At 70.7% G+C, this 57,480-nt stretch carries 47 protein-coding genes (2 of these 47 running past the window's edge); 29 read left to right on the plus strand and 18 right to left on the minus strand.

Going from position 1 to position 57,480, the window contains the following annotated elements; all coding sequences use genetic code 11:
* Both ACFVJQ_RS17180 and ACFVJQ_RS17185 read right to left on the minus strand, forming a co-directional pair.
* Positions 1-1,067: the 5' portion of a LacI family DNA-binding transcriptional regulator gene (locus ACFVJQ_RS17180; protein ID WP_385784622.1), read on the minus strand. It extends 22 nt beyond the left edge of the window; only the first 1,067 of its 1,089 coding nucleotides appear in the window; its start codon is at positions 1,065-1,067; its stop codon lies beyond the left edge, outside the window.
* 124 nt (positions 1,068-1,191) lie between these two features.
* A complete protein-coding gene (locus ACFVJQ_RS17185; RefSeq protein WP_385509681.1) occupies positions 1,192-2,205 on the minus strand; it encodes a hydroxyacid dehydrogenase in 1,014 nt (337 codons plus the stop codon).
* A 454-nt stretch (positions 2,206-2,659) separates the two neighbouring features.
* On the opposite strand from ACFVJQ_RS17185, the gene ACFVJQ_RS17190 reads away from it, so the two are divergent.
* From ACFVJQ_RS17190 to ACFVJQ_RS17220, 7 genes are all read left to right on the plus strand, one after another.
* A complete protein-coding gene (locus tag ACFVJQ_RS17190) occupies positions 2,660-4,009 on the plus strand; it encodes an extracellular solute-binding protein (RefSeq protein ID WP_385509682.1) in 1,350 nt (449 codons plus the stop codon).
* A complete protein-coding gene (locus tag ACFVJQ_RS17195) occupies positions 4,006-5,004 on the plus strand; it encodes a carbohydrate ABC transporter permease (protein ID WP_385509683.1) in 999 nt (332 codons plus the stop codon). Before ACFVJQ_RS17190 ends, ACFVJQ_RS17195 begins: the two co-directional genes overlap by 4 nt.
* Entirely contained in the window at positions 5,001-5,873 is an 873-nt protein-coding gene (locus ACFVJQ_RS17200; RefSeq protein ID WP_385509684.1) for a carbohydrate ABC transporter permease, read from the plus strand. Before ACFVJQ_RS17195 ends, ACFVJQ_RS17200 begins: the two co-directional genes overlap by 4 nt.
* A gap of 38 nt (positions 5,874-5,911) precedes the next feature.
* Positions 5,912-7,693, plus strand: a complete 1,782-nt coding sequence (locus ACFVJQ_RS17205; RefSeq protein ID WP_385784627.1) for a putative Ig domain-containing protein — start codon at positions 5,912-5,914, stop codon at positions 7,691-7,693.
* Positions 7,694-7,707: 14 nt separating this feature from the next.
* On the plus strand, positions 7,708-11,037 hold the full coding sequence (locus ACFVJQ_RS17210) for a putative Ig domain-containing protein (protein ID WP_385784630.1): 3,330 nt from the start codon (positions 7,708-7,710) through the stop codon (positions 11,035-11,037).
* A gap of 26 nt (positions 11,038-11,063) precedes the next feature.
* Positions 11,064-12,320: an alginate lyase family protein gene (locus tag ACFVJQ_RS17215; protein WP_385509688.1), complete on the plus strand. Its 1,257-nt coding sequence runs from the start codon at positions 11,064-11,066 to the stop codon at positions 12,318-12,320.
* 92 nt (positions 12,321-12,412) lie between these two features.
* Positions 12,413-14,053 carry a carboxylesterase/lipase family protein gene (locus ACFVJQ_RS17220; RefSeq protein WP_385784634.1) on the plus strand — a complete coding sequence of 547 codons (1,641 nt, stop codon included), beginning with the start codon at positions 12,413-12,415 and terminating at the stop codon, positions 14,051-14,053.
* A gap of 29 nt (positions 14,054-14,082) precedes the next feature.
* On the opposite strand, the gene ACFVJQ_RS17225 is transcribed toward ACFVJQ_RS17220, so the two are convergent.
* The 3 genes from ACFVJQ_RS17225 to ACFVJQ_RS17235 form a co-directional block, all read right to left on the minus strand.
* On the minus strand, positions 14,083-15,135 hold the full coding sequence (locus tag ACFVJQ_RS17225) for a LacI family DNA-binding transcriptional regulator (protein WP_385784636.1): 1,053 nt from the start codon (positions 15,133-15,135) through the stop codon (positions 14,083-14,085).
* A 168-nt stretch (positions 15,136-15,303) separates the two neighbouring features.
* A complete protein-coding gene (gene mmuM / locus ACFVJQ_RS17230; RefSeq protein ID WP_385784639.1) occupies positions 15,304-16,227 on the minus strand; it encodes a homocysteine S-methyltransferase in 924 nt (307 codons plus the stop codon).
* A gap of 244 nt (positions 16,228-16,471) precedes the next feature.
* Positions 16,472-18,508 carry an autotransporter gene (locus tag ACFVJQ_RS17235; RefSeq protein WP_385784642.1) on the minus strand — a complete coding sequence of 679 codons (2,037 nt, stop codon included), beginning with the start codon at positions 18,506-18,508 and terminating at the stop codon, positions 16,472-16,474.
* Positions 18,509-18,742: 234 nt separating this feature from the next.
* Here ACFVJQ_RS17235 and ACFVJQ_RS17240 point away from each other — a divergent pair, with 234 nt between their 5' ends.
* Entirely contained in the window at positions 18,743-19,837 is a 1,095-nt protein-coding gene (locus ACFVJQ_RS17240; protein ID WP_385784645.1) for a family 43 glycosylhydrolase, read from the plus strand.
* Entirely contained in the window at positions 19,834-21,246 is a 1,413-nt protein-coding gene (locus ACFVJQ_RS17245; RefSeq protein WP_385784648.1) for an RICIN domain-containing protein, read from the plus strand. Before ACFVJQ_RS17240 ends, ACFVJQ_RS17245 begins: the two co-directional genes overlap by 4 nt.
* Before the next feature lie 12 nt (positions 21,247-21,258).
* Here ACFVJQ_RS17245 and ACFVJQ_RS17250 read toward each other — a convergent pair whose 3' ends face one another.
* Positions 21,259-22,938 (minus strand): rhamnogalacturonan lyase B N-terminal domain-containing protein, encoded by a 1,680-nt coding sequence (locus tag ACFVJQ_RS17250; RefSeq protein WP_385784651.1) that lies wholly within the window; start codon positions 22,936-22,938, stop codon positions 21,259-21,261.
* A gap of 194 nt (positions 22,939-23,132) precedes the next feature.
* Between ACFVJQ_RS17250 and ACFVJQ_RS17255 the strand changes: the two genes are divergently transcribed.
* Positions 23,133-24,173 (plus strand): rhamnogalacturonan acetylesterase, encoded by a 1,041-nt coding sequence (locus ACFVJQ_RS17255; RefSeq protein WP_385784654.1) that lies wholly within the window; start codon positions 23,133-23,135, stop codon positions 24,171-24,173.
* Between the two features lie 64 nt (positions 24,174-24,237).
* Positions 24,238-25,965 (plus strand): DUF2264 domain-containing protein, encoded by a 1,728-nt coding sequence (locus ACFVJQ_RS17260; RefSeq protein ID WP_385784657.1) that lies wholly within the window; start codon positions 24,238-24,240, stop codon positions 25,963-25,965.
* A gap of 56 nt (positions 25,966-26,021) precedes the next feature.
* Here ACFVJQ_RS17260 and ACFVJQ_RS17265 read toward each other — a convergent pair whose 3' ends face one another.
* The 3 genes from ACFVJQ_RS17265 to ACFVJQ_RS17275 all read right to left on the minus strand — a co-directional run bounded on the left by ACFVJQ_RS17265 (position 26,022) and on the right by ACFVJQ_RS17275 (position 29,441).
* Positions 26,022-26,873, minus strand: a complete 852-nt coding sequence (locus ACFVJQ_RS17265; RefSeq protein WP_385784660.1) for an ABC transporter permease — start codon at positions 26,871-26,873, stop codon at positions 26,022-26,024.
* Positions 26,870-27,841, minus strand: a complete 972-nt coding sequence (locus ACFVJQ_RS17270) for an ABC transporter ATP-binding protein (RefSeq protein ID WP_385784663.1) — start codon at positions 27,839-27,841, stop codon at positions 26,870-26,872. The genes ACFVJQ_RS17265 and ACFVJQ_RS17270 overlap by 4 nt, the downstream gene beginning before the upstream one ends.
* A 211-nt stretch (positions 27,842-28,052) precedes the next feature.
* Entirely contained in the window at positions 28,053-29,441 is a 1,389-nt protein-coding gene (locus ACFVJQ_RS17275; RefSeq protein WP_385509700.1) for a hypothetical protein, read from the minus strand.
* Between the two features lie 87 nt (positions 29,442-29,528).
* Here ACFVJQ_RS17275 and ACFVJQ_RS17280 point away from each other — a divergent pair, with 87 nt between their 5' ends.
* Positions 29,529-29,897, plus strand: a complete 369-nt coding sequence (locus tag ACFVJQ_RS17280; RefSeq protein WP_385509701.1) for a VOC family protein — start codon at positions 29,529-29,531, stop codon at positions 29,895-29,897.
* A 137-nt stretch (positions 29,898-30,034) separates the two neighbouring features.
* Positions 30,035-30,925, plus strand: coding sequence for a GNAT family N-acetyltransferase (locus ACFVJQ_RS17285; protein ID WP_385509702.1), 891 nt, complete (start codon positions 30,035-30,037; stop codon positions 30,923-30,925).
* Here the strand turns inward: ACFVJQ_RS17285 and ACFVJQ_RS17290 are convergent.
* Positions 30,864-31,109: a helix-turn-helix domain-containing protein gene (locus ACFVJQ_RS17290; RefSeq protein ID WP_385509703.1), complete on the minus strand. Its 246-nt coding sequence runs from the start codon at positions 31,107-31,109 to the stop codon at positions 30,864-30,866. The two genes, ACFVJQ_RS17285 and ACFVJQ_RS17290, sit on opposite strands and share 62 nt — an antisense overlap.
* Positions 31,110-31,291: 182 nt before the next feature.
* Between ACFVJQ_RS17290 and ACFVJQ_RS17295 the strand changes: the two genes are divergently transcribed.
* From ACFVJQ_RS17295 to ACFVJQ_RS17315, 5 genes are all read left to right on the plus strand, one after another.
* The gene (locus ACFVJQ_RS17295) at positions 31,292-32,491 is read left to right on the plus strand and encodes an NAD(P)/FAD-dependent oxidoreductase (RefSeq protein ID WP_385784668.1); all 1,200 of its coding nucleotides are present in this window, start codon (positions 31,292-31,294) and stop codon (positions 32,489-32,491) included.
* 10 nt (positions 32,492-32,501) lie between these two features.
* Positions 32,502-33,455: a sigma-70 family RNA polymerase sigma factor gene (locus ACFVJQ_RS17300; protein WP_385509705.1), complete on the plus strand. Its 954-nt coding sequence runs from the start codon at positions 32,502-32,504 to the stop codon at positions 33,453-33,455.
* Between the two features lie 219 nt (positions 33,456-33,674).
* Entirely contained in the window at positions 33,675-34,871 is a 1,197-nt protein-coding gene (locus ACFVJQ_RS17305) for an NAD(P)/FAD-dependent oxidoreductase (RefSeq protein WP_385509706.1), read from the plus strand.
* 29 nt (positions 34,872-34,900) lie between these two features.
* Positions 34,901-35,797 carry an RNA polymerase sigma-70 factor gene (locus tag ACFVJQ_RS17310; RefSeq protein WP_385784671.1) on the plus strand — a complete coding sequence of 299 codons (897 nt, stop codon included), beginning with the start codon at positions 34,901-34,903 and terminating at the stop codon, positions 35,795-35,797.
* A 59-nt stretch (positions 35,798-35,856) separates the two neighbouring features.
* Complete coding sequence (locus tag ACFVJQ_RS17315) at positions 35,857-36,261, plus strand: hypothetical protein (protein WP_385509708.1); 405 nt, start codon at positions 35,857-35,859, stop codon at positions 36,259-36,261.
* Positions 36,262-36,509: 248 nt separating this feature from the next.
* On the opposite strand, the gene ACFVJQ_RS17320 is transcribed toward ACFVJQ_RS17315, so the two are convergent.
* A complete protein-coding gene (locus tag ACFVJQ_RS17320; RefSeq protein WP_385784674.1) occupies positions 36,510-37,637 on the minus strand; it encodes a lipid II:glycine glycyltransferase FemX in 1,128 nt (375 codons plus the stop codon).
* Positions 37,638-37,956: 319 nt separating this feature from the next.
* Here ACFVJQ_RS17320 and ACFVJQ_RS17325 point away from each other — a divergent pair, with 319 nt between their 5' ends.
* The 3 genes from ACFVJQ_RS17325 to ACFVJQ_RS17335 all read left to right on the plus strand — a co-directional run bounded on the left by ACFVJQ_RS17325 (position 37,957) and on the right by ACFVJQ_RS17335 (position 39,727).
* Entirely contained in the window at positions 37,957-38,415 is a 459-nt protein-coding gene (locus ACFVJQ_RS17325) for a hypothetical protein (RefSeq protein ID WP_385509710.1), read from the plus strand.
* On the plus strand, positions 38,412-39,185 hold the full coding sequence (locus tag ACFVJQ_RS17330; RefSeq protein ID WP_385509711.1) for an isocitrate lyase/phosphoenolpyruvate mutase family protein: 774 nt from the start codon (positions 38,412-38,414) through the stop codon (positions 39,183-39,185). Before ACFVJQ_RS17325 ends, ACFVJQ_RS17330 begins: the two co-directional genes overlap by 4 nt.
* A gap of 122 nt (positions 39,186-39,307) precedes the next feature.
* Complete coding sequence (locus ACFVJQ_RS17335) at positions 39,308-39,727, plus strand: NUDIX hydrolase (protein WP_385784678.1); 420 nt, start codon at positions 39,308-39,310, stop codon at positions 39,725-39,727.
* Here the strand turns inward: ACFVJQ_RS17335 and ACFVJQ_RS17340 are convergent.
* The 4 genes from ACFVJQ_RS17340 to ACFVJQ_RS17355 all read right to left on the minus strand — a co-directional run bounded on the left by ACFVJQ_RS17340 (position 39,714) and on the right by ACFVJQ_RS17355 (position 43,522).
* Positions 39,714-40,439: a hypothetical protein gene (locus ACFVJQ_RS17340; protein WP_385509713.1), complete on the minus strand. Its 726-nt coding sequence runs from the start codon at positions 40,437-40,439 to the stop codon at positions 39,714-39,716. The two genes, ACFVJQ_RS17335 and ACFVJQ_RS17340, sit on opposite strands and share 14 nt — an antisense overlap.
* Before the next feature lie 36 nt (positions 40,440-40,475).
* A complete protein-coding gene (locus tag ACFVJQ_RS17345; protein ID WP_385509714.1) occupies positions 40,476-41,840 on the minus strand; it encodes a hypothetical protein in 1,365 nt (454 codons plus the stop codon).
* Positions 41,841-41,978: 138 nt separating this feature from the next.
* Entirely contained in the window at positions 41,979-42,668 is a 690-nt protein-coding gene (locus ACFVJQ_RS17350) for a response regulator (RefSeq protein WP_385784681.1), read from the minus strand.
* Positions 42,665-43,522 (minus strand): sensor histidine kinase, encoded by an 858-nt coding sequence (locus tag ACFVJQ_RS17355; RefSeq protein WP_385509717.1) that lies wholly within the window; start codon positions 43,520-43,522, stop codon positions 42,665-42,667. The genes ACFVJQ_RS17350 and ACFVJQ_RS17355 overlap by 4 nt, the downstream gene beginning before the upstream one ends.
* Before the next feature lie 138 nt (positions 43,523-43,660).
* Between ACFVJQ_RS17355 and ACFVJQ_RS17360 the strand changes: the two genes are divergently transcribed.
* Together ACFVJQ_RS17360 and ACFVJQ_RS17365 are read left to right on the plus strand one after the other, a co-directional pair.
* Positions 43,661-44,371, plus strand: coding sequence for an ABC transporter ATP-binding protein (locus ACFVJQ_RS17360; RefSeq protein WP_385509718.1), 711 nt, complete (start codon positions 43,661-43,663; stop codon positions 44,369-44,371).
* Entirely contained in the window at positions 44,368-46,680 is a 2,313-nt protein-coding gene (locus ACFVJQ_RS17365; RefSeq protein WP_385784686.1) for an ABC transporter permease, read from the plus strand. Before ACFVJQ_RS17360 ends, ACFVJQ_RS17365 begins: the two co-directional genes overlap by 4 nt.
* Positions 46,681-46,712: 32 nt before the next feature.
* Here the strand turns inward: ACFVJQ_RS17365 and ACFVJQ_RS17370 are convergent, their stop codons facing one another.
* Positions 46,713-48,029, minus strand: coding sequence for a jacalin-like lectin (locus ACFVJQ_RS17370; RefSeq protein WP_385784689.1), 1,317 nt, complete (start codon positions 48,027-48,029; stop codon positions 46,713-46,715).
* Between the two features lie 250 nt (positions 48,030-48,279).
* Between ACFVJQ_RS17370 and ACFVJQ_RS17375 the strand changes: the two genes are divergently transcribed.
* Together ACFVJQ_RS17375 and ACFVJQ_RS17380 are read left to right on the plus strand one after the other, a co-directional pair.
* Positions 48,280-49,983, plus strand: coding sequence for a PHP domain-containing protein (locus ACFVJQ_RS17375; RefSeq protein ID WP_385784692.1), 1,704 nt, complete (start codon positions 48,280-48,282; stop codon positions 49,981-49,983).
* Positions 49,980-50,492: a hypothetical protein gene (locus ACFVJQ_RS17380; protein ID WP_385784695.1), complete on the plus strand. Its 513-nt coding sequence runs from the start codon at positions 49,980-49,982 to the stop codon at positions 50,490-50,492. Before ACFVJQ_RS17375 ends, ACFVJQ_RS17380 begins: the two co-directional genes overlap by 4 nt.
* Before the next feature lie 5 nt (positions 50,493-50,497).
* On the opposite strand, the gene ACFVJQ_RS17385 is transcribed toward ACFVJQ_RS17380, so the two are convergent.
* Complete coding sequence (locus ACFVJQ_RS17385; protein ID WP_385784698.1) at positions 50,498-50,902, minus strand: RidA family protein; 405 nt, start codon at positions 50,900-50,902, stop codon at positions 50,498-50,500.
* A 218-nt stretch (positions 50,903-51,120) separates the two neighbouring features.
* On the minus strand, positions 51,121-52,332 hold the full coding sequence (locus ACFVJQ_RS17390; RefSeq protein ID WP_385784700.1) for a serine hydrolase domain-containing protein: 1,212 nt from the start codon (positions 52,330-52,332) through the stop codon (positions 51,121-51,123).
* 492 nt (positions 52,333-52,824) lie between these two features.
* Between ACFVJQ_RS17390 and ACFVJQ_RS17395 the strand changes: the two genes are divergently transcribed.
* From ACFVJQ_RS17395 to ACFVJQ_RS17410, 4 genes are all read left to right on the plus strand, one after another.
* Complete coding sequence (locus tag ACFVJQ_RS17395) at positions 52,825-53,169, plus strand: hypothetical protein (RefSeq protein WP_385784703.1); 345 nt, start codon at positions 52,825-52,827, stop codon at positions 53,167-53,169.
* A gap of 384 nt (positions 53,170-53,553) precedes the next feature.
* A complete protein-coding gene (locus ACFVJQ_RS17400) occupies positions 53,554-54,441 on the plus strand; it encodes a ribonuclease BN (protein ID WP_385784706.1) in 888 nt (295 codons plus the stop codon).
* Positions 54,442-54,490: 49 nt separating this feature from the next.
* Complete coding sequence (locus tag ACFVJQ_RS17405; RefSeq protein ID WP_385784709.1) at positions 54,491-57,196, plus strand: LuxR C-terminal-related transcriptional regulator; 2,706 nt, start codon at positions 54,491-54,493, stop codon at positions 57,194-57,196.
* A gap of 185 nt (positions 57,197-57,381) precedes the next feature.
* Positions 57,382-57,480: the 5' end (the start) of an MFS transporter gene (locus tag ACFVJQ_RS17410; protein WP_385784712.1), read on the plus strand. 1,530 nt of this gene lie beyond the right edge of the window; 99 of the gene's 1,629 nt are visible here — the first part of the coding sequence; the start codon lies at positions 57,382-57,384; the stop codon falls past the right edge of the window.

Here is a 57,480-nt window from a genome sequence, read left to right on the forward strand (position 1 = left end):
CGTACGGAGTGGCGTACGACGACATGGGTGCCCAGCACGAGATGCTCCCCGTCGGCCCCCTTGCGCCGCCCTGCCCCGCCCTCGCGCCGGTCGGCCACCGCGCGCAGCGCGACCCGGCCCATCTCCTCGTACGGCACGTGCACGGTGGTCAGCTGGGGGGTGAGCTGGGACGCCAGCGGGATGTCGTCGTAGCCGACGATCGACACGTCCTCCGGTACGCGCAGCCCGGCCGCGCGCAGCGCCTGCATGGCGCCCGCGGCGACCACGTCGGTTCCGGCGAGCACGGCGGTGAAGTCCACCTTCTCGCGCAGGGCCGTCTCGACGGCCTCGTAGCCGTGCTCGTAGTCGTACGGGCCGTGCCGCACCATGCCCGGCTCGAACGGCACGCCGTACGCCTGGAAGGCGCGCCGGGCGCCCTGCAGCCGGCCCTGTGCGGTGGTCAGTTCGGCGTGACCCGGCAGCACGAGGATGTCCCGATGGCCGGCGGACAGCAGGTGGCTGGCCATCGCGTAGGCGCCGGACTCGTTGTCGTAGTCGACGGTCGTCGCCGGGACGTCGCCCTCCAGCGGCGGCCGGCCGACCAGGACGAGGTGGGAGCCGGCCGCGTCCAGGGAGCGGGCGAAGCGGGCCATGCGCAGCTGGTACTCGTCGTAGTCGTAGGCGCCGCCGAGCAGCACGACGGCGGCGACGCCCTGCTGGCGCATGAGGTTCACCAGGGCCAGCTCCCGCTCCGGGTCGTCGCCCGTCGTGCCGACCAGCGAGAGCCAGCCGCGCAGCGTGGCCGCGCCCTCGACGCCCTTGGCCACATGGGCGAAGGCGGCGCCGGTGATGTTGTTGATGAGGATCGCGACCGTCGGGGTCCCGCCACCGGCTAGGGAGCGGGCGTGGGCGTTGGTCACGTAGTCCAGGTCCCGGACGACCTTCATCACCCTGCGGCGCAGGTCGTCGGAGACCGGGTAGTTGCCGGACAGCACGCGCGACACGCTCGCCACGGAGACGCCCGCGCGTTCCGCCACGTCCCGGATCGTCGCCCGGCCGGCGTCGCCCGGTGCCTTGCGCTGACTCACCGTTGCGGCTCCTTCACCGTCGTGACCCGAACACCGGGGCGGGCGCGCTCGCCTCCGGTGCGGAAACCGTATCCCATCGTTCCTCCAGGTAGGACGCCTGTGGACAACCCTCGTACGGTGGGCGTCAGGCGACCCGGGGCAGGTCCGCCTGGCGCACCTCGTGGGCGAGGGGCAGGCCCGCGGCCAGGCGCTCCAGCTCCTCCACGACGATGCGGCCGAGGCGCTCGAGTTCGTTGCCGAGCGAGCCCGCGATGTGCGGGGTGAGGAAGACGTTGGGGAGCCGGTAGAGGGGCGACTCGGCGGGCAGCGGCTCGGGTTCGGTGACGTCGAGAACCGCGCTGAGGCGGCCGGAGAGCAGCTCGTCGGTGAGGGCGTCGTGGTCGACGAGGGCACCCCGGGAGGTGTTGATCAGGACGCCGCCGTCGCGGATGAGGGCGAGGCGTTCGCGGTCCAGCATGTGCTGGGTCTCGGGGATGTCGGGGGCGTGCAGGCTGACGATGTCGCTGCTGCTCAGGAGCTCCTCCAGGGACACGGACCGGGTGCCGAGCGCGGCGGCCTCCGTGGCGTTCACGTAGGGGTCGTGGAGCAGGACCTCGAAGTCGTACGGGCGCAGCAGCTCGAGGAGTCTGCGGCCCACGCGCGAGGCGCCGATGATGCCGACGCGGCGGCCGACGTTGCCGATGGCGGCGGTCTCGGCGGGGGTCGGGTGGGTGTGCGTGGCGCGGAAGCGCTCGCGGTGCGCGAAGGCGTCCTTGCCGGCCAGCAGGATCATCGCGAGCGTGTACTCCGCGACCGGCAGGGCGTTGCCGGTGACCGCGCTGGAGACGGTGACGCCGCGCTTCCACAGGGCCTCGCCGACCAGCGAGCGGACGGAGCCGGCGGCATGCAGGACCGCGCGCAGGCCGGGTGCCGCGGTGAGGGTGTCCTCGTCGAGGTGCGGGCAGCCCCAGCCGGTGATCAGTACGTCGGCGCGGGCCAGCTGCGCTGCGGCGCCGGGGGCGGCGAAGTCCCGTACGACGAACGTGGGGTCGATCTCGGCCGTCTGCTGCAGCCGTGCCACCAGGGGCTCGGGGAAGAGCAGCGGGAGATGCACCGGATCCATGGCGAACACGGCCCGGGGCAGCGGGGCGCTGGGCATGACACTCCTGAAGAGGGAGGGGTGGTCGGAAACGTTTTCTGAAAGCGTCTTCTACCGTAGATCCGCGGTCGACGGGGGGTCAATCGTCGGAACGGGGCGGAAGATCCGCAATCTTTTCGGGTCGCGGGCCGCGAACGCAGGGGAACGGGTGCCCGGCGTGTCCGCTCTGCGAGATGTCGGCAACCGGTTGCCAGGGCGGCCGCCCGGTTTTGCTCACGTGCGGCGGTCCTGGATTCCCGCTGGTCAGCCGCCAGTTGGGGCTCACCGTCGGGCCTCATGAAGCGTGTCATCGGCGTTTCGCGGAGCTTTCGAATTTCTGCGAGGACTCTTGACGCGCCCTCCGGACGGGCCGAAGCTCTGGCCACTCGGTCATAGCAACCGGTTGCTACTTGTTACTGCGGCCAGATCCACGGTCCGGCCGTGCCGTGCTCCCCGAACCAGAAGGTGAGGCCCCATGCCTTCCCACGCCGGTGCTCCTCCCAGCCGCCGCCGGTTTCTCGCCCTGTCGGCCGGCGGTGCCGTGGCCGGTGCGGCGGCGCTGAGCGGTTGTGCGATGCAGGTGTCCTCCGGAGTCAGCGGCTCCGGAGAGACCGTCACCGTGATGGTCAACTCCGGCGACATACTCCCGGAGCAGGTCCAGCAGGCCAAGAAGGACCTCGGCATCAAGATCAAACTGGTGAAGTACGACATCACCAAGCTGATCGCGATGCTCACCAGCGGCAACCCGCCCGACCTGGTGCGCGGCGTCGGTGCCGTGGACCTGCCGTACTTCGCGGCGCGGGACGTGGCCGAGGAGCTGGACCCCTACTTCGCCCGGAGCAGCGTCCTCAGACTCGACGACCTGGACCCTGTCAACGACCTGTGGCGGTTCGACGGCCGCACCCAGGGCAGGGGCCCGCGCTACGGCATGGCGAAGGACTTCTCGCAGGACTCCATGTTCTGGTACAACACCGCGGCCTTCGACAAGGCCGGTGTCGACTATCCGCCGGAGACCGAGCCGGTCACCTACGAGGAGTGGCTGGACAACGCAAAGCGCCTCGTGCAGCGCAAGAACGGCCAGACCACCGTCTTCGGCGGCAGTTTCAACGGGCTGACCCGGGCCACGCTCCTGGCGACCATGACGGCGTCCGCCGGCGGCAGCCTCTTCAGCGACGACTTCTCCCGGGTCGACTTCACCACCCCCGAAGCCCGCAAGGCCCTGGCCTGGTACATGGACTACGCCAAGACCAAGGTCGGGCCGAGCCTCATCCAGCCCGACCCCAACGGCTGGGACGGTCCCACCTACCAGGCCGGGCGGCTGGCCATGTCGAACTCCGGCTACTGGCTGGGCGGCATGATCTACCCCGACAAGAAGCTCGCGGGGGTGTCCCGCCTGGCGCCCGCCCCGGTCTTCGCGGGCGGCCCGCGGATCAGCGCCTGCCAGGGCGGCACCGGCCTGTGGATGCCGCGCGGGGCGAAGAACAAGGACGCCGCATGGCGGGTCTTCGAGTGGTTCTTCGGCGAGGAGCCGGCCAAGGGGCGCGCCTCCGGCGGCTGGGGCATCCCCACCTTGAAGTCGCTGCGTTCGCTGATGCCCGCCCAGGAGGACTACCAGAAGCGGGTGCTGAAGGCACAGAACAACGAGCTGAAGCATTTCTCGGTCGTCTCCTTCACTCCTTACACCAGGGCGGACGCGATCGACGCCCTCTTCAACCAGATCGCCCCCGCCGCGATGAACGGCCAGATCTCCGTCGACACCCTCGCCGGGCGCCTCAACTCGGCCATCAACGAGCAGATGAAGCGCGGTAAGGAGCAAGTGGGATGACGGTCGACCAGATCTCCTCCGTCGCGGACCGGCCCGGCGCCGGCGCGCACGCCGGACGCGCACCGGCCACGGGCGGGCCGCGGATCTCCATGACCGCGCGCAGGCACCGGGCGTTCTACATGTTCACCTCGCCCTGGATCATCGGGTTCCTGCTGCTGACCATCGCGCCGATGGTGTACGCGCTGTGGCTGAGCTTCACCACGTTCGACGGCATCTCGCCCCACTGGCGCTACGTCGGACTCGGCAACTACCGCGAGCTGCTGAACGATCCGGTGACCTGGGACGCACTCGGCCGCGCGGGCCTGTTCGCCGTGACCTCGGTGCCGTTGTCGATCATCGCGGGGCTGGCCCTCGCGGTCCTGGTCAACCGGCCGATCAAGGCGCGCGGCCTGTTTCGCACCCTGCTGTATCTGCCCGCCGTGGTGCCGCCGGTGGGCGCGGGCCTCGCCTTCAAGTTGCTCTTCGACCAGAACTCCGGTGCCGCCAACGGCGTCCTGACCATCTTCGGCATCGACGCCGTGGGCTGGCTCGGAGACCCCTACGCCCGCTACGTGCTGCTGATGACTGTGCTCTGGGCCGCCGGAAACGTCATGATCATCTCGCTGGCCGGCCTCCAGGACGTACCCCGGGAACTCCACGAGGCCGCCCGCATCGACGGGGCGGGCGCCTGGCGCACCTTCCGCAGCATCACCGTGCCGCTGCTGTCACCCGTCCTGCTCTTCCAGACGGTGACCGGAATGATCGCCTCGGTGCAGACCATCATGCCGCTGCTGCTGGCCCCGCTCGGCGACACGAGCGGCATCACCACGGTCCCGCAGTCCAACTACCTGTACATGATGCACGTGTTCGCGCAGTACTTCGCGCTCGGCCGCTACGGCTACGCCTCCGCGCTGCTGTGGGTGCTCTTCGTCCTGATCCTCATCGTCACCGGACTCATCTTCAAGTTCACGTCCGGCGCGGTGTTCTACAACGTCGACCCGGAGGCGAAGAAGTGACCGCCACCAGTGTGCCGCCCAAGTCATCGTTGACCGACGTGCGCGTGCGGGTGCGTGCCAAGCGCCTCGTCCTCTACACGGTCCTCGTCTCCGTCACCGGGCTGTTCCTCGGCCCCTTCGGCTGGCTGGTCCTCTCCGGCCTGAAGACCCAGGGCGAACTGGCCGCCTCGCCCGTGCACTGGCTGCCCGAGGTCTTCCAGTGGCACAACTTCGCCGATGCCTTCAACCAGATCGACTTCCTCGGCTATGCCCGCAACTCCCTGATCATCGCCCTCCTCTACGCCACGCTCGTCACCCTGAGCTCGGCCTGGGTCGGCTTCGGCTTCGCCCGGCTCGACGCGCCCGGCAAGAAGGTGCTGTTCGGCATCCTGCTCGGCTCGATGATGCTGCCCCAGATGGTCACCCTGTTGCCGACCTACCTGATCTTCGCCAAGGTCGGCATGGTCGACACATACTGGCCGTGGGTGCTGTGGGGCCTGTCCGCGGCGCCGTATCTCGTCTTCCTCTTCCGGCAGTTCTTCGCGGGCATGCCGCGTGAGCTGGAGGAGGCCGCGATCGTCGACGGCTGCGGGTACACGTCGATCTTCTGGCGGATCTTCCTGCCGCAGTCCTGGCCTGTGCTGTCCGCGAGCTTCATCATCGCCTTCACCTGGACCTGGGGCGACTACATCGCCCCGCAGCTGCTGTTGTCCACCGACCGCACCACGCTCGCTGTCGCCGTGATGACCACCTATGTCAATGAAGGTGGCACGCCCGTCCCCGAACTCCAGGCCGCGGCCTCCGTGATGTACGTCGTCCCCATCCTGCTGATCTTCCTCGTCGCCCAGCGCGGCTTCGTCGCCGGCATGTCCACCTCCGGTCTCAAGTAGCCCCCGTACAACACCTCTTCTTCTTAAGGAACTTCACCATGAACGAAACCCAGAGCACCGGCCTGACCCGGCGCACCGTCATCCAGGCCGCGGGGGCCGCCGCGGCGGCCTACTCCCTGATCGGAGCGGCAGCAGGCACGGCGACGGCGGCGGACGACAGACCGGAGGCCGCCGACCGGCTGGTGATCCACCCCGTCCCGGGCGCGATGGCGATCAACACCACCTTCGTCGTCAAGGCCCGCACGCCGGGCGGCCAGTGGAAGCCGGTGCCGGTCTTGCGCGCCACCACGAAGACCATCAACGAGAAGACCGGGGCCGGCATCATCCGGCAGACCTCGGTCGCCAGCCTGGACTTCACCGGCACCGTGGAAGTGCAGGTCACCTGGTCCAAGGGCACGATCCCCTCGGCGCGGATCCGCCCGCTGTCGTATGGCATCGAGCCCCAGGTCAGCGGCGACACGATCACCTTCAGCCTGACCGAGCCGCGCAACCTCTCCATCGAGATCGACGGCGACATCTACGGCAACCTGCAGCTGCACGCCAACCCGATCGAGAAGACCCGGCCGGAGCAGGACGACCCCGACGTCATCTACTTCGGCCCCGGCATCCACACCCCCTCGGGCGGCGTGGTGCAGGTGCCCAGCGGCAAGACCGTGTACCTGGCCGGTGGCGCGGTGCTGAAGGCACGGGTGGAGTTCATCAACGTGGAGAACGCACGGCTGCTCGGCCGCGGCATCATCTGGGACTCCGACGCCGCCACCCTGGTGAAGTTCTCCAAGAACATCGAGATCGACGGCATCCTCGTCCTCAACCCGAAGTCCGGCTACTCCTGCACCATCGGCCAGTCCAAGCAGGTCACCGTCCGCAACCTGCACTCCTACAGCTCCGGCCAGTGGGGCGACGGCATCGACGTGTTCAGCAGCGAGGACGTCCTGATCGAGGGCGTCTGGATGCGCAACAGCGACGACTGCATCGCCATCTACGCCCACCGCTGGGACTACTACGGCGACTGCCGCAACGTCACCGTCCGCAACTCCACCCTCTGGGCCGACATCGCCCACCCGGTGAACATGGGCACGCATGGCAACCCGGAGAAGCCCGAGACCATCGAGAACATCGTCTTCAGCAACATCGACGTCCTCCAGCACCGCGAGCCGCAGGTCCTCTACCAGGGCTGCTTCGCCCTCAACCCGGGCGACCGCAACCTCATCCGGGGCGTCCGCATCCAGGACGTACGCGTCGAGGACTTCACCTGGGGCCAGCTGATCAACATGCGGGTCATGGCCAACCGGTACAACGCCGCGCCCGGCCGGGGCATCGAGGACGTCTACGTGCGGAACCTGACGTACGACGGCACGCACGCCAACATGGCGATCCTGACCGGCTACGACGCCGACCGCCCCATCAAGAACCTCACCTTCCAGAACCTGGCGATCAACGGCACGGTCGTCCACGACAAGATGCGCAAGCCCGGCTGGTACCTGACCACCGACATGGTGCCGGCGTTCGCCAACGAACACGTGCAGAACCTCCGCTTCCTGGACTCCGCCACGGCGGCCTCCACAGTCGCCCCGGAGATCACCAGCGCCGGCGAGTCCACGGCCACCGCGCGCCTGGCCTTCAACCACCTCGTCACCGCGACCGCGCTGCCGACGTCGTTCGGCGCCGAGGGGCTGCCCAAGGGCCTCGAGGTCGACGAGAAGACCGGCCAGATCTCCGGCACCGCGCAGGTCCCCGGCACCTACACGGTCACCGTCTCCGCCACCAACACCGTGGGCACGGCGACCAAGACCCTCACGCTCACCGTGCAGCACCCGTAAGCCAGGAGTGATCCGTGCATTCCCTCAGCCGACGGACGTTCATCGGCGCGGCTGGTCTCGCGGGTGTGGCCGGAGCCGGACTGCTGTCCGCTGCCGCCACGCCCGCGTGGGCCCAGTCCGCCGAAGCGGCGTTCGCCTTCGCGCATCCCGGTCTGCTGCACTCCCGCGCGGACCTGGCCCGGATGAAGTCAGCGGTGGCGCAGGGACGCGACCCGATCGCGTCCGGCTTCGCCGCGATGGCCGCCGACTTCCGTTCCCAGCACACCTACGCCGTCCGCAACACCGGACAGATCACCACCTGGGGCCGCGGCCCCACCGACAACACCAGCCAGGCCGTCACCGACGCGGCCGCCGCCTACCAGAACGCCCTGATGTGGGCGGTCACCGGCGACGTACGCCACGCCGACAAGGCCCGCGACATCCTCGACGTCTGGGCCGCCTCCCTCACCGGCATCACCGGCGCCGACGGACAGCTCGGCGCCGGGATCCAGGGCTTCAAGTTCGTCAACGCCGCCGAGATCCTGCGGCACAGCGGCTACGACGGCTGGTCCCGGGAGTCCGTGCTGCGCTGCGAGCGCTCCTTCACCGACGTCTGGTATCCGGCCCTGTCCGGCTACTGCCTCTACGCCAACGGCAACTGGGACATCGCCGCGCTGCGCACCATCCTCGCCATCGCCGTGTTCTGCGACAACCGGGTGATGTTCGAGGACGCCCTGCGGTTCGCGGCCGCCGGCTCCGGCAACGGCTCGGTGCTGCACCGCATCGTCACCGCCGCCGGCCAGGGCCAGGAGTCCGGCCGCGACCAGGCCCACGAACAGCTCGCCGTCGGCCTGCTGGCGGACGCGGCCGAGGTCGCCTGGCAGCAGGGCGTGGACCTGTACGGCTTCGCCGACGACCGGATCCTCGCCAACTTCGAGTACTTCGCCCGCTACAACCTCGGTGACAACTCCGTACCGTTCACCCCCGACCTCGACCGCACCGGCAAGTACATCAAGCTGACCGTCTCCGACCGGCAGCGCGGAGTGATCCGCCCGCTGTGGGAGATGGCGTACGCGCACTACGCGGGACGCCTCGGCAAACCCGCCCCCTACAGCAAGAAGGTCATCTTCCGGGGCACGGACGGAGCACGCGTGGTGGAGGGCTACCAGGAAGACCACCCGGGCTGGGGCACGCTCACCTACGCCGGGACGGCGACCGCCTCACCCGCCGCGCCGACGGCACCCGCCGGGATCACCGCGGTCGGCGACGACCACGCCGTCACCGTGTCCTGGCTGCCGTCCGCGTGGGCGACCGGCTACACGGTCCGGCGGGCGACCGGTCCGGACGGGCCGTACGAGCGGCTCGCGTCCGGGATCGAGGGGGTGCGGTTCACCGACCACGACGTCCGCCCCGGCCGGACGTACCACTACACGGTCACCGCCACCAACTCCCTGGGCACGAGCGCGGCTTCCGCCTGGACCGCGGCGACCGCCGGTCTCCCCGAGCCCTGGTCGACCCGGGACCTGGGGAACGTGAAGATCCCGGGCTCCGCCGCCTTCGACGGCGAGCGCTTCGTGCTGGAGGCGAGCGGCACCGCGGACACCTACCGGCTAGCCCACCTGCCGCTGTACGGCGACGGCGTCGTCACCGCGCGGATCGTCTTCCCGCTCAGCTCCCAGTACTCCAAGATCGGCGTCACCGTCCGCGACTCCCTCGACCCGGACGCCGCGCACGCCTCGATGCTGATCCAGGGGCTGCCGCTGCACACCTGGAGCGGCGTGTGGAGCGTCCGCCCGTCGGCCGGGGCATCCGTCTCCGGCACCGGCAGCACGCCCGTGCCGCCCTCCCAGCAGCAGGCCATCACCAGCGCCGCGGCGTTCCCGATCTCCGACCTCGGCACGCTGCCCGAGTCGGCGACCCCCCTTCAGGCGCCGTACGTCGAGGGCGCCGGCGACGGCTACCGGCTGCGGATGCCGTACTGGGTGCGCGTGGAACGCAAGGGCCGACGCTGCACCGGGTCCCTCTCCCCGGACGGCATCCGGTGGACCGAAGTCGGCTCCACCGAGGTCGAGTTGGGGCGCGCGACACACGCGGGTCTCGTCCTTACCTCCTGCCTGGGCGTCGACGAGGCATACGCCGAGACCGGCACCGGCGCCTTCGACAACGTCAGCGTGACGTCGTCGGCCACCGGCGAGGTCTGGCACACGCCACGCCCCACGCGCACCGCCACCGACCTGCGGGCGGCCACCGGCGCCGACGCCGTCGAGCTCAGCTGGAGCGACCCGGACCTCTCGGCCACGTACACGGTCCTGCGGGCCACGGACGCGGCGGGCCCGTACACGACGCTCGCGAACGGTGTCGGCCCGGTCGGCTTCGGCACCCGCATCCGGTACGCGGACGCCACCGGCAGACCCGGCACGACGTACCACTACGCCGTCGTCAAGACCAACTCCGACGGGCGGGGCCCGCGTTCGGCTCCGGCGCACGCCGAGATGCCGACCCCCGCCAAGCCGGAGTTCGTCTCCCAGGACACCGCGTTCGCGAACCGGGGCGACGAGTTCCGTCATCTGCTGCGGGCCGCGCACGAACCCGTACGGTTCACCGCGCGCGGCCTGCCCGACGGACTGCGCCTCGACCCGCGCACCGGCCTGATCTCCGGAACACCCACCGAGGAGGGAGAGTTCAGGGTCACGACCACTGCGGCCAATGCGGCGGGCACCGCGACCTCCACCCTCACGCTCACCGTCGGCACCCCACCGCCCGCGCCCTGGTCGTACGGCGACCTCGGCGACGTCGTACTCGACGAGCGCGAACTCGGCGCCTACGGCGTGGTGTCCATCCGCACCCCCGGCAGCACCGCATACGAAGACGGGACTTTCGTGGTGCGCGGTGCCGGAACCGATCTGACCGTCAACAACCAGGGAATGACAGGCCAGTTCGTACGCCGCCCGGTCACCGGCGACTGCGAGATCACCGCCCGGCTCGTCTCCCGCACGGGCGCGAGTGCCGACCGGGTGGGCCTGCTGATGGCCAAGTCCCTGTCACCGTTCGACCAGGCCGCCGGGGCGATCGTCTCCGGCGGGACGACCGCGCAGCTCATGCTGCGCACCACCGTGGCCGGCCGGTCGACCTTCACCGGCAACGGCACGGCCCGACTCCCCAGCCTGCTGCGGCTGAAGCGCACCGGGACCGCCTTCACCGCAGCCCTGTCCACCGATGACGGCGTCAGCTGGACCCCCCTCGCCGGGGGAGAGATCCCCGGCTTCGGCGACGCCCCCTACTACGTGGGCCTCGTGGTCTGCTCCCGCAGCCCCCTGGTCCGCAGCACCACCGAGTTCGACGAGGTGAGCATCACCGCCATGTAGATCCTCCAAGGAATGGAGATGCACGAATGAGCCGCACTTCCCCCCACAGGCACCTCCACACACCAGAGTTGAGCCGCCGTGGTCTGCTGAAGACCGCCGGCGGCCTCACCGCCGCCCTCGCAGTCGGCGGGTCCGCGGCCGTGCTGGCGGGCAGCACGGCCGACGCGGCCCCCGCGACCTTCACCCACCCCGGCATGCTGCACAACTGGGGCGACATCAACCGGGCCAAGGTCAGGGTAGCCGCGGGCAACGACCCCTGGCTGTCCGGCTGGAACCGGCTGACCGCCAACTCCCACTCACAGTCCACCTGGACGCCCCGCCCCACGGCCACGATCATCCGCGGCGGCGACGGCCAGAACTACCCCCAGCTCTACAACGACATCCACGCCGCCTACCAGAACGCGCTGCGCTGGCACGTGGGCGGCACCGCCGCGAACGGCGACTGCGCCGTGCGCATCCTCAACGCCTGGTCGTCCACGCTCACCACCATCACCGGAAACGCCGACCGGTACCTGGCCGCCGGCCTGTACGGCTGGCAGTTCGCGAACGTCGCCGAGCTCATGCGCGGCTACGCCGGGTTCGACCTCAACCGGTTCAAGACGATGATGCTCAACGTCTTCTACCCGCTCAACGACCGGTTCCTCCGCGAGCACAACGACGCCTGCATCACCAACTACTGGGCGAACTGGGACCTGTGCAACATGGCCTCGATCATGGCCATCGGGATCCTGTGCGACGACGGCGCCAAGTACGACCAAGCCGTCAACTACTTCAAGAGCGGCGGCGGCAACGGCCAGATCCAGCGGGCGGTGCCGTTCCTGTACCCGAACGTCGAGGGCTACGACCTCGGCCAGTGGCAGGAGTCCGGCCGCGACCAGGGCCACACCGTCATGGGCATGGGTCAGATGGGCGCCCTGTGCGAGATGGCCTGGAACCAGGGCGACGACCTGTACTCCTACGACGGCCGCCGCTTCATGAAAGCCGCCCAGTACGTCGCCAAGTACAACCTGGGCATGAACGTGCCCTACACCACCTACACCTGGGGCAGCGGCCAGAACTGCGCCCAGCAGTCACAGACGGTCATCGGCTCCGGGTCCCGCGGCCAGGTCCGCCCGGTGTGGGCGATGCTCCACTACCACTACAACCGGCGCCTGTACCTCGACGACAGGTACATCTCCCAGATGTGCTTCTCGGTCGCCCCCGAGGGCGGCGGCGGGGACTACGGATCGACCAGCGGAGGCTATGACCAGCTCGGCTTCGGCACGCTGATGTACGCCAAATAGGCGCTGAACCGGCTCGTGCACCGGAATACCTCCGAGCGATGTGATGCTCTGATGTGAACGGTGCACGAGCACGGTGAAGGGCTGGTGGGCGGATGACCGCAGCAGACCTGACGGGCCCCGTGGTGAGCACACCGTACGGGGCGGTACGCGGCCGGTACGAGCAGGGAGTCGCGGTGTTCCGGGGCATCCCGTACGCCGCACCCCCCTTCGGGCCGCGCCGTTTCCGGCCTCCGGTGCCTCCCGAGCCCTGGGACGGTGTGCGGGACGCGGGCGCCTTCGGGCCGACGCCGCCGAAACCGCCGTACTCGGAGGCGTTCGCCCAGTATCTTTCGGACCCGGTCGTGCCCGGGGACGACTGCCTCAATCTGAACGTGTGGACCCCCGAGCCGGGCCGCGGCGCCCGGCTCCCGGTCCTGGTGTGGCTGCACGGCGGGGCCCTGACCAGGGGCTCGTCGTGTGTGCCCGTGTACGACGGACGCACCTTCGCCCGCGACGGGATCGTCCTCGTGTCCCTCAACTACCGGCTCGGAGTGGAGGGCTACGGACTGTTCCCGGACGCCCCCGCCAATCCGGGCCTGCGCGACCAGCTCGCCGCCCTGCGCTGGGTGCACGAGTCGATCGAGGCCTTCGGCGGTGACCCCGACCGGGTGACCCTCTGCGGACAGTCGGCCGGCGCGATCAGCATCGGTGCCCTGATCGCCGCCCCGCAGGCCCAGGGCCTGTTCCGGCGCGCGGTCCTGCAGAGCGGGCCGCCCGAGGCGGCCGAGCGGGACAACGTACGGCGGATGGTGCGCCGGATGGCGACCCGGCTGAAGGTGCCCGCGACCGCCGAGGCCTTCGCCGCCGTCGACCGCGACCTGCTGCTGCGCACCCAGGCCGAGGTGGGCCGGCTCAGCAGCCCCGTGCTGGGCGGGCCGGCCTTCGGGATCGTCGTCGACGACGACATCGTCCCCCGCGATCCCCTCCAGGCCCTGGTCGAGGGCCGGGTCGCCGAGGGCGTGGACCTGCTCATGGGCTGGACCCGCGACGAGTACCGGCTGTGGCTCGTGCCCGGCGGGCTGCTGGAGCGCGTCGACCGGCTCGGCCCGGTCGCCCTGGCCGGGGCCATGGCCCGCTGCCACTGCGGCCACGAGGTCCCGCGCGGCTACCGTGCCCTGCACCCCGAGGCCGGCACCGCGGAGATCGTCGGCCAGCTGGTCACCGACCACCTGCTGCGCATTCCGCTGCACCGCCTGGCCGACGCCCGCCCCGGATCGTCGTACGTCTACGAGTTCGCCTGGCCCTCCCTGCTGCCCGGCCTCGGCGCCTGCCACGCCCTGGAACTCGGGTTCGTCTTCGACACCGGCGAGGTGCCCGAGGCCGCCAAGCTGGCGGGTGAGGGTGCGCCGACCGAGCTGGCCGACGCGATGCACACGGCGTGGGTGCGCTTCGCGGCCGACGGCGACCCGGGCTGGGAGGCGTGGGACGCCACCCATCCGGTGCGGATCTTCGGCGAGGTCGAGCCGGCGGGGGAGGCCGGTGATCGGGCAGCGTCGGGCGAGCAGAGGACGCTGAGAGAGCCGTACACCGTGTATGGCCCGCGCGACCGCGAGCTGGCCCTGTGGACGGCCGACGCCACGGCTCGGGAATCCGCGCCCCCGGCCGTTCCTGCCGACGGTGCGGCCGCGCGTCGTGCGGAACTGCGGTCGGTCGCACGCCTGCTCCGTCGCTCCGGCGGCGTCCGTCGGCAGTGACGCGGGGCAGGACTACGGGTGACGGGAGCTCACTCCACCGCCCGCACCGAGTCCCGCACCACGACATGCGTGCCCAGCAGCAGGTGCTCGGCCGGGGCGTCCGCGGGGTGGCCGAGGGCGGTGCGGACCGCGAGGCGGCCCAGTTCCTCGTAGGGGACGTGCACCGTCGTCAGGGCGGGGTGCAGGTCGCGGGCGAAGGGAATGTCGTCGTAACCGGCCAGCGAAACATCGCCGGGGACGTCGAGGCCCGCCTCGTGCAGGGCGGTGAGCGCGCCCGCCGCGACCATGTCGGTGGCGGCGACCACCGCGGTGAACTCCAGCCCCTCCGCGAGGGCTCGGCGCATCAGCTGGTGCCCGGAGTCGCGGGTGAAGTCGCCGTGCAGGAGCAGGGCCGGATCGGGGTCGACGCCGCGGGCGCGGTGGGCGGCGAGGTAGCCGCGTTCGCGGCCCAGCGCGGTGCTGTGGTCGGGTTTGCCGCCGAGGAAGAGGATCCGCCGGTGGCCCTGGGCCAGGACGTGCGCGACCAGGGCGTAGGCGCCGCCCTCGTTGTCGTACTCGATGACCGTGACCGGCGCCCCCGGGCCCAGCGGCGGGCGACCGCACAGGACGAGCCGGGAACCCGCGGAGGCCAGTGAGTCGGCCATCCGGCGGGTGCGCTCGCGGTACTCCGGGGTGTCGGCGCCGCCGCCCACCAGGATCACCGCGGCGGCCCGCTGGGCGCGCATCATCTCCACGAAGTCCAGCTCGTGCTGGACGTCGCCCTCCGTGCTGCACACCAGGCACAGATGACCGAGCCGGGTCGCCTCGCGCTCCACGCCGTGCGCCATGTGCGCGAACGACGGACCGGTGATGTCCTCCAGGACGAACGCCAGCGTGGGCGTCCCGACGCCCGCGACCGCCTTGGCACGCGCGTCGGCGACGTAGTCCAGGTCGCGCACGGCCCGCATCACACGCGTACGGGTCGCCGAACTCACCGGGTACGCCCCGCCGAGCACGCGCGACACCGTCGACGCGGACACCCCCGCCCGCAACGCCACGTCCCGGATCGTGCTCCGGCTCGCGCTCCCACTCTTGCGCGTCATACCCCACCCCGCCCCTCTCCCCGATCCCTGCGCCCCCTCCGGGAACTGCGGCAACAACGATGGAAACCGGTTCCCGGTGCGGTGAGGCTAGCAGCGCGGAGGGGTCAGGACGAGGTGAGCGGCGGGAGGGGGGAAGGGCCAGGCCGCCGACGGCCGACGAACCGTCGGTCAGACCGTCAGGGTGCGCGCGATGGACGTGATCGCCTCCGGTCCCACCCGGCAGCACCCGCCGATCAGCCGGGCCCCGGCGGAGCGCCAGCCCTCGACCTGTTCGGGGGTGAAGGTGGAACGGCCGCTCCAGGCGCGGGCCTCCGCGTCCCAGCTCTCGCCGCTGTTGGGGTAGACGACCACCGGCTTGCCGGTCACCCGCGCCGCCGTCCCCACCGCGGCGTCCACGTCCTCGGGGGCGCAGCAGTTCACGCCCACCGCGATCACCTCGTCCACGTCGGCGGCCAGGGCGAAGGCCTCCTGAAGCGGCTGCCCGGCGCGGGTGCGGTCGCCGGCCACGGTGTACGACAGCCAGGCCGGCACCCCGAGTCCGTGCACCGCCCGCAGCAGGGCCGTCGCCTCGTCGGCGTCGGGGACCGTCTCCAGAGCGAGCACGTCGGGCCCGGCGGCGGCCAGCACCTCCATACGGGGCCGGTGGAAGCGCTCCAGTTCGCCGACCGTGAGCCCGTAACGGCCCCGGTACTCGGAGCCGTCCGCGAGCATCGCCCCGTACGGGCCGACGGACGCCGCCACCCACAGCGGGCGCGCGGCGCGTGCCCGGCGCGCCGCCTTGCGCGCCAACTCCACGCTCAGACCGATGAGTTCGGCCGCCCGCTCGCGGCCGATCCCGCGCTTGCCGAAACCCTCGAAGGTGGCCTGGTAGCTGGCGGTGATCGCCACGTCCGCGCCCGCCAGGTAGTAGGCGAGGTGCGCCTCGGTGATCGCCTCGGGCCGCTCGGCGAGCAGCCGCGCCGACCACAGCTCGTCGCTCAGGTCGTGCCCGGCCGACTCGAGCTGGTTGGACATGCCGCCGTCGAGCACGACCGTACCGGCGGCGAGGGCGTCTGCGAGGCTGAGCGGGGTTTCGGGGGTGTTGCTGGTCATGTCACGACGCTACGCGCTCCGCTGGAAGTGCCGCGATCTGCCGTCGATCGTCTGCGGCACCGTCGTGGCTGGGCGCGCCCACGGTGGGGGTCCCCCCGCTCGAGCGAAGCCGAGAGTGGGGGAGGAGCCGCATATCGAAACAGCCCCGCGCCCCTTTGGGGCGCTGCCCAACCGCACACACCAGGCGCCGACCGGCCGGTGATGACCCCCGTACACCCACCGGCCGGTCGACGCGGACCAGGAGTCACCCGTGGGCGGCGTGCCGTCCGCCGCGCCGTCGCCCGCGGCGGGTGCGCCGCGTCGCCGGGATCAGGAGCCCGCCCAGCAGCCCGGCGGCGAGGACGTACGGCCACCAGCCCAGCCCGGAGTCGTCGGCGGTGCTCGCGCTGCGCGTGCCCGGCGTCGGAGCGCCGGATGCCGGTGCGTGGGCCGGGGATGCCGACGGGCTCTCGGCGGCGGCGGTGAGGACGACGTCGTTGCCGTCGCCGCCCCGGTAGGTGATGCGGTGGACGGTGTCGGCGAACTTCACCTCGGCGCCCTCGCGCAGGCCCTTGAAGGCGCCCTTCGTCGCCCCCCGGCCCTGGTTGTCGAGGACGGTGATCTCGCGGTCCGGGTCGTTCCCGGCGGCGGACAGATCGAGGTCACCGGCCAGTCGCACCGCACCCCCGCTCACCTTCAACGGCGTGTCCCTGAGAACCAGTCGACCGTCCGCGCGCTGCGTGAAGCCCCCGGTCACCGTGAGCCCGCCCGCGACCACGCCCTCGTTGGTCACCGCCCCCTTCACGGTGCCCTTGCCGGTGAGTGTGGTCGTCACCCGCAGCCCCGACGCGCCGACGTCCAGCCGCGCGCCCGCCGACGTCAGCCGGATCTCCCTGCTGCGGGTGAGCGTGGCCCCCGAGCGCAGCGCCAGCGTGCCCTTCCTGACCGTCGTCGTGCCGGTGTACGTCACTCCGCTCCCGGCCAGCGTCGTGGTGGCCGCGCCCGACTGCACGAACGCCCCCGACCCGCTGACCCGGGACAGCGAGACCGGCGTCGACGCGTTCCGCACCACGAGCGTGCCGTCGTTCACCACCCGGCACAGGTCGCCGTCCATCCACAGCGAGCCGTCGCCCTGCGCCGACCCCAGCCGCAGCACCGCGCCCTTCTCGACGGTGGTCGAGCCGTCGTAGTACTGCTTCGCCGCGAAGGTCACGTCGTTCCCCCGCGTCCCCGCGATGACGACGTCCCCGGCGCCGGGTGCGGCAAGGGTGTCGTGGAAGCGGCCGCCGCCGATGGGAGCGCCCAGCGTCACCGGCCCGTTGTAGTCGAAGGTGAGCAGGGAACGCGACCGGGCCGCCAGCAGGTTGATGTAGACCGTCTCGGCGGTCCCCGGCATGAAGATCTTGTTCGTCGTGCCGTCGCCCCACTGTACGTTCGCGCCCTTGATGTTGGTGCCGCGCTTGTTGATGTTCTTGCGCGCGGGCGTCCAGTTCAGCGCGGGGTCGCTGAGCGAGGGATCGGTGTCGCCGCCCTGGTCCGACCAGCTGTACTGGCCGGTGAGCACGACCTTGCTGCCGGGCCGCGACTGGACGTTGATGTCGCTGCCGTACTCGCGCTGGTAGAAGTCCATCCCCATGGTGACGGTCCGGCCCAGCGGGGTGTCCACGGTGTACGTGCCCTGGTTGAGGATCTTGCGTACGTTCGGCAGCGACGTCGCGAACTCCGGCCGTCCGGCGTTGACCTGCGTACCGTTGTCGATCACCCCGGAGAAGGGGTGGGTGCCCGACAGGTCCCAGGTGCCCCAGAGGAACCTCGGCTGGGTGATCAGCCCGGTGCCGCTGATGGTGCCCAGGTTGTAGGCGCTCTTCAGGGACAGGCGCAGGGTGCCGTCGACCCGGATGTTGTCCTGGTTGAGCCGGAACGCGGGCGTGTTGTACGGGAAGTGGCCGATCAGGCCGGTCGTGCCGCCGTTGCCGTACTGGAGCGTGGCGCCGCGCTCGACGGTGATCGCCGGTGGGTCGGGGTTGGTCGTGGTGACGTACGGGTGGTTGCCGCCCTGCGTGGTCACCTTCTGCCGCCGCCGGGACTCGGGCAGCGTGAAGTCACTGTCCTTGGTGAGGATCAGCGTTCCGCTGCCGCGCACGGTGAGCGTGCCCTCACCGCGGAAGACGCCGTCGTACGTCGTCGTCCCGGACGGGACGGTGACGACCGTGTCGCCGGTGAGCGTGACGTCCCGGCCCCCGAGGACGTCGGCGGTGACGTCCCGGGGGCCGGCGGCCGTCGCCGGGGGAGCGGTGACCATGAGGGCGACCGTCGCGAGGGCGCCGGCGGCCGCTGCTGTCTTGTGAGTAAGGCTGCGCACGTGATCGGAGACGGGCGGAGGCTGCCGCCGATAACAGAAAATTCGCGTTCCTCTTTGTCTCGCCGGACCCGTTGACCTCCTCGTAACACGCCTTTACCTTTTCGGCGTTCGGAATAACAGATGTCGTACGAAATCTCGAACCAAGAGCCGAGAGACGACCGAGAGGCAGTCCGCATGAGCCGCGCCGACGACCTGCCCCCCACCCCCGACCGCCGACTGGTGCTGAAGGGCGCCGCCCTTGCCGCGGGCGCCCTGGCCGCCGCACCCGCAACGGCCCTGGCAGCCACCCCCACCGCGAAGTCGAAGGCAGCAGGCCCCTACGTGAACCCCCTCGTCCCCAACCGCGCCGACCCGCACATCACCCGCCACACCGACGGCTTCTACTACTTCACCGCCACCGCCCCCGAGTACGACCGCATCATCCTGCGCCGCTCCCGCACCCTGAACGGCCTCACGACCGCTGCCGAGTCCGTCATCTGGCGGGCGCACCCCACCGGCGACATGGGCGCCCACATCTGGGCGCCGGAGATGCACCGGATCGGCGGCAAGTGGTACATCTACTTCGCCGCCGCGCCCGCCGAGGACGTGTGGCGCATCCGCATCTGGGTGCTGGAGAACTCCCACCCCAACCCCTTCCGCGGCACCTGGGTCGAGAAGGGCCAGATCAAGACGGCGTGGGAGACCTTCTCCCTGGACGCGACCACCTTCACCCACCGCGGCACCCGCTACCTCGCCTGGGCCCAGCACGAGCCCGGCATGGACAACAACACCGCCCTGTGGCTGAGCAAGATGGCGAACCCCTGGACCCTGACGGGCCCCCAGGTCCGGCTCTCGACCCCCGAGTACGACTGGGAGTGCATCGGCTACAAGGTCAACGAGGGCGCGTACGTCCTCCAGCGCAACGGCCGCGTCTTCATGACGTACTCGGCGAGCGCCACCGACCACAACTACTGCATGGGCCTGCTGACCGCCCCCGCCGACAGCGACCTCATGAACCCGGCCAACTGGTCGAAGTCCCCGACCCCGGTCTTCACCAGCAACGACACCACCAAGCAGTACGGCCCGGGCCACAACTGCTTCACGGTCGCCGAGGACGGCCGCACCGACGTCCTCGTCTACCACGCCCGCCAGTACAAGGAGATCAACGGCGACCCGCTCAACGACCCCAACCGCCACACCCGCGTCCAGACCCTCGGCTGGAAGCCGGACGGCACCCCCGACTTCGGCATTCCGGTCGCCGACAGCGCTGCGGCAGGAGGCGTGAGATGAGGCGCGCGTACGCGATCCTCCTGGCGCTGTGCTGTGCGCTCGCCGGTGCCCTGGTCACCGCCGCCCCGGCGAGCGCCGCACCCCAGACCCTCACCAACGGCACCCAGTTCACGGACACCTCCGGCAACCCCGTGCACGCCCACGGCGGCGGCGTCATCAAGGTCGGCTCCTACTACTACTGGTTCGGCGAGCACCGCAACGCCGACAACACGTTCCGTTACGTCGACGCCTACCGCTCCACCGACCTGAAGAACTGGGAGTTCAGGAACCACGTCCTGACCCAGTCCACCCACCCGGAGCTGGCCGTCGCCAACATCGAGCGGCCGAAGGTCATGTACAACGCGTCCACCGGCAAGTTCGTGATGTGGATGCACAAGGAAAACGGTTCCGACTACAGCGAGGCCCGCGCGGCCGTCGCCGTCTCGGACACGGTCGACGGAAACTACACCTGGCAGGGCAGCTTCCGCCCGCTCGGCCAGCACATGTCCCGGGACATCACGGTCTTCGTCGACACCGACGGAACCGGTTACATGGTCTCCGCCGCCCGTGAGAACTACGACCTGCACATCTACCGCCTGACCAGCGACTACACCGGCATCGCCGCCCTGGTCGCCGACCCCTGGCACGGCGGACACCGCGAGGCACCGGCGCTGTTCAAGCGCAACGGGGTGTACTTCATGCTGACGTCGGGCGCCACCGGCTGGAGCCCCAACCAGCAGCAGTACGCGACGGCCACCAACCTCGCGGGCCCCTGGTCGGCGATGACGAACGTCGGCGACTCGACGGCGTACGGCTCCCAGACCACGTACGTCCTTCCGGTGCAGGGCAGTTCGGGCACCTCGTACCTGTACCTGGGCGACCGCTGGGGCAACTCCTTCGGCGGGACCGTCAACGACTCCCGCTACGTCTGGCTGCCGCTGACCTTCCCCACCTCGACCTCCATGTCGATGTCCTGGTCCCCGGAGGTCACCGTCGACGCGGCGGCCGGGACGATCAGCGGGACGAGTGCCACGTACAACACGCTGATCGCCCGGCACAGCTCCAGGTGCGCCGACGTGACCGGCCAGTCGCAGTGGCAGGGCGCCCAGATCAAGCAGTACGACTGCAACGGCGGCACCAACCAGAAGTACTGGTTCAAGTCCGTCGGAAGCGGTTACTACCAGCTGATGGTGCGCAACAGCTCCCTGTGCGTGCAGGAGAACGCGAGCACGGTGACCCAGGAGAACTGCAACGCGTCGGCCACCAGCCAGCAGTGGTCGCTCACCACCACGGGCAACTACGTGAACGTCAGGTCCCGCGCGACCGGCGAGTGCCTGGACGTGTCCGGCGCGTCCACCGCCAACTCCGCCGCGATCATCACGTACACCTGCAACGGAGGTACCAACCAGCAGTGGACGCGCGGGACATGATCCACCTCGGGATCAGGACAGCAGATCGATCGCGTCGATCGACGTGCCCGCACTGAGATAGCCGGTCGCCCCCGAGCCGCTCACCACATGGATCTTCAGCGTGTTGTACGCGCCGGTGTCCGTCAGCCAGGCGGACGCCGGCACGCTGTAGGTGAACGTGTGGTTGTTGCCCCGGTACGAGCCGTTGGTCAGCGACCGCGTGTTCGGCTGGGTGGGCGGCGCGGGGATCGCCGACGTCCAGGTGTCGTTGACGACGACCTGCGGCCGGCCGTTGGCGTAGGCCGTTGTCACGCCGATGCGCAGGGTGTGCGCGGCGGCGGCCTGCGCGGCCGTCAGCCGGAAGTACACGATCAGCCCGCTGTTGACGTCCTTCCACAGATAGCAGGGGAAGGCGGACGTCTCGCTGCCGCTGCCGATCACCACGTTGCCGGTCCAGGCGGCGGCCCGGACGTCGGACGGATGCGCGTACGTCATCAGGTCCGCGTTCTTGAAGCCGCTGGGTGTGCCGTTCCAGTCGCCGATCCGCCAGATCGCGCTCGCGTTACTGGGGTCGTTCGACGACGGGATCGCGATCGTGTTGAGCGTCGTGGTCGAGCCCGCACTCACGGTCACCGACGAGGTGTGCACGGCGAGTTCGCCCTTGAAGACGGTCAGGGTGTACGTCCCCGGAAGGACCCCGCCGATGGAGAAGTAGCCGTCCGAGGCGCGGGCGGAACCCCAGTACTGCGCCGCCGAGTTGGCGATACCCACCGTGTACGGGTACGCCGTGTTGCGCCCGCTGATGCCCACACCCGCCACCCGACCCCGGCCACCGGCGCCCACGTACCCGGAGATGCCGAGCGAATCCGCCCACGGGGTGGTCAGCGTGCCCGGGAACAACGCCGAGGACGGTGCCCCGCCGTCCGTGAAGGCGATGACGTACGGCCCCTGGAGGCCGAAGCGCTGGGCCTCCGTCTGGTTCTGGCCGTAGTAGAGGATCTCGTACAGACCGCCGCCGTCCGCGCTCTGGTGCCGCAGCAGGGAGCGGTAGAACGGGCCGCCGGAGGCCTTCTCGTGGTTGCTGCGCACGATCCACAGGCCGACGCCGTTTGCCGTCCAGCCGATGTAGTCGTAGTCCATCACCCGGAGCTTCGAGTAGTGCTTCGAGCGGGTCTGGCCGTCGGACTTCGCGAACACGTCCGAGGCCTCGATGGTGGTGGGCGCGTAGGTGTAGGAGTCGGGCTCGTCGTTGAGGAACAGGCCCTTTCTGACGCGCAGGATGTAACGGGTTGCCGAAACCGAGGTGTCGGCCTTGTTGGTCCAGAGGTAGATGTTGTTCTCGCCGCTGCGGGCCGCGTAGTAGTGCCTGAGCGTGCCGTACGTGACGGAGATCAGGATCGTCGAACCGGACTGCCTGATCGTCACGGTGGAGCTGCCGAGGCCGGACTCGATGTGCGAGTTCATGCCGCCGTAGCCCTGGTACTCGGTGCCGCGGTAGACCAGCGAGGTCAGGTCACCGTTGGTCTTGCTGACCTTGAAGACGAGGTCGGCGCCGGTGTCGACGACGTAGTTCGAGCCGTCGTCGCTCCAGCCGAAGGCAGCGGCGGACGCGGACCGGGCGAGCGGGCCGGCGAGCGCCGCCGTGCCGGCGGTGGCCGCGGCGCCGAGGACGAAGGTACGGCGTCGGACCGGTCGGTTCACGGATCCGGACATGGGGGGTGCCTCCTTCGGGAGGTGCGGGGGGTGCGGGTGCATCGCAGGGTGGCAGTCGAACCGATTTCGCGAAAGGGCTTTCGCTCAGAGAGCGTTGTTCGCGCTGCAAATATCAGCTCAAGGGTTGGAAAGCGCTTGCCGCGAGCGGTACCGTCCAGCGGCCAGGCCTTGTCGACCTGTCGGAGGAGTCGCGCATGAGACGTTTCCACCTCGCCGTCCTGGCGGCGGTCACCCTGAGCGCCGGCCTGACGGCCGTACCGGCCCACGCAACCCCCGAGTCGCCCTCGGCACCGGCGAACTGCACCGCCACCGCCTGCCACTTCGACGTCCCGCCCGGCACCTACGACGTCCGGGTGCTCCTCGGCGGCGAGACGGCGTCCAGCACGAGCATCGGCGGCGAGACCCGGCGCGCCCTGCTCCCCGAGACCGCCGTCGCGGCCGGTGAGCGTGCCGCCCGCAGCTTCACGGTGAACGTCCGCACACCCGAGGGCGAGCCGACGGGAGCCGACGGCGTCGCCGGCCTCGACCTGGTGCTCGGCGGCACGGCCCCCGCTCTCGCCGACATCCGCGTCACCCCCGCCCGGCACACCCGGCAGATCTTCCTCGTCGGCGACTCCACCGTCTGCGACCAGCCCGGCGACCCCTACTACGGCTGGGGCCAGCAGCTGCCGCAGTACCTCCGCAAGGGCACGTCCGTCGCGAACTACGCAGACTCCGGCGAAAGCACGGTCACGTATCTGGAGAACCCGAAGCTCTGGGCCACCGTCCAGCCGCAGATCCGCCGCGGCGATCTCGTTCTCGTCCAGCTCGCCCACAACGACAAGACGACCGACGAGGCCACCTACCGGGCCAACCTCGAGTCCCTCGTGGACGGCGTCCGCGCGGAGGGCGGCCGCCCGGTCCTCGTGACCCCCGTCGTGCGACGCTGGTTCAACGCCGACGGCACCCTGAACAACGGCACCGCCCTCCTCGTCAACGGCCTCGGCGTCGACCACCCGGCCGTCATCCGCTCGGTCGCCGCCGACCGCGACGTTCCGCTGATCGACCTCACGGCGAAGACCAAAGCGCTGGTGGAATCCCTGGGCGTCGAGGCCTCCAAGGCGCTGTACCTCTACAACGAGAAACGGGACAACACCCACACCTCCGTGCGCGGCGCCACGGCCTACGCCGAGCTGGTCCGTGATGAACTCGTCGCCCAGCATCTGGTGCCCGAGGGCAGGGTGAGGGTGGGATGAACCCCTGGGCCGCCCTGACCGGAACCGGGGCGGCCCAGGCCCAGCTGGAAGGAAACCGTTTCCGATGGATCTGCCCCGGGACGACCGCGCCCTCAGCCCGCACACCGGGTACACCCGCCGCCACTGGGAGGCGGCGGCCGACGCCCTGCTCGCCGCCGTGGCGCCGTACGCCACCGAGGACCACGCCCTGTACCACTTCCCTGGTGACCGTCAGAGCTGGTCGGGCCGCCTCTCCGACGGCCTGGAGGGGTACGCTCGTACGCTGCTCCTCGCGGCCTTCCGCAGGGACGAGACCGCGCTCGAGCGGTACGCCGACGGACTCGCCGCAGGAGTCGACGGCGTCTGGCCCCGCATCGAGGACCGCAGCCAGCCGCTCGTCGAGGCCGCCTCCATCGCCCTCGCGCTACGGCTGACCAGGCCGCTGCTGTGGGACCGCCTGGACGACGGCGTACGACAGCGGGCGGCGGCCTGGCTCGGCGACGCGCTGACAGCCGAGGCCTGGCCCTGCAACTGGGAGCTGTTCCCGGTGACGGTCGCCGGCTTCCTGCAGGAGATCGGCCACGAGCCGGGGGCGTCCGGGAAGGCGATCGAGCGGGGGCTGGAGCGGATCGAGCAGTGGTACGTCGGGGACGGCTGGTACACCGACGGCGACGGCCGCAAGTTCGACTACTACAACGGCTGGGCGATGCACCTGTATCCGGTGCTGCACGCATGGCTGGCGGATGACACCCGGCTGCTGGACCTGTACGGCGGCCGGCTCTCCCGCCACCTCGACGACTACGCCCGCCTGTTCGGTGCGGACGGCGCCCCGATGCACCAGGGCCGTTCTCTGACGTACCGCTTCGCGACCACGGCCCCGCTGTGGCTGGGCGCGCTGACAGGCCACACCCCGCTGGCACCGGGGGAGACACGGCGGCTGGCGTCCGGGGCGCTGCGGTACTTCCTGGAGCGGGGCGCGGTGGACGGACGGGGCCTGCTGACGCTGGGCTGGCACGGGCCCAACTCCGCCGTACTGCAGGGATATTCGGGCCCCGCGTCCCCGTACTGGGCCAGCAAGGGCTTCCTTGGCCTGCTGCTGCCGCCGGACCACGAGGTGTGGACGGCGACCGAGGAACCGGCCCCGGTGGAGCGCGTGGACGCAGTCACCCCGATCGCCGCCCCCAACTGGCTGCTCCAGTCCACGCGTTCGGACGGCGTCGTCCGCCTCCACAACCACGGCAGCGAGGACGTCCGCTACGACCCGTACTACACGCGGCTTGCGTACTCGACGGTGACGGAGCCCTCGGCGTCGTACGAGGGGTCGTACGACAACAGCGTGATCGTGGGCGACGACCCGAGCCGCACCGGCATCGAACCGCTGGGCGTCGGCGACGGCTGGGCGGCCTCGCGGCATACGGTGTCCTCTGGCGCTCGGGTGACGAGCGTCGTGCTCGCATGCGACGCTGTGGAGGTGCGCGCCTTCCTGGTGGCGGGGGCGGAGCCCGGCACCCCGGTGCGCGTGACCGGGTGGGCCGCGCGGGACGGTGTCCGGGCCGAACTACTGCCCGCCGTCGGCCTCGACGACGACCTCACCGGCGTCACGGGTCAGGAGGCCACCGTCTTCGTCGCGCTCGCCCGGCTCACGGCCGAGCAGGATCCCGTTCCGCTGGAGGAGACGGTGTCCGTGCGATCGGACGGCGAGGGGGAGGTGCGGGTCCGCTGGAGCGACGGGCCGGAGGTGGGCGTGCGGTTCGGTGACTCCGGAGGGGTCGAGTGGCTCAGCGCCCCGGGAACTCTGGGTGAGCCTGAGTGACCCAGGCTCACCCAAACCGCCCCTGACCAGGGAAATAGCTACGTTCTGCTGGAGTACTAGCTGACCCGCTGCATCGCCTTCCAGCGCCGTTCCGCCATCGCGGCCCCTGACTCGCGGCGGGCCATTCTGCGCAGGACGGTGGGGGCGAGGAGCAGCCCGGCGACCGCCCAGGCACCCAGCACCCCCACTGTCTCGAGGTGCCGCCAGGATGCGCCGATCTCGGCGACGACCGCGTCGGCTGGCAGCAGCGCGGACCGGAGACCGAGGCCGAGCCAGTACACGGGGAAAATCTGCCCGATGGTCTGCAGCCACTCGGGCAGCTTCGACAGAGGGAAGTAGATCCCGGAGATCACGACGAGTCCCATCACCGGAAGCATCAGCAACCCGACGGTGCGCGGACTGTCGACGACCGAGCCGATGACGGCGCCGATCGGCAGGGTTGCCAGGAGCCCCAGCGGCACCACCCACACCAGCGTCAGCCAGGCTCCGCCGCCTTGCCGGGCGACACCGTCGACCAGGAACACACCGGCCGCGAGGGCGAGTGCCATGGAGACGAGAGCCGTACCCGACACCATGATGATCTTGCCGACCAGATGGCCGACCATGCCGTGGGGCACGGCCTTGGCCCGCAGCAGGGTGCCGTCCTCGCGCTCGGTCGCCAGGAGCTGCGCCGTGGTCATCATCCCGGTGAACGCGAGCGTCATCCCCACCATGCTCGGCAGCATGAACGCGCCGGCCGAGATGCCGGCGTCCTTCAGTGGCTCGTCTCTGACCAGGAACATCGGCACGATGAGCAGGACCGTCCAGAGCACGTACCCGAACACGTCCTGGCCCGTGGTGAAGGTCTGCCGAAGTTCCGTCAAGCCGCGCCGTACCCCGGCTCCCGCCGCGTACCACACCGGACTCATCGCGATCCCTCCGCAAAAGCGTGTGCCGCCCGCTCGCCGGGCACTCTCCTCGCCTCCAGCTCTCGGACCATCGTCAGGTAGGTCTCCTCCAGGCTCGCCCGGCGCACCTCCAGTCCGCCGATCGCCTCGCCGTGCTCCTCGAACAGCCGACGGACGAACCGGGTGGGCTCGGCCGTAGCCTGCTCGAAGGACTGCCCGTCCCGCGTCCAGCGCACGGTGGCCTCTGCCGATGCCTGCCGGGACAGTTCCTCGGCCGATCCATCGGCCACGATGCGGCCCCCGGCCAGAATGAGGATCCGGTCGGCGAGCTTCTCCGCCTCGGCGAGGTCGTGCGTGGTCAGCAGAACAGTGGTGTTCTCGTCCGCGAGCCCGCGGACCAGGCCGTGGAACTCGTTCCTGGCCTCCGGGTCCAGACCGGCCGTCGGCTCGTCCAGGAACAGCAGCTCGGGTCTGCCCACGATGCCGATGGCCACGTCGAAACGCCTGCGCTGCCCGCCGGACAGGGTTCCGACCCGCTTGTCCGACTGCTCGGTCAGCCCCACTGCCGCGATGAGATCGTCGACGTCCCACGGCCGCTGCACGGAGGCGGTGGAGTACGGCGCGTAGTACGAACCGAGATGGGCCAGCAGTTCCCGCACCCGCCACTTGCCGTGGTCGCGCCAGGACTGCAACACGATGCCCAGGCGCGCACGCCACCGCTCGTCCCCGCGGGCCGGATCGATGCCGAGGACGGTGACGTCACCGGCCGAGCGCATCCGGAAGCCTTCGAGGACCTCGATCGTGGTCGTCTTGCCGGCGCCGTTCGGGCCGAGCAGCACGACGACCTCGCCTCGCCGGGCCGTGAAGCCGACCCCCTTCAATACGTCCTGGCTGCGGTAGCGCATCCGCAGATCGCGTACCTCGATGACCGTGTCGCTCTCCGGCGGTGAGCTACTCCTGACCTCGGACAAGGCATGAGCGGCCGTCATAGGTGTTCCCCCGTCAATCTGGTGGTCCGTCCTCCGGGATCAGGGGCCCGAGGCCATGCCGACGCCCGTGGTCGTGGGACGCGTCTGCGGCCGTGGTTGCCGTTGCCGCCTGGCAGCTGCTCTTCGGGCCCTCCCCGGACGAACACATTACCGAACGGTTCAGATGCTCATGCCGTTCCACCGCCCCGGCGCTGGTTGTACGGCGGCCCCCTCACGGAGTGAGACGGGCGATCCTCAGCTTCGTCGAGGTCGGGGATGCACCCGTGAGCGCGCTCGTGTACGACGGTGTGACCGGGGCGTACGCCCACGTCAGCGTCCCGTCCTTCTGGACCGCGATATCGCCCGTGATCCGCGCGTTCACCACCTTGTCCGCGCTCTGGAACTTCCCGTTCCAGTCGATGAGCCGGAGATGCGTGCCCGTGAAGGTGCCCGTGCAGGTGCCGCTCGCGCACTTGGCGTTCTTCAGGGATTCCCAGGACAGCAGGAGACGGTCCTTCCCGTACGGGGCGATGCGCACGTTGACGTGTTCGGTGCCCTTCGCGCTGGTGAGGTACATCGCCTTGCCGGGGCCGGAGTTGCGGTTCTTCAGGAAGGCCACGGCCACCTGGTGGGTGCTCGTCCTCGGCTTCACCGTCCAGCCGCGACCGCTCGCGTCGTCCGGGTTCTTCTTGGCGGACGCGGCGCCGCGGGAGGCGAAGGCGGTCGCGTAGCGGCCGGTGGAGGACTTGACGAGATCGCCGGTACGGCCGGCGAACGTCCCGCCGCAGTAGCCCGCCCAGCACTGCTCACGCTGCACGACCGGCGCGGTGTCGGGCGCGCCGGTCCCCGTCGACACGAACAGACCCGAACGCCAGTCGTCGAAACAGAGGGAGGTGAACGCGCCGGAGGCCTCGGCGTGCAGTGCGATGCCCTCGTTGTGACTGCACCCCCAGCTCCAACCGCCGCTGAGCTTCGCGCCCTTGGCGCTGACGTACGTCAGCTTGTCGCCGTAGTGCCCGTCGGCGAAGCCTCCGGCGCCGTGCACGACGAAGTACGCGCCGTACTTCTTGCCGTTCCAGGTGAGCTGACCGTCGAGCAGCGGGGCCGTGTCGTTGGTGGAGGTGCCGGTGAGCTTGGTGGTCCAGGTCTTCTTCCCGCCCGTGTAGCGGACGATCGCGGCCGCCGTCTCCTTCCACTTGTTGGTGTCGGAGACCCGGGTGAGCAGCGCGAAGCCGTCGTTGTGCGCGACCAGCCCGCCGACCTCTTTGGCGCCCTTGACGACCGTGTCCGCGCCCGAGCGCTTCCCGGCGGAGGTGAGCGGGGTGACATGGATGCCGTCCGAGGCGGGCCAGGCCACGCGGAGGGTGCCGTTGGGGGCGACGGCCGTCGCCGTACGTGTCCACTCGCGGGTGTTGTTGTAACCCGCTGACAGGTAGGGGAACTTGGCCGACAGGCTCACGGCGGTGCTGGTCACGGCGAGACCGTCGGCGGTGGTCGTCGCCGCCCCGGCTGCCGCGTACCACGCCCCGACCAGGGCGGCGGTGGCGGCGAGACCGCCGATCAGGGGCTTGCGGGCGCCCCGCATACGGCGGTGACGTGTGGTGCGTCTTGCTGAAGTCATGCCTTCATGTCGCCGCAGGAGGAGGGAAGGTTGCCTTCCGCGTTTCCTCGTTGCCGTCATCGACGGGCGTGCACCACAATCCCCAGCATGACCTCCGCCATCCGCCACGTCACGATCGACTGCCGCGACCCTTACGCCCTCGCGGGCTTCTGGTCCCAGGTCCTGGATCTGCCCCTGCACGAGGACGACAAGCCGGGCGACGAGTATGCGCTGATCGAGGGCGCCGGCCTGCTCTTCAGCGCGGTTCCGGAGGCCAAGACGGTCAAGAACCGCGTGCACCTCGACCTCCAGCCGCGGGACCGCACCCGCGACGAGGAAGTCGACCGCATCCTCGCCCTCGGTGCCACGCTCCTCGACGACCGCCGCAACCCCGACGGCACGGGCTGGGCCGTACTCTCAGACCCGGAGGGCAACGAGTTCTGCGTGGAGCGCAGCGCGGCGGAACGCGGGGACTGAACCGGACAGGCCCTGCCGTCCTCGCAGACCTCGGAGGCGCGAACTCCCCTTCCGCTCCGCCGAACTCCCTGTCCCCGCAGCCGGTTGCGTGATCAACTGTGGCCGTACGCAACCCCATTGGACTCACCGGAGCTGCCTTGGCCATCCGCATCACTGCCCTCACCGAGCCCGACCGCACCTCTTCGGGCTATCGCCTCGCGTGGCTGGCCAGCGGCGATGACGGCGATCCGCTCGGGTCCGCGTTTCTGCGGGTGTTCACCCGGGAGGGCCAGGAACACCTGGCCGAGCTGCAGCTGAATGTGCACACGGCGGAGCGGCGCAGGCGGGTCGGGTCGCGGCTCCTCGAGACGGCGGTGGCTGCCGCGCGGGAGGCGGGCAGACGGTCGGTGGTCGCACAGGCCGACGCGGGCACGCCCGGCGATCACTTCCTTGCCGCAAGTGGCTTCCGCAGGGTGCTGACACTGACGTATGCCCGGCTTGCGCTGGACGAGTTGGACAGCGGCAAGGCTGACGAGATCAACGCGATCGTCGAGCGGCCGCATCCTGGCTACCGTCTCGCGTCCTGGCGCGGCACCGTCCCCGAGGAGCTGGCCAAGACCTTCGCCGACTCGCGCCGCGCGATGGACGACATGCCGATGGACGACACCGATTACGGTGTCGTGGCCTGGGACGTCGAGCGGGTTCTGGCCGCTGCCAGGGCCGTCGCCGACCGCGGGGAGCTGCTCACCACGGTGGTCGCCGTCGACGAGTCGGACGGCTCGATCGCCGGCTTCTCGGAGCTCGTCGTGCCGGGCGAGGGCAAGGGCGACGGGCTGCACTACGGCACCGGTGTTCTGCCCGAGCACCGCGGCCACGGCCTCGGCCGCTGGATGAAGGCCGAGTCGATCCGCCTCGCCCGCACCAACCACCCCGGGCTCGCCGGCCTGGTCACCGATACGGCGGACAGCAACACGCACATGCGGCGCATCAATGACGCACTGGGGTACGTCCCCACTCACAAGGCCCTGGAGTACCAGCTCGACCTGTGAAGCCATGCGGCCGGCAGTCGAGGGCTTCGCAGAGTGCGGCGAGGGTGGTGAAGCGGACGGCCTCGGCGCGGCCATTCTTCAGCACGGCCGGGTTGGCGGGTGTGATGCCGACGCGTTCGGCGAGTTCGCCCACGGACATCTTCCGCTTGGCGAGTATGACGTCGATGTCGACGGTGATCGGCATCAGATCACCTCGTTCAGCTCGGCCTGTATCTGCGCCGCCTCGGCGCCGCGAGCATCGTGGGCGGCGCTCCTGCCGCTCTGTGACCCATGCCACATGCAGTTCCTGTCAGTAATCGGGGCGCCGTCCCGCTCAACTCACCGGGAGCAAGTCACCGAGAGCAAGCCAACCGACAGGAGCAGCACATGAAGCACCGCATCGTCGTCCTCGGCGCCGGCTATGCCGGGGCCTACGTGGCCGGGAACCTGGCCCGCCGGCTGTCCCCGGCGGACACCGAGATCACCGTGGTCAACGCTGAGCCGGACTTCGTCGAGCGGTTGCGGCTGCACCAGCTCGCGGCCGGCCAGGAGATCGAGGCTCCAAAGCTCGCCGACGTCTTCGCGGGCACGGGGATACGGCTGCGCCTGGCCCGTGTCACCGCCGTCGACCCCGAGCGCCAGGTCGTCGCCGTGGCCGACGCCGACGGCGGCGAGCTCGGCTACGACACGCTTCTCTACGCGCTCGGCAGCCACGTCGCCGACAGCGGTGTCCCCGGCGTGGCCGAGCACGCCTTCGACGTCACCGGCCGGCCCTCGGCGCTGCGCCTGCGCGAGCGCCTGGACAGCCTGGACAGGCGGGGCGAAGGCGGGAGTGTGCTGGTCGTCGGCGATGGGCTGACCGGCATCGAGACCGCCACCGAGATCGCCGAATCCCGGCCCGGCCTGTCGGTGACGCTGGTCGCCCGCGGCGAGCTGGGCGCCCGGCTCTCCGCCGGAGCCCGCAGCCACCTGCGCCAGGCCTGCGACCGGTTGGGCATCACCGTCCTGGAGCACACCAGCGCCGAAGTCGTAGAAGCGACGCGGGTGTTGTGCGCCGACGGCACCGCCCTGGCGTCCGACGCGACCGTGTGGACGGCCGGGTTCGCGGTCCACCCCATCGCCGCCGCCAGCGGGCTGGAGGTCACCGAGAACGGTCGGATCGTCGTCGATCGCACCATGCGGTCGGTCTCGCACCCGAACGTCTACGCCGCCGGCGACAGCGCCTACGCCGTCGGCGACAACGGCCGGCCGCTGCCGATGTCCTGCGCTTCGGCCGGCTCCACCGGCCGGCAGGCCACGGACGCGATCGTGGGACACCTGACCGGCCGCAGGATTGCGAACATCAAGCTGGACTACCTGGGCAACCACATCAGCCTCGGGCGGCGGGACGGGATCCTGCAGACGGTCGACGACGAAGCGCAGGCGAAGCCGAAGTATGTGGGCGGCCGGAAGGCCGCGCGAATCAAGGCGGGCATCCTCAAGATGTCGCTGTGGGCCATCTCGCACCCGACCTTCGGCGTGCCCCAGCGCAAGCGCCGCCTGGCCGCCGCGGCGGAAGCGACCGCCGAGAACCGCGTGGCTGCCTAGGGTGGTCCGCGTGGACAGCACCGACACTGATCGCTTCGACACCAGTCGGTTCGAGGCCGGCCGGAACCGGCTGGCCTCGCTGGCGTACCGGCTGCTGGGCTCCGCCACCGACGCCGAAGACGCCGTGCAGGATGCGTTTCTGCACTGGCAGGCCGCCGACCGGCAGCTGATCAAGGTGCCGGAAGCATGGCTGACCAAGGTCGTCACCAACCTGTGTCTCGACCGGCTCCGTTCGGCGCAAGCCCGCCGCGAACGCACCGTCGGCGCCTGGCTGCCCGAACCGCTCCTGGACGGCGACCCGATGCTCGGCCCGGCCGACACTTTCGAGCAGCGCGAATCGGTCTCCCTGGCCGTGCTGACTCTCATGGAGCGCCTGTCGCCCCTCGAGCGGGCCGTCTACGTCCTGCGTGAAGCGTTCTCCTACAGCCACGGCGAGATCGCCGAGATCCTCGACATCGCCGAGTCCGCAAGCCAGCAGCACCTCCACCGGGCCCGGCGCCGCATCACCACCGCGCGCCGCCGCGGCGGCGAAGTCGACCCCGCGTCCGCCCGCAGGATCGTCGAGGAATTCCTCGCCGCTGCCACATCGGGCCGCACCGAACGGCTGGTGGCGCTGCTCACCGACGACGCGACCGCGATCTCCGACGGCGCCGGCCTGACCGAGAAGCTGCTGCAGTTCGACACTCCGCAGCGCATCGCCGCCGTCGCACGGGCCGGCTTCAAACCCACCCCCGCGAAACGGCGACTTGCCGGCGGCACGCCCGCCATGCACTACGCGCTCGTCAACGGTGCCCCCGCCATCCTCGCGGTGGTCGGCGACCAGGTCGTCGGCGCCGTGACGTTCGACATCACAGGCGGCAAGATCGCAACCGTGCGCGGCATCGCCGCCCCCGCCCGCCTCGCCCGCCTCATCGAAGCCTGGCGGCAGCACGAACCGGACACGCCGCTCATCGCCCAGTGGTGACCCGACGCCGGCCGAGGCCAGGCGCAGCACCGCGCTGCGATGAACCGCTCCCGGGCTTCGGACGCCACCAGCCGCATGCGGACAGCGTGCAGCGGCTCGCTGCCGTCACGCGCTGAGAGCCTGCCATTCACCGCCGAGTGTGAGCTGGCTCACCTGCCGTCACAGCTGCCGGTCACGCGGTGTCTTGAGGCCGATCCCTGGAAAACGGAGGAGCCACCCATGGCTGAGAACACCGATGTCGTCGTGATCGGCGGCGGATACGCCGGCGTCATGGCCGCCAACCGACTCACGCAGCGCGACGACGTGACCGTGACCCTGATCAACCCGCGCCCGGTCTTCGTCCCGCGCCTGCGCCTGCATCAGCTGGTGGGCGGGTCCCACGACGCGGTCGTCGACTACCGCGAGATCCTGGCCGAGGGCGTACGGCTGGTGGTCGACAACGTGACCCGGATCGACGCGGCCGGGCGCAAGGCCGAGCTGGCGAGCGGGGGCACGGTCGGCTACGACTACCTGATCTACGCGGCGGGCAGCGGCAGCGCCAGCCTGCGCGTTCCCGGGGCGGCCGAGTTCGCCCACCCGGTCGCCACCCTGGAGGCGGCGCGACGGCTGCGGTCGGTCCTCGACACCATGCCCGCGACCGCCCCGGTGAGCGTCGTCGGAGCCGGACCGACCGGCATCGAGACGGCTGCCGAACTGGCGGAGCGGGGCCGTCGGGTGACTCTGGTCTGCGGAGGCGTGCTCGGCCCGTACCTGCACCCGCGGGCCCGGCGCACGGCTGCCAAGCGGCTCGCCCGGCTCGGGGTGACCGTGCTCGACGGGCCCGGCGCGTTGGTCACGGCGGTGACGCGCCACGCCGTGCACCTCGCTGACGGTCGCGAGCTGCCGAGCGAGGTCACCGTCTGGACCGCCGGGTTCGGCGTGCCGGATCTGGCCGCGCGCAGTGGGCTGAGCACCGACGCGGTGGGGCGCCTGCTCACGGACGAGACGCTGACCAGCGTGGACGACGCGCGCATCGTCGCCGCCGGGGACTCGGCGGCACCGTCGGACCTGCCGTTCCGGATGAGCGCCTACGCCGCGGGCTGCCTGGGCGCACACGCCGCCGACACGGTGCTCGGCCGCATCGGGGGTGAGCAACCCGCGCCCATCAACCTGTCGTTTCCCGCCATGTGCGTCAGCCTGGGGCGACGCGCCGCCGTCTTCCAGCTCGCGCGCAAGGACGACACCGCGATGAGGCTCTACGTCGGCGGCCGTGCGGGCGCGAAGCTCAAGGAGCTCTCCTGCCAGTTCAGCGTCAAGCACCTGGTGGAGGAGGCACGCAAGCCCGGCTCGCACACCTGGCCCAAGGGCGACCACCGCCGGCAACTGCTGCAGGCCAAGCACGGTGGGACTTCGGCCACTGCAGGGCGGGCAGCCTGACCAGGCGTTCGAGGGAGAGGGACCGAGAGATGACCGACCACGCCACCGACCTGGCGACCGAAGCGTTCGTCGCCCACCGCAACCTGCTCTTCACCGTCGCCTACGAGATGCTCGGATCGGCGGCCGACGCCGAAGACGTCCTCCAGGAGACCTGGCTGCGGTGGGTCAAGGTCGACCTGGGACAGGTGAGCGACCAGCGGGCGTACCTGGTGCGGATCACGACCCGCCAGGCGCTCAACCGGCTGCGCACCATGAAGCGCCGCAGGGAGGCGTACGTCGGCCAGTGGCTGCCCGAACCGCTGCTCACCACGCCGGACGTGGCCGAGGACATTGAACTCGCCGAGAGCATGTCGATGGCGATGATGCTCGTCCTCGAGAGCCTTTCCCCGACCGAGCGGGCGGTGTTCGTGTTGCGCGAGGTCTTCGAGGTCGACTACGGCGAGATCGCCGAGGCCGTCGGCAAGAGCCCCGCGGCCGTCCGCCAGATCGCGCACCGCGCCCGCCGGCACGTCGACGCCCGCCGCCCCCGCAGGACGGCCTCCCTGAGCGAGACCCGGGCGGCCCTGGAGTCCTTCCAGCGCGCCCTCGAGACCGGGAACCCGCAGGACCTCCTCGACGTACTCGCCCCCGACGTCGTCCTGCTCAGCGACGGTGGCGGCGTCAAGCGCGCCGCGCTCAAGCCCGTCATCGGCGCCGAGAAGATCGTCCGTTTCTACCTCGGCGGCACCGCCAAGGCCCCAGGCACGATCACCTGCGAGCCCACCGTGGTCAACGGCAGTCCGGCACTCGCCGTACACCTCGACGGCGAGCTCGACGCCGTCATGGCCGTCCGTGTCGAGGACGCCCGCATCACCGGCCTCTATTTCGTCCGCAACCCCGAGAAGCTGACCCGCGTCACCTCCGAGACCCCGCTCACCTTGCGCTGACGCCAACGGCTCGGACAGCACCCATCCATTGCCGCACACCACAAGAGGGGGACCACACCATGACCAGACGAACGACGGCCGCACAGGGCGGCCTCACCTTCCTCAAGACCGCGATAGTCCTGCAGACCCTGACCCTCTTCTTCCAGGCGGTCACCGCCGGCATGCTGCTGACCTCGTCCCACGGCTATCTGATGCACGACGTCGGATCGAAGGTGATGTACGCAGCCACCATGCTGTACGTGCTCGCCGCCGTCCTGGCCTGGCGCCCAGGCGGCGGATCACCCCGCCCCATCCTGTACGCCACCGGCTTCCTCCTCCTCGCCTCGGCGCAGGTCGCGCTGGGCATCGCCCATGTGCCCTCGCTCCATGTCCCCCTGGGCGTGGTGACGTTCGCCCTCAGCACCCTGGCCCTGGTCCAGGCACTGTCCCCGCGGTTGCTGCTGCGCTCCGCTGCCAGGTCGTAGCCGGACAGGTAGCGGGCGAAGACGACTGCCACCCGATACGGCTGGTTGGCCGACTCCAACGAGGTCAACCCGGCCCCCGGCGCCGTGCGTCGGCCGAAAGCCGCGCGCGATGGAACGGGCCAGACCGTCACTGACAATCTGTTGCGCGTCAACTGAGCGTTCGCAGACCCGGAGGGCAACGAGTTCTGCGTGGAGCGCAGCGCGGCGGAACGCGGCGACTGAACCGGACAGGCCCGCTGCGGCCAGGGTCACCTGCGCCCGAGGTAGACCCCCAACGCCCGCTGCAGCACCTTGCCCTGGCTGCCCACCGGTAGTTCCCACTCCCCGAGGTACTCCACGGCCCGGCCGCCGGTCCCCGTCTTGAAGCGGAGCCGGCCGAGCAGGCGGTCCTCGGTGAGGGCGGGGGTGATGGCGCGCAGGTCGTACGTCTCGGCGCCCGCCGCCCGTGCGTCACACAGCATGCGCCACAACAGCGCGCTGCTGGGCCGCAGTTGGCGCCCTCGGCGGCCGGACGCGGCGTACGAGTGCCAGACTCGGGAGCCGACGTTGATCATGAGGGCCGCGGAGAGCACCTCCCCGTCGTACCGGGCGAGGTAGAGGCGGAGCCGGTCGTCGTCCTCGGCGTTCAGGGCCTTCCACATGCGCAGGAAGTAGTCCAACGGGCGGGCCTTGAAGCCGTCGTGGGCAGCGGTCGCGGTGTACAGGCGGTGGAACTCGGGCAGGTCGGAGGCCGAGCCCCACGACACACGGACGCCTGCCGTCTCGGCCGTGCGCAGGGACTGTTCCCAATGCGGTGCGAGGGCGCCGCGAAGGTCGTCCACCGAGCGCCCCGCCAACGGGATATGGCAGCCGTAGCGCGGCTGGCCGAGGCCGAACCCGCTCCCGTCGTCCTCCTCGCACCGACGCCAGCCGAGCCGTTGCAGCCGCTCCGCGACGTCGAACGCGTATCCGTCGATGCCGGCCGCGGGCAGATCGTGCAGATGACGTACGTCGGGGTCGGCGATGCCGGCCGCCACGGTGGCCGCGTCCCAGTGACGTACGACCAGGGGCGGCCCGATCCGCACCGAGAACGCCCCGATCCGCTTCAGATGGGCGACGAGCGGATCCAGCCACCGCTCCAGACGAGGGGTCCGCCAGTCGATCGCGGGTCCGTCGGGAAGGTACGCGAGGAAGCGCCGCGTCCCGGGCAGCGGCCGGTACAGGACCAGCGCCGTCGCGATCATCTCCCCGTCCTCGAACCAGCCGACGCTCTCCGGCAGCCAGTCGGGCTTCACATCGCCCCACTCGGGGATCTGGAGATGGCTCGCGTCGGGATACAGCCGTAGGTGGGCCAGATGTTCCCGGCGCGGTATCTCCCGCACGTACAGGCTGGTCATCGGTAGGGTGCTCCTGTTCGGGGCGGCCACCCCAAGCCCGGGATCACCGGACGGGTCAAGAGTTCACGGCAGTGAACTGCGCCCGCACCTGCTTGCCGCCGTTCCTGGGCGTGACGCCCCCACGTCCGCCACAGACGCGATCAGGAAGGTGCCCCGCCCGCTCCCCGCATCCCAGTCGGGCTCGGTGTACCGGACCGGCAGTACAGGTGAACGGTCGCTGACGGACACCCGAACTCCGCCTTAAGGCAGACCTGGTCCGCCGGACAGGCCCTGGCACGCTTCGGCCGGCGCCGAAGTGATGTGCGCCTAGCGTGCCGGTATGACCGGAAACCCGCAGGAAACCCCCGCACAGGCCGTCACCGGCATGGTCGACCACGTCCTCTCCCTCGCCGCCACCTGGACCGACTGGGACGGCAAGCCCGCGCAGGTCGACGACCGCGTCTACACCCCGCACAAGGCGATCCGCCGTGTCGCGGACCATCTCGTCGATCACCTCGCCGAACTGGAGGCGAGGCTCGTGGGCGAGCCCCCGCAGCCCGACCACTGGCACGCGTCCGCCACCACCACCGAAGCGGACTTCGCCCCCTTCACCCAGGAGGACCTCGACGAGGCCCGCAGCCGCCTCACCCGGCTCGCCCGGATCTGGGCGAACCGGCTCGACGTCCTCACCGAGGACCAGCTCGACCGCTCGCCCGGTGAGGGCTGGACCTTCCGCGAACTCGCCCTGCACCTCAAGGAATCCACGTACTACGCCGACGCGATCGGTGATCTGTCGTGACCGCGTTCGCCGACCTGCATCACGCCGACGAGCCCCTTCTGCTGCCCAACGCCTGGGACCACGCGTCGGCAGCAGCACTGGCCGCCGGGGGGTTCCGTGCGATCGGGACGACCAGCCTGGGTGTGGCCGCGGCCGCCGGTGTGCCCGACGGCGCGTCGGCGACCCGCGACGAGACCCTCCGGCTGGCCCTCGCTCTCGGTGCGGAGCCGTTCCTGCTCTCCGTCGACGCGGAGAGCGGTTTCAGCGACGATCCGGACGAGGTGGCGGAGTTCGCACGGGAACTGGCGGCCGTCGGGGCCGTCGGCATCAATCTGGAGGACGGACTCGGGACGGTCGCCCGCCACGCCGCGAAGATCACCGCCGTCAAGTCGGCCGCCCCCGGCATCTTCGTCAACGCCCGCACCGACACACACTGGCTCGGCGACGGCGACCGCAGGGAAACGCTCGACCGCCTCGACGCCTACCAGCAGGCGGGAGCCGACGGCGTGTTCGTCCCCGGCCTCACCGACCCCGCCGAGATCACCACCCTCGTACGGCACCTCGACGTCCCCCTCAACATCCTCTACTCACCCGCCGGCCCCACCGTCGCCCATCTCACCGACCTCGGCGTGCGCCGCATCAGCCTCGGTTCGCTGCTGTACCGGCGGGCCCTGGGCGCCGCCCTGGAGGCCCTCGCCGACATACGGGCGGGCCGCCCGCCCCATGGGACGGTGCTGACGTACGCCGACGTGCAGGCGATCAGCGGTCAGGGTCCCGGCCGGGCAGAGTGAGACCGGGGACACTGCCTCGTGGCGGGCGGGTTGGTAGAGTTGGGGTTTTCGTGGGTATCAGACCCTTTGGACTCAACTCCGGCTGCCGACCCAGGGACCGAGGGACCGAGGAAGCTATGGCCATGGACATCCCCGGCGAGATGCGACTGGCGGCCGCCGTCGTGGTGGACAAGCAGGGGCGGGTGCTCCTGGTGCGGCGCAGTGAGACGGAGCGGTTCCTGCCGCGGGTGTGGGGCGTGCCGTGCGGGAAGCTGGAGCCGGACGAGAGTGCGGCGGACGGCGCGCTGCGCGAGCTGAAGGAGGAGACCGGGCTGCGCGGCGAGATCGTGCGCAAGGTCGGCGAGTCGTCCTTCGTCAGTGACTACCGGGGCCACGAGGTCAAGAGCTGGCAGGAGAACTTCCTGATCCGCCCGCTGTCCCTGGACGTGACCCTGCCGCAGCCGGACCAGACCCACGCCTGGCTCCGGCCCGCCGAGCTGACGAGCGTCGCCATCGACGACTACAACCTCGACGTCGTACGACAGGCCCTCACGAGCTCCTGAGCAGCTCCGCCAGCCCGCTCAGCGCCCCCAGGTACTCCCGCACATCCAGCGGGACCTTCGCGACCGCTCCGGGATGCGGGCCCGCGGCCGTGAACACGTCGGTGTGCGCGCGCCGTTCACTGCCCGTCTCCAGGAACAGCGTCACCGTCGGTACGTCCGTGTCGCACCAGGCCCGGTGCAGGGTGTGCGCCGGCAGGGCGTAGGCGCTGCCCGCCGCGTACCGGCCCGTCTGCGTCAGCCGCAGCCGCGCCGGACCCGCCGGCTCCAGCCGCCAGTCGGACGACCGCTCCGCCAGGGACTCCTCGTAGCGCGCCGCCTCGATCCCGCCGTCCTCCCGCACCTCGTACAGCTCCATCGCGAGCCGGCCGCGGACGACGTAGGAGGCCAGCGGTGAGCGGTGGTTGTGGATGTCCTCCGTGCCGATCGCGCCCACGCCCGGATGCCACACATGCGCGCGCAGCATGTGGCGGGGGCCGCCGTCGATCAGCAGCAACTTGTCGAAACCGAGTACGTGGCGGTACGACAGCCGGGCGCAGCCCTCGGGATCGCCCTCCCCGGAGGCGAGTTCGGCGATCAGCTCCAGCAGGCGGTCGGATGAGCCCAGTTCGGCGATGACGGAGCGGGCCGCCACCACCTGTTCGTGCTCGGGCAGTTCACCGTCGAGCGCCCTGGCCAGCAGTCGCCGAGCCGCGCGGACCTGGTGACCGCCCATGCATCGTCCCCCAACTCCCGCCCGTGCCGGACGGGTTCAGTGATCCGGCTGATACATCCATACGGCATGGGCGCGCAGCGCGCAAAGACCTTGATAGGTCATCCAGATCGGCTTGCGCAGGTCGGTACCGTCGCCGCGCTCCCAGGTCCAGATGCCGTCGGTCTGCCCGGCCCACACCGCGGCGACCGCGCCGTCCAGCCGCTCCCGCCACTCCGTCGCCAGCCCGTCCTCCTGGGCGATCCGCCGGGCCGCCGGGGTCAGCAGGGCGCGGACGATCCAGGCGGCCGTGAAGTGCCGTACGTTCAGCACCTCATGGCGCGAAGGGTCGTCGGTACGGGGGCGCCGTACCTCCTCCCTGAGGTTCTCCAGGTCGAGGCAGCCGTGATGGGGTGCGTCCGGGCAGGCCAGCAGCCAGCGGACCCCGTCCTCCCGGGCGGCGCGGGCGCCCGCGGTCTCGCCGAGGACGCGGGCGGTCCGGTCGAGGGCGACCACGGCCTGCGCGGTGTGCAGCGGGGACGGCGGGCCGTACGGCAGGTCCAGCCGGTAGCCCCAGCAGCGCAGGTGCGCGCGGCCCGGGTCGCTGATCGCGCCGTCGACGATCGCCTCGCGCAGCCGGGGCAGTACGGCGGAGGCGGGCGCGGCGCGCAGCAGTCCGCGCAGCACGGTCGTCACGACATGCGTCGACTCCCGTCCGGCGCGGTCGAGTTCCGGAGTGAAGGCGGCCGTGCAGCGGGCCACCTCCGCGGCCAGCCGCTCCCTGGACGCCCCGGCCCTGGCCAGCGCGCCCAGCACCAGTGCGGTGACCTCCGGGCGGGCCTCGGCCCCCTGCGACCGCGCCGACCAGCCGCCGTCCGGCAGTCGCAGCCGCCACAGCGTGTCCACCAGGTCGCCCGTGCTCAGCTGCCCCTCGGGCACCCCCAGGTCGAGCATGATGTGCAGCCCGTAAGCGGTTCCCACCGGCGTCGGCCGCGACGGGCTCTCGCCGAGCGAGTGCGGCCAGCCGGTGAGCAGCCCGACGCCGGGGTCGTCGACGACGGTGACCTGGCCGACGAGGCTCTCGTACGCGGCGTTGAACACCCCGGGAAGCGGGCCGGGCTCTCGCGGCCGGGCTCCGGCCGTCGGGGGCGGCGGCATGGCGGCCGACCGTGCCCGCGCCCGCAGCAGCGCCGCCGCCAGCCAGGCGGCCACGCCCGTGCCGAGCCCGCTGATGCCGGCGATGAGGTACTTGGCGGGCTCGCCGTCGAGGGAGGAGGGCAGCACCTGGAACAGGAACTGGAACACCGCGTACCCGGCGGCCGCGCAGCCGAGGCTGCCGAGCCAGCCGACGAAACGCGCCGGTGGCGAACCGCCGCCGTCCGGTCCGCCGGGCGGTGCGGGGTCCGGACGGCCGGTGGTTCTCACGGGACCGCGTCCCAGCTGCTGTTGACTCAAGGCGCGATCCCTCCCCCAGGTGCGGCACGTGACGACCGTGAAGTTTCCAGTCTATGGAATCGTCTCCGACTCCTCGTTCGTACCGCTGTTTTCGCTCTCCCACACCGCCTACGGCTCAGAGTCCCCTGGCTTCACCAGCCCCGTCTCGTACGCCAGCACAACGGCCTGCGCGCGGTCCCGCAGGTTCAGCTTGGCGAAGATGCGGGCCACGTGGGACTTCACCGTGGCTTCGCTCAGGGTGAGGTGGGCGGCCAGCTCGGTGTTGGACAGGCCGCGGCCCAGGAGGGTCAGGACCTCCAGTTCGCGGGGGGTCAGGGAGGTCAGATCGGGAGGTACGGCAGGTGGGTGGGCGGTGGTGGTCGAGGCGAAGCGCTCGACCAGGCGGCGGGTGATGGACGGGGCCAGCAGCGCGTCGCCCGTGTTCACCAGGCGTACCGCTGCCGCCAGGTGCTCGGGGGTGACGTCCTTCAGTAGGAAGCCGCTGGCTCCGATCGACAGGGCCGTGTACACGTAGCGGTCCAGGTCGAAGGTGGTCAGCATCAGCACCCGGCAGTCCGGGGTGTGCTGCAGGATGCGGCTCGTGGCCTCCAGGCCGTCCATGGCCGGCATGCGGATGTCCATCAGGACGACGTCCGGGGCGAGTTCACGGGCCAGCGACACCGCCTCCGCTCCGTCGGCCGCCTCTCCCACCACCTCGATGCCGCGCGCGGTCAGGATCAGCCGGAAGCCGGTACGGATCAGCGTCTGGTCGTCGACGATGAGGACGCGCGGTGGCCGTTCCGTCGTGGACGCCGTCACGGTCGGTCCAGTGGGATGCGTGCCCGGACCCGGTAGCCTCCGCCGAGGCGGCGGCGGGCGTCCAGGTCTCCGCCGTACACCGCGACCCGCTCCCGCAGCCCCAGCAGTCCGCGACCCGTGCCCTCCCGGTGCCGTGCGGCCGTCTGCGTCGGCGCACCGCCGGTCAGCACGCTCGGGCCGGTGTTCAGCACCTCCACCCGCAGCGCGTGGTCCGCGTACCGCACGGTGACCTCGGCCTTGCCGCCGTCGCCGTGCTTGAGCGCGTTGGTCAGCGCCTCCTGGACGATCCGGTACGCCGTCACGCTGATGCCCTGCGGGAGGGGACGCGGCTCGCCGGAGATCCGCACCTCGACAGGCAGTCCGGCGAAGGAGATCCGGTCGACGAGGGAGCCGAGGCGGTCGAGGCCCGGCTGCGGCGACAGATCCACCGGGCCGCCGTCGCCGTCACCGCCGCCCTCCTTCGTGTCCTCGCCGCTCTGCGACGGCGCCAACAGCCCCAGCAGATGCCGTAGATCCGTCATCGCGCCCCGCCCCGCGTCCTCCACGGCCCGCAGGGCCGTCGCCGCCTCGTCCGGCATCGTGCCCAGCACCTCGCGGGCGGCGCCGGCCTGCACCACCATGAGGCTGACGTTGTGGCTGACGATGTCGTGCAACTCGCGGGCGATACGGTCGCGTTCGGCTGCGATCGCGGCACGGGCCGCGCTCTCCCGCTCCCGCTCGAGCAGCCAGCCGCGTTCCCCCACGGCCGCCTGCCAGCGGCGCCGCGTCCGCACCAGCGCCACCGTCAGCCCGGCCACGGCCGCACACGCCACCCCCAGCGCCGCCAACAGCCCGCTCGACTCCCACTCCCACACGCGTTCACCTTGGCAGACGATCACCGGATCCGCATCGGCCTGTGGATGCAGGGGCCTGCATCTCCAGGATGAGGCGCGGCCGAGGTGCCATCCGGGGAGGGATGTTCAGGCACGGGTCCGCCTCTTAGCGTCCTGTGCATGGTCATTGAGGGCAGTAGGGGAGAGGCCGCCGTCGTACGGCTCGACGGTGTGCGCAAGGAGTACGGCGAGACAACGGCGTTGGACGGGGTGTCCCTGGAGATCGGGGCGGGGGAGGCCGTCGCGGTGATGGGGCCTTCGGGGTGCGGCAAGTCGACCCTGCTCAACATGATCGCCGGACTGGACCGTCCGACCGGCGGCACGATCGTCGTGCACGGCGAGAACGTGGGGGAGTTGAACGAGAAGGGCCTCGCCCTGTACCGGCGGCGCCGTATCGGCATGATCTTCCAGTTCTTCAACCTGATCGACGATCTGTCGGCCCTCGACAACGTCGCCCTGGCCGCACAGCTCACCGGCACCCCCGCCCGCCAGGCCCGCCGCCGCGCACTGGAGCTCTTCGAGGAACTCGGCATCGCCGACCGGCGCAACGCCTACCCGGCGGTGCTCAGCGGCGGCGAGCGGCAACGCGTCGCAGTGGCACGAGCGTTGATGAACCGCCCCGCCCTGTTGCTGGCCGACGAGCCGACCGGCGCCCTGGACAGCCGGTCCGGCGAGCAGGTGATGGACCTGCTGCTGGACCTCAACCAGATCGGCCAGACGCTGATCCTGGTCACCCACGACGAGCACCTCGCCCGGCGCTGCGCCAGCCGCCTGGTCGAGCTCGCCGACGGCCGGGTCATCGGCGAACACGCTCTGGAGGCGTCCGCATGAGGGCCGTGTGGCGGGCCGCGCGCGCGGCGGTACGGCGGCGCAGGCTCCAGACGCTCGTCATCGCACTGGTGACGCTGACCTCGACGGCGGCCATGGTGGTGGCGCTCGGCCTGGTCGACGCGGCCTCCGCCCCCTTCGACAAGGCCTTCGGCAAGCAGCGCGGCCCGCATGTCGTCGCCGCCTTCGACCCGGCCAGGGTCTCCGACGCGCAGTTGGCGAAGGCGGCCCAAGGGCCCGGTGTGGCAGCCGCCGGGCCCTTCGCCCAGGCCACGGTCGAGCTGGCGAGCGGGCCCGCCAACAACTACGGCCTCGGCAACGAGATCACGGTCGTGGGCCGTGCCGACCCCAAAGGTCCGGTGGACCGGCTGGACCTGTGGGCGGGCCGCTGGGCCACCCGGCCCGGCGAAATCGTCCTCAACCGGGATGCGAACTGGCTCCCGGACGACCTGGGCAAGCAGCTCCGGGTGCCCTCGGGCCCGGCCCTCACCATCGTCGGATTCGCCTTCGACCTGAGCCGGACCGCGGACGCCTGGGTCGCCCCCGCCCAGATCGGCGCCCTGCACCCGACGGCCACCCAGATGCTGTTCCGCTTCCCGGACGCCTCCTCGGAGGACCGGCTGCGCACGCAGCTGGGCACGGTGACCGACGGGCTGCCGGCCGACGCACTGACCGCCTCACGGTCGTATCTCACCCTCAAGGACCAGGTGAGCAGCTCGGCCCGGGCCTACACCCCGTACCTGATGGCCTTCGGCATCCTCGGCATCGCGGTGGCGGTGCTCATCATCGCCAACGTGGTCAGCGGCGCGGTGATCTCCGGCTTCCGGCACATCGGCGTGCTCAAGGCCATCGGCTTCACGCCGGGGCAGGTGGTCGCCGTCTACCTCACGATGATCTCCGTCCCGGCGGTCCTCGGCTGCGCGCTCGGCACGGCTCTCGGCAATCTGCTGGCGCGCCCTTTCTTCGAGTTCGTGTTCATGGGGCCCGACGCGGGGGTGCTCCACGGCAGCGTCTCCGTCTCGGCCTGGGTGAACGCTGTCACCCTGCTCGGCATGCCGGGCGTGTGCGTCCTCGCCGCGTTCGCTCCCGCGGTACGCGCACACCGGATGTCCGCGGCACGGGCGATCAGCGCGGGCAGCGCGCCACGCGCCGGGCGGGCCCTGGCCATCCAGCGCCGGCTGGCGGGCAGCAGGCTGCCGCGCTCGGTGAGCCTGGGCGTGGGCTTGCCGTTCGCACGGCCGGGGCGCAGTGCTCTCACCCTCGCTGCGGTGGTCCTGGGGGTGACCACGGTGACGTTCGCGACCGGACTGGCGACGACGATGAACCGGTTCGGGAACGCGGGCCGTGACGCCTACCAGGTCACGGTGTACGCAAGCAGTTTCAGGGACGGCAAGGAGGTCCAGCCGGAACACGGCGACCGCGAACTCCAGTCACTGCTGGGCGAGTTGCCCGGCGCCGACGAGGTCACCGCCCGGGGCGACGTCGACGCGCGCATGGCGGGCTCCGTGCACCGGGTGATGCTCGAGGGCCGTCGGGGTGACCGGCCCCGGCTGGACAGCGTGCTCACCGAGGGCCGATGGGTGCGCAGCAGCGGCGAGATCGTGGCCGGATCGGCGTTCCTGCGCCAGAACGGTCTGCGGGTCGGCGATCACCTCCGCCTGGAGAAGGGCGACCGGGGTGAAAGGGTGCTTGTCGTAGGGGAGTTCATGGAGAGTGACGCCCGGTTGGTCGTCACCGACTGGTCGACCTTCACGCTGCTGGCCCCGCGCGACAAGCCCATCGCCTACCACGTCAAGCTCCGCGAGGGAGCCGACCCGGCCGCCTACGCCCGCGCAGCCAGGGCCGCCGACGCAGGGATCACCCCGACACCCCAGGGCGCCAACACCGTCACACAGACCATCATCGGCTCCGCGACGGCACTCACGCTGATGCTGGCGGTGGTCGCCTCCCTCGGCGTCTTCAACACGGTCGTCCTCAACACCCGAGACCGCCGCCGGGACTTGGGCATGCTGAAGTCCATCGGCATGACACCGAGGCAGGTCACCGTGATGACGGTGACGTCGATGGCGGTGCTCGGCGCGCTCGGATCCCTCCTCGGTGTTCCGCTGGGCATGGCAGGCCATCAGCTGGTCGTCCCACGGATGGCGGACGCCGTGGACATCACCCTGCCCTCCTACATGACGGACGTCTGGCAGGTCCCGTCCCTGACCGGCCTGGCCCTCGCGGGTCTCGCGATCGCGGTGCTGGGGGCGTTCGTCCCGGCGCGCAGGGCGGGGCGGCTGACGATCGCAGAGGTGCTGCGCAATGAGTGAGGGCCACTTCGATGCAGTCGCCGGAGCTGAGCTCAGCCGATCGGCGCGTACAGCACCCCCAGCTTGTCGATCTCGTCGCCCGAGCGGCCGGTGAAGCCGACGATCTGCCAGCCGGACGGGGCCGTGAAGCTCTTGGTGGCCGTCGTCGCCGTACCGGCCGACAGGGTGCGGCCCTTGTCCGTCGTGAACGCCGCCGAGAAGATCCGCGTACGGCCGTCCTTCTGGCCCTGCGTCAGCTTCACGGAGGTGAGGTGCTCGCCGGAGGCCAGGGTCAGGGACGTCGCTGTGCCGCCCGTACCCCCGTGGGACAGGGCCGTGGCGCCGTCGTGCGTCAGCGACACCGCGTCGAGGCGGGCGCCGCCGCGCAGGGTCAGCGTGCGGGGTGACGGGGCCGCGGGCAGGTCGTCCGCGTCGTTGAACGCCGTGCCGTGCGGGCCGCCGAAGAAGTCGCTTGCCTTCAGGGACGGGTTGACGGTGTACGAGAAGCCGACGGTGTGCGGGAAGTGGTCGGAGAGGTGCTCGCCGTCGGAGCGGAGGAAGGACGCCCACTCGTTGTGGTAGCGGGTGGCGTCGAGGCTGACGAGGTCGCTGCCGCGGTAGAGGACCTTGTCGACGACCTCGCAGTCGTTGGTGGGGGCGGCCGCGTCGCAGACCAGCGCGTCACTGCCCTGCGCGGGCGGCGTGCCGCCCTTGACCAGGTCGACCCACGGGTCCTTGAGACCGTTCTCGCTGACGAGCGTGCGGATGTTGTCGCCCGTGCGCGTGTACCGGGTGTTGGTGTCGCCCATGACGATCACCGCGTTGCCCGCGGAGTTGGCCTGGATGAAGTCCGACAGCTGCTCGATGTTGGCGCGGCGGGCGGCGAGGGCCGCATCCGTCACGTCGGCGTTGGTGTGGACGTTGTAGAGGTCCACGAAGACGCCCTCGGCGAGGCGGACGCGGGCGAGGGTGAAGCCCTTCGGGGTCAGGCAGTCGGCGTTCGTGCAGTCGTTCCAGTCGACGCGCTGGAAGTCCTCGAAGGAATGGTCGGAGAGGGTGTTCAGGCCGTCGCCGAACCCCGCGCCGCCGCTGGTCGCGGTGCGGTACGGGTGGGTGTCGTTGGCGTACAGCGACGCGTGGTAGTTGAAGTCCTCCTGGACGTTGACGATGTCGTACGCGCCGAGCCGCTGCCCGATCAGTGGGGTGTTGGTCTCCGGGTCGCTGTCGCCGAGGCCCAGGGGCAGGCCCGCGATGTTGTACGTCAGGACGTCGAAGGTGCCGGTGGTGGCCGCCTGGGCGGGGGTGGTGGTCGCGGTGAGGCCGGTGAGGGCGAGCGCGCCGGCGGCGAGGGCGCCGAGGAGTTTTCTCATGGGGGGTGTCTCCGGTCGGGGAGGCGAAGGATAGTTGAACGGTGCTCAGGTTCCAGCCCAACCAGAGTGACGTACAAGGTGGGTTGAGGAAACTGTGCGTGGCGGTGAGAGCCGCCGCGCCCGCGTTGCCCACCGCACACCCCTTGGTCGTTCAATGTTCATCTTCCGCCTCGATTCTCCTCACGCGGCGCAGGAGCGCCGTAGGAGGCGGCCACCGCAGAAGGCAGCGGTGGAGTGAGAGAGGCGCATCATGGGGCACGGCCACGGCCACAGTCACGGACCCGGGCATCACCACCACCACGACCATGATCACGAGCAGGCGGCGCTCCCCGCCGCCTTCGACACCTCCGTGCCCGACGAGGCACTGAACCCCGAGCAGCAGTCGCGCCGTTCGCTGCTGCGCCGCGCCGGTCTCCTCGGCGCCGGCCTGGCCGCCGGGAGCGTTCTCGCCCCGCAGGCCGCCGCCGCGCACGCCGCCTCCTCGGGCAGCCGCGGGAAGGGCTTCCTGTGGCTGGCCGGTGACCACCACATCCACACCCAGTACAGCAACGACGGCAAGTACCGCGTCGTCGACCAGGTCCGCCAGGGCGCCAAGCACGGTATGGACTGGCTGGTCATCACCGACCACGGCAACGCCACGCACGCCAAGATCGGTGTGGAGAAGGTCAACCCGGACATCCAGGAGGCCCGCTCCGCGTACGAGGACACGCTCGTCTTCCAGGGCCTGGAGTGGAACATCCCGGCCGCCGAGCACGGCACGGTCTTCGTGCACCCCGGCAAGAACGAGGTCTCCGTCCTCAAGCAGTTCGAAACCGATTACGACGGCAGCGTCAAGGGCGCCTCCGACTCGACGCCCGCCAACGAGGCACTGGCCGTCGCGGGGCTCGCCTTCCTCTCCGACCAGGTGCGGCGGCGCAAGGTCAAGGACGCGCTGATGCTCGCCAACCACCCGGCGCGGCGCGGTGTCGACTCCCCGCACGAGATCCGCGCCTGGCGTGACGCGACCCCCGCGAGCCACCAGATAGCCGTCGGCTTCGAGGGCGCACCCGGCCACCAGGCCGCCGGCATCCCCGCACCGCTCGGCATGGGCCGGGCCCGCGGCATCTACGACAACAACCCCAGCGCCAACTCCTTCGCAGGCTACCCGCTGGAGAGCTACCGCACCTGGGGCGGCTTCGACTGGATGACGTCCACCGTCGGCGGCCTGTGGGACAGCCTCCTCGCCGAGGGCAAGCCCTGGTGGATCACCGCCAACTCCGACTCCCACCAGGTGTACGCCGACACCGCGATGCGCGGCCCGAACAGCGACTACACCGCCAACGGCAAGTACGAGGACCCGGTCTACGGCGGCAAGATCGACCTCACCCAGGGCGACTACTGGCCCGGCTACTACAGCCGCACCCACGTCGGCGCGGACGGCTTCTCCTACGCCGCCGTCATGGACGGCATCCGCGCGGGCCGCATCTGGGTCGACCACGGCCAGCTGATCAGCGGCCTCGACGTCCGGGTGTCCGGCGGCAGCCGCTGGGCCACGCTGGGCGGCGCGCTGCACGTCCGCAAGGGCACGAAGGTCACGCTGACCGTGGACGTGGCGTTGGCCGGCGGGCCCAACTGGGCAGGCTTCGTCCCGCAGTTGGCCCGCGTCGACGTCATCCAGGGCGATGTCACCGGCGAGGTCGCCGACAAGGACACCTTCACCGCGCCGACGGCCAGGGTCGTCAAGTCGTACGAGGTGAACAAGTCCACCGGCACCGTCCGGCTCACCTACGAGCTCGGCCAGGTCGACCGCCCCGTCTACGTCCGCCTGCGCGGCACGGACGGCAATCGCACCGCCGTCGGCCCGATGGGCGCGGCCGTGGACCCGGCGGGCCCGGCCCTGGACGTCGTCGGCGACGCCGACCCGTGGACGGACCTGTGGTTCTACTCCAACCCGGTGTGGATCCTGCCGTCGTGACGCCGTACGTCCTCACGCTGGACGCGGGGACGCAGGACCTGCGCGCGGCCGATCACCTGCTCCTGACGCTGGCGGCCGAACTCGCCCTCACTGAGGGCACGTTCGGCTGCACGCACCTCGTGCGGGGGGAGCGGCCGCGGGTGGCCCTGTCTTTCGCGGTCGAGTCGGAGGCGGTGCTTGCCGCCACTCGGGAGTGGCTGCTCGCGAAGGGCTACGAGGTGACCGACGGCGCCCCCGACGAGATCGGGCGTGCCGTGCTCTACCCCGGCTCGGAAGCGCTCACCGGCACCTTGTCGATCGCGGAGCTGCTGTCCCGCTCCGCGATCGACCGCGTGACGGTCCTGGGCGCCGCCAGGGAAACCGCGCCGGAGACCGCTGTCGTCACCCGGGATCACGTACGCCCGCAGTGGCAGAACGGCGAGCTGGTCCTGGCCGTCATGCCCGCAGCGGGCGGCACGCTCGTCCCGTTCGAGGTTCCGGATCCGACACCCTGCTGCGCCGACCACTGAGGTTACTAGTGCGTAACGTCGAGGCGGACGACCGCGCCGATCTCGACGAGCTGGTCGGGCAGCGCAAGGTCGGAGACCCCCATGACGGTGCTGGTCGGCCGGTGATCGCCGCAGTACGCGGCGTGCAGGCGGGCGACCGTGTCGAAGTGCTCCCGCAGGTCCCTGACGAGGACAGTGGTCTCGACGATCTGGTCGCGGGTGGCGCCGAAGTGCTCCAGCACCCGGTCGAGGTTGTCGAGAGTCGTCCTCACCTGGAGCTCGAAGTCGCCCGCCCCGACGAAGGCACCGGTCATGTCGTGCGACAACTGCCCGGAGATGTAGAGCGTGTCGCCGGCCTGCACGGCCTGGCTGAACCCGTAAAGAGACTCCCACGGCATGCCGAAGCCGAATTCCTTGGACCGAACAGTCACGTTTCTCTCCTTGCAGTCGGCCGAACCATCCCCGCGGAGGGGGACGACAGGTAAGACCAGCATCGCCGCGACGGTGTGACAGGCGCTGCCGTACAACCACGAGCCCGAGAACCATTCCTTCGATCGGCTGAAGCCGGCAGCGACGGGACGGCCCGGTGGGGAGGCCGGCGCACAGCGAGCCTCAGGTCGCACCGGGCCGTCATGGGTGGAGGGCTGCCTCAGCGGCGGATGACCTGGGGTGCGATGTCCTCAGTGAATCCGTTCGTGTCGGATCCGGATGGGGATGCAGCCTTCGTGCTGGTGGCTCCGCAGAACGTGGCCTCCAGCGTCGCACCGAGTGTCGCGTTGACGATTCCGTTGTTGGAAGTGTTCGCCAGCGAGGTCATGCTTCGGGTGCCGTCGGCGGTGGTGAAGGCGTAGGTGTAGTAGCCCTGCACGGTGCCGGTGTGGCCGTAGACCGTGGTGCCGCAGGACAGCTTCCTGGCACGCAGACCCAGACCGTAGGACTGGCTGCCGTCCGCGTTGACCGGAACCATGGTCATCATCTGCTCCAGCTGCTCGGCGGGGAGGAGCTTCCCGGAGACGAGCGAGGAGAAGAAGCGGTTCAGATCTGCTGCGTTGGAGATGACCGCACCTGCGGACTGCCCCCACGAGACGGTCTGCTCGGTGGAGTCGACCAGGGGCAGGGTGGTGTCGTCCTGACGGAGGTAACCGCGGGCATAGGAGCCGGCGATGGTTGTCTGCGGGTGGACGTAGGAGGTGTTCCTCAGCCGCAGGGGACCGAAGATGCGCTGCTGGTAGTGGGTGGCCATGGGCGTGCCGGTGATGTTCTCGATGAGCTGCCCCAGCACGACGAAGTTGGTGTTGGAGTAGCTGTAGGCCGCGCCCGGTGCGTTGTTCAGAGGGCGGGCGGTCGACAGGTCGATGAGCTCCTGGTAGCTGAACACCTTGTTCCGGACCGACTCGAAGCCCGGAACGGTGTAGTAGAACATGTCGTTGGTGTAGTCGTACAGGCCGCTGCGGTGGCTGAGCAGGTGCCGCACGGTGATGCGGTCGTCGGGCAGCGACTCGGGCAGGTAGGTGTTGGCAGGGGCGTCGAGGTCCACGCGCCCTTCGGCGGCGAGCTGCATCAGCACCACAGTGGTGAAGGTCTTGCTGACGCTGCCCACGCGGAACCTGCGGCCGGTGTCCATCTTGGTGTGGGTGGCGGTGTCCGCCTCCCCGGTGACGATGTGGTAGCTCCTGAGGCCCTCGTCGATCCGTGTGAGCGCTCCGGGCGCGCCCTGTGCTACGGCCGTCTTCTGAACGGAGCGCACCGCAGCGGTGTCCGGGGCGGGAGGGGCGGAGCTGTCCGCGATGGCAGGGGAGGCCGCCAGCGTGGCGATCAGGGTGGAGCCGGCGAGCATCATGCTCACGTCTTTGATTCGCATCCGAATCTTTCTGATGCGAAGAGTGGGAACGTGCCCCGCAGGCCGGACGCCCCGTCCGAAAGCCGTATCCGCACGGTCAGTCGAGCCAAAGCACGTGGGGACTCGTGCGGTTGGGCGGACGCAGAAGGGGGTCGTGGTTCTCGGCCTGGGCGGAACCGCAGGCATAGTAGTACGGAAACAGTGTGTTTCATAACGTGTGATGCCAGAAGATGATGTGTGCCGTGCCGGCCAAGGGATCGGACTCGGCGGTGGCCCCGCCACCCCCACTCTCTGGCGCTCCCACCAGAGGGATATGCTGAATTTCGGTATTGATCCGGTGCTCCGCGCGAGGAGAAAGCCGACGCGTTGTCGTCATGCATCGTTCATGCGTGGGTGTCCATGGCTGGTCACAACGTGTGTCCTGTCGGGCTGCTTCCACGTCCGAACGGCCTGTTGTGATGCGCCTTGCGCTGCGGTGCAGATCGACGATTCCTCACAGGCCTGGAGGACCTTGTGGACGCCAGTGATGAGGCCGCACGCGGCCTGACCGACATTGAAGGATTCCTCTTCTGGGAAGCCCACCGCCGTACCGCTCAAAGGCGTGCGGCCAAATTCGCCGCACGGGTCGCCGGGCTGAGCGAGAGACAGAAAGCCGAGATCGAGTGGTGGTACGTGGAAGAGCAAGTCCGGGTTTGCCGGATGATGACGCAGCACATCACCGAGCACATCACCGCGGTGGAAGATCACCACGCCAAGCGCTGTGCACAGCTGCGCCGGAGCGCGTACCTGGCGGCAACTCTCATCACCGTGATGATGCTCGGCCTGTGCAGCGCGATGATCATCGCTGTCGTCGGCTGACAAGCGGACCAGAACCGGGCAATGCCCGACCGGGTGATCGCCCTGCACAGAGCCTGAGCGGTCATCCACCGACGGTTCTTCACCGTCGTGGTGTGGCCTTGCCGGATGCTCCGCCAAGCACAGTGACTACTCAAGACAGTGTGATTCTTTTCATCACACTGTTTTCCGCTCGCCGACGGACGGCCCGGCGCCCAGCCGACGTCATCCGTTCACCCCGTGTTCTGTGGGAGCCCGGGGTGAGATCCCCCGGGCCACCGGATCCTCGGGACTCGTCCCGAGGCCCTCGACCAGCTCCGGCTCCCCCTTGAGCCCGTTCGACAGGCGTTCACCCGAGTACCTGTCGGCCTGGTGCGGACGCACCGGGAAGCAGGTTGACTTCATTCCATGGCAGGCCGCGGGACGTCCCCCGGCCCGCGCGGGCGGCGCGGGGGCAAGCCCGTGCAGCGGATGTCCCTGGACCCGAGGCGCTGGGCGGCAGCCCAACGCCTGAGAACCGGCGAGGCAGGCAGGCTGTGGAGTCAGCTCACCGCGGTCGACTTCTTCGGTCACTCGTTCCAACTGGCCGCCCTCGCGCTGCTGTGCTTCTTCCCCTTCCTCATCGTCGTCACTGCCGCGGCCGGCCGTGACGCCGCTGCAGTGGTCGCCAACTGGCTGGGAGTGAACAAGCAGGCGGCCCAGGCCGTGGCGTCCCTCTTCGTGCCCGGCCATGGTCCGGCCACACTCACGGTACCGAGCGCATTCCTGCTGGTTCTCGGGGCCGTCGCGGTCGCCGGCGTCCTGCAGAGCTGGTACCAGATGGTTTTCAGCGTCCCGGTCCGGGGATGGCGGGACATCACAGCACGGCTCTACTGGCTCGCGACACTGCTCGCGTACGCTGCGGCGCAGGCAGCGATCGGCAGAGCCCTCGGCGGGCCGCTGCTCCAGAGCCTGTGCGGCCTGGTTGTGGCGACGTTCTTCTGGTGGTGGAGCATGCATGTGCTCCTGGCGGGAGCCGTCCGGTGGCGCACTCTTTTCCCGCCGGCCCTCGCCACCGGTGTCTGCTGGGTGGGCCTCGGGGTTTTCTCCGCCTTCTACTTCTCCGCGGCGATCGTGGCCAACGAGCAGAGGTACGGCCCCATCGGCGTCGTCATGATCATCCTGTCCTGGCTGGTGGCGGTGGGCGTGGTCATCCACCTCGGAGCGGTCATCGGCCGTCGGTACCTCGAACACCGCTCACGACCGGCTCCCATGAGCGGCCGATCTACCCGAGGCGCCTCCCAGCGGGACGACTGAGGCAGGGCCCCTGGCCCTGTGCGGCGCGCTCGTACGGGGGAAGGCTGTGATGCTGGTGGGAGAGAGCAGTCCCCTGCAGACAGGGGTGGTGAACGTCGTGGCAGTGAGCGACGAAACCCCGCACGGACCTGCCATCCCGTACGTCGATCCGCTGGGAGACCCGTTTCTGCGGACACGGTTCGCCGTGCCGGCGAGACCCGTCACGTTCCTGCGACGCGAACGGCTGGCCGAGCACCTCCATCAGGCCCTGCAGACACCCCTGACGATGGTCAACGGTGCCGCCGGCGCGGGCAAGACCCTGCTGGTCGCCGACTGGGCCGCGGGCCTTGGGCGGCCGGTCGCCTGGCTCACCCTCGACGCGGCGGTCCAGGGCCCGGTGATGTTCTGGGCCCATCTGCTCCAGGCCCTGCGCGCCAGCGGTGTGACGGTGCCCGGCGAGATCGGCTTCCCCGTCGACGCGGGCGGGGTGAACCACACGTTGCTCACCCGGCTCGCCGCGCAGCTCAGTGGCAGCGACCGGACCGTGATCGTGGTGCTCGACGAGTACGACCGCGTGACCGCCCCGCAGATCGCGGAACAGCTGGAGTTCGTCCTGCACCACGCCGGGTCGGCACTGCGCCTGGTCCTCGTCACCCGCACCGAGCCGCTGCTGCCGCTGCACCGGTACCGGGCGGCCGGCACGATGACCGAGATAAGGAACGCCGAGCTGGCCTTCACCCCTCAGGAGACGGTCGCGCTGCTGGAGCTCCATGGACTGCACCTCTCCGTGCCGGCGGCGCGTGCTCTGGTGGACCGCACCCGGGGCTGGGCGGCCGGCCTTCGGTTGTGCGCCCTGGCCGCGCGGGAGAGCCCGGACCCGGAGGTCTATCTGAAGGAGTTCGAGGCGGGCCACAGCACGGTCGCCGACTTCCTGCTGGCCGAGGTGCTCAAGCGGCAGACGCCTCACACCCAGGACCTCCTGCTGCGCATCAGTGTCCTGGACCGCTTCTGCGCCGACCTGGCGAACGCGCTGACCGAGCGGACCGATGCCGAGCCCATCCTCGCAGGCCTGCACCGCGAGAACGCGTTCGTCGAGGACCTTGGACACGCCTGGTACCGCCTCCATCCATTGTTCCGGGAAATACTCCGGGCCCATCTGCGGGAGCGCTGTCCCGGCCTGGAGCCGGAACTGCACCGACGGGCCGCGCAGTGGCTGCGGCGGTCCGGGTGGCTGCCGGAGATGCTGACCCATGGCGCCGCCGCGGCAGACTGGGAGTTCACCGCCCGTGCCCTGGTCGACGACCTGGCGATCGGACAGCTGCTCACCCGCCTCTGCTCCGACGACCTGGCCGACCTGCTCGCCGGCATGGGACCTGAGGCGACGAGCCCCGCGACGGACCTGCTCCGCGCGGCTCGCGAGCTGTCCCGGCACGACCTCGATCGCGGTCTGGCCCACCTCCACCATGCCGAGGAGCAGCTGGACGCTTCCGGGCCCGCGGCGGCCCAGCTGAGCTGCGCCCTGCTCGAGGTCCTGGCGGCCCGGCTGGCCGGATCCCCTCGCCGGGCGGAGCAGGCCGCGGCAGCGGCCCGGGAGCTGCAGCGGGAAGTCCCCGCCCATCTGCTGGACCAGCATCCGGAACTTCCCGCTCTGCTGCTGACCCATCTGGCCTCCACGCAGCTGTGGGCCGGGCGCTTCGACGAGGCGCGAGCCGCCCTCACCGCGGTGGCCGGCAGCCCCGGCGGTGCCTCCACGGCGATTGCTCGGGAAGAGTCACTGGGGCACCTGGCGCTGATCGACTACCTCGACGGGTGGCCGAGCAGGGCGGAGCGCAACGCCTGTGCGGCGACGAGCGAGGCAGAACGGTTCAGCCTGCCCCAGCCGTGCGGCTCCGGGCTCGGACGGCTGGTCCTGGCCGCGGTGGCCGTCGACCGGGACGAACTGGGCCGGGCGCAGGCACTCCTCGACCAGACGCCCGACGCGGTGACGCGGGACCCGGTGACGGCTGCGGGCCGGTCCGTCGCGACGGCCCGGCTGCTCCTGGCCCGGGGCAAGGCGCGCGCCGCGCTGGCGGCCGCGGATCCGGCCGTGTCGGCCGACGTCGCCTCGCCCTGGGCGGAAGGCCACGCCGCCCTGGTCGCCTCAGCCGCCCACCTGGCCGAAGGCCGTCCGGACGCGGCCGCCGAGGTGCTGCGGCAGGTGGCCGGAGGGCAGCCGGCGTGTGCTGTGGGCGCGGCACGGGCGCATCTCGCGGCAGGCGATCGGCTGGAGGCCATCCACGCACTCGACGGCATCGCCGCCGAGGGGCGCGTCGGCCCGGCAGTGCGCGTTCGCGCCACGCTGGTTCGGGCGCAGGCCGCGAACACGGCGGGAGACGTCGCCACCGCCCGCAGGCTGCTGGCCGAGGCGCTCCAGGAAGCCCGGCGCGAGAGGCTGCGCCGTCCCTTCCTGGAAGCCGGACCGTGGCTCGGGCCCTTCCTGGCATCGGCACCGCTGCAGCAACTGGCTGCCGGCTGGCTCACGCCGGGCCCCGCGGCACGAGGCGAGCCGCTCCGTCCCGCAGCCGAGCCGGCGCCACTGCTGGTGGAGCGGCTGAGCGAACGTGAGCGCGAAGTGCTGCAGCGGCTCGCCCAGATGATGTCGACCGAGGACATCGCCGCCGATCTGTATGTGTCGGTGAACACGGTGAAGACCCACCTCAAGAGCGTCTACCGAAAGCTGGCGGTGAATCGGCGCCACGACGCGGTGCGGCGGGCACGGGAGCTGGGGCTGCTGTGACCCACTCGCTGATGACCGCGCGCCGGCCCTGAGCCGGGGCGGATCCATGCGGTTGCGGCGCTCTCCCCCACGGCGGGTGAGGTGCCAGGTGGGCGTTTCGGGTGCGATGGGAGTGGCGGCGGCCTGCCCGGCGCCGCCCGGGATGCCCGTGCCGTGGCCCGGGCCGACTCGGCGAGGTGGACACCGTGACACACTGGCGGGCTCTCATCGCCCTGGGTACCGCCCAGTTCTTGATGGTCCTGGACACGTCCGTCATGAACGTCTCCATCAGCCAACTGGTCGAC

The organism is Streptomyces sp. NPDC127197 (assembly GCF_042672405.1).
Taxonomy (GTDB): Bacteria; Actinomycetota; Actinomycetes; order Streptomycetales; family Streptomycetaceae; genus Streptomyces; species Streptomyces flavusporus.

Bases quoted from the DNA above. Each gene is read 5' to 3' on its own strand.
- ACFVJQ_RS17185 (WP_385509681.1), bottom strand. From the start codon at position 2,205: ATGCCCAGCGCCCCGCTGCCCCGGGCCGTGTTCGCCATGGATCCGGTG.
- ACFVJQ_RS17190 (WP_385509682.1), top strand. From the start codon at position 2,660: ATGCCTTCCCACGCCGGTGCTCCTCCCAGCCGCCGCCGGTTTCTCGCC.
- ACFVJQ_RS17195 (WP_385509683.1), top strand. From the start codon at position 4,006: ATGACGGTCGACCAGATCTCCTCCGTCGCGGACCGGCCCGGCGCCGGC.
- ACFVJQ_RS17205 (WP_385784627.1), top strand. From the start codon at position 5,912: ATGAACGAAACCCAGAGCACCGGCCTGACCCGGCGCACCGTCATCCAG.
- ACFVJQ_RS17215 (WP_385509688.1), top strand. From the start codon at position 11,064: ATGAGCCGCACTTCCCCCCACAGGCACCTCCACACACCAGAGTTGAGC.
- ACFVJQ_RS17220 (WP_385784634.1), top strand. From the start codon at position 12,413: ATGACCGCAGCAGACCTGACGGGCCCCGTGGTGAGCACACCGTACGGG.
- ACFVJQ_RS17225 (WP_385784636.1), bottom strand. From the start codon at position 15,135: ATGACGCGCAAGAGTGGGAGCGCGAGCCGGAGCACGATCCGGGACGTG.
- mmuM (WP_385784639.1), bottom strand. From the start codon at position 16,227: ATGACCAGCAACACCCCCGAAACCCCGCTCAGCCTCGCAGACGCCCTC.
- ACFVJQ_RS17235 (WP_385784642.1), bottom strand. From the start codon at position 18,508: ATGGTCACCGCTCCCCCGGCGACGGCCGCCGGCCCCCGGGACGTCACC.
- ACFVJQ_RS17240 (WP_385784645.1), top strand. From the start codon at position 18,743: ATGAGCCGCGCCGACGACCTGCCCCCCACCCCCGACCGCCGACTGGTG.
- ACFVJQ_RS17245 (WP_385784648.1), top strand. From the start codon at position 19,834: ATGAGGCGCGCGTACGCGATCCTCCTGGCGCTGTGCTGTGCGCTCGCC.
- ACFVJQ_RS17250 (WP_385784651.1), bottom strand. From the start codon at position 22,938: ATGTCCGGATCCGTGAACCGACCGGTCCGACGCCGTACCTTCGTCCTC.
- ACFVJQ_RS17255 (WP_385784654.1), top strand. From the start codon at position 23,133: ATGAGACGTTTCCACCTCGCCGTCCTGGCGGCGGTCACCCTGAGCGCC.
- ACFVJQ_RS17260 (WP_385784657.1), top strand. From the start codon at position 24,238: ATGGATCTGCCCCGGGACGACCGCGCCCTCAGCCCGCACACCGGGTAC.
- ACFVJQ_RS17265 (WP_385784660.1), bottom strand. From the start codon at position 26,873: ATGAGTCCGGTGTGGTACGCGGCGGGAGCCGGGGTACGGCGCGGCTTG.
- ACFVJQ_RS17270 (WP_385784663.1), bottom strand. From the start codon at position 27,841: ATGACGGCCGCTCATGCCTTGTCCGAGGTCAGGAGTAGCTCACCGCCG.
- ACFVJQ_RS17275 (WP_385509700.1), bottom strand. From the start codon at position 29,441: ATGACTTCAGCAAGACGCACCACACGTCACCGCCGTATGCGGGGCGCC.
- ACFVJQ_RS17280 (WP_385509701.1), top strand. From the start codon at position 29,529: ATGACCTCCGCCATCCGCCACGTCACGATCGACTGCCGCGACCCTTAC.
- ACFVJQ_RS17290 (WP_385509703.1), bottom strand. From the start codon at position 31,109: ATGCCGATCACCGTCGACATCGACGTCATACTCGCCAAGCGGAAGATG.
- ACFVJQ_RS17295 (WP_385784668.1), top strand. From the start codon at position 31,292: ATGAAGCACCGCATCGTCGTCCTCGGCGCCGGCTATGCCGGGGCCTAC.
- ACFVJQ_RS17305 (WP_385509706.1), top strand. From the start codon at position 33,675: ATGGCTGAGAACACCGATGTCGTCGTGATCGGCGGCGGATACGCCGGC.
- ACFVJQ_RS17310 (WP_385784671.1), top strand. From the start codon at position 34,901: ATGACCGACCACGCCACCGACCTGGCGACCGAAGCGTTCGTCGCCCAC.
- ACFVJQ_RS17315 (WP_385509708.1), top strand. From the start codon at position 35,857: ATGACCAGACGAACGACGGCCGCACAGGGCGGCCTCACCTTCCTCAAG.
- ACFVJQ_RS17320 (WP_385784674.1), bottom strand. From the start codon at position 37,637: ATGACCAGCCTGTACGTGCGGGAGATACCGCGCCGGGAACATCTGGCC.
- ACFVJQ_RS17325 (WP_385509710.1), top strand. From the start codon at position 37,957: ATGACCGGAAACCCGCAGGAAACCCCCGCACAGGCCGTCACCGGCATG.
- ACFVJQ_RS17335 (WP_385784678.1), top strand. From the start codon at position 39,308: ATGGACATCCCCGGCGAGATGCGACTGGCGGCCGCCGTCGTGGTGGAC.
- ACFVJQ_RS17340 (WP_385509713.1), bottom strand. From the start codon at position 40,439: ATGGGCGGTCACCAGGTCCGCGCGGCTCGGCGACTGCTGGCCAGGGCG.
- ACFVJQ_RS17360 (WP_385509718.1), top strand. From the start codon at position 43,661: ATGGTCATTGAGGGCAGTAGGGGAGAGGCCGCCGTCGTACGGCTCGAC.
- ACFVJQ_RS17365 (WP_385784686.1), top strand. From the start codon at position 44,368: ATGAGGGCCGTGTGGCGGGCCGCGCGCGCGGCGGTACGGCGGCGCAGG.
- ACFVJQ_RS17370 (WP_385784689.1), bottom strand. From the start codon at position 48,029: ATGAGAAAACTCCTCGGCGCCCTCGCCGCCGGCGCGCTCGCCCTCACC.
- ACFVJQ_RS17375 (WP_385784692.1), top strand. From the start codon at position 48,280: ATGGGGCACGGCCACGGCCACAGTCACGGACCCGGGCATCACCACCAC.
- ACFVJQ_RS17390 (WP_385784700.1), bottom strand. From the start codon at position 52,332: ATGCGAATCAAAGACGTGAGCATGATGCTCGCCGGCTCCACCCTGATC.
- ACFVJQ_RS17400 (WP_385784706.1), top strand. From the start codon at position 53,554: ATGGCAGGCCGCGGGACGTCCCCCGGCCCGCGCGGGCGGCGCGGGGGC.
- ACFVJQ_RS17405 (WP_385784709.1), top strand. From the start codon at position 54,491: ATGCTGGTGGGAGAGAGCAGTCCCCTGCAGACAGGGGTGGTGAACGTC.